Here is a 56,945-nt window from a genome sequence, read left to right on the forward strand (position 1 = left end):
ACACCAGGCTGCGCACATAAGGCACGCCGGCGGCGTACAGCGGCAGGTAGATCAGGCGCGCCCAGAAATACAGCTGCACGGCCACGGCGGTCATCCCATCCTGGCGCTGGGTCAGCACCACCGCCAGCACCGCGGCCGCGAAGAACGGGAAGGTTTCCATGAAGTTGCTCTGCGCGCGCTGCAGGCGGCCGGCCAGCGGGCCTGGCGGTGGCATCGGCTGATCGCGCGCGGAGGCGTTCCAGCCGATGCCGCGCTCGCGGGTGATCAGCGTGGAGGGCGCGAACACGTGCACCAGGCCGAGCACCATCGACCACACCAGCATCTGGATCTCGATACTCATCTGCGCAGGCTCCGGCAATCAGGGGGTGGCGGCACGCACGCTGTAACCGGCCAGGCGCCAGATGCGGTCTTCGTCGAACCGGAAGGAGACCAGTTCGCGCACCGGCTGGGCACTGTTGGCAAAGCGTGTGGGGAAACTGACGTTGATGTAGAGCCCTTCGGGAACGGTTGCCCCGGCGGCGTACTTGACCCGGGTCACCACCGGTTGGCCGCGCGAGGCCAGTGCGCCAAGACGTTGGCGATCAGCGGTGAGCTGGCTGACGAACGCCTGCTCGGTCACCGACTTCTTCGCCACGGCCGAAGCGCCTTTCCACGCCTCGCCGGCGCGGTTGGCATCGACCAGCTTGGCCACCTGCAACGCGGCGGCGGTCATTTCCGCATCCTGCTTCTGCACCTGCGCCTGCTGCGCCGGGCTCAGTGCCGGACGCGCTCCGGGCGCAGCCGCAGGCGCGGGGCGTGCCGGCGCGGGTGCAGGGGTGGCCGGTGGTGGCGCCTGGGCCAGCGTGGCGAAAGGCAGCAGAGCGGACAACAGCAGCAGCGGAACACGCATCAGGACACCGTTGGCTGGAAGGAACGGGCCCAGTCTACGGGAAGCACGTGAGTCCTCCGTCAGTTGCGTTCGGCGGCCTCGCCCGATGCCGGACGGGCGTCACCGAGGGTCCGCTCGGCGGTCTCCGGCTGGTCCGGGGCCACGGTGGTCGGCAGCAGAGTGGAGACATCGATTTCCGACAGCGGACTCTCGTCCGGACACGTCTCGTCGGGGAAACCGAAGCGCTGCTTAAGCGCCTGCCCGCAGCTGTTGACGGCCTCCAGCTCGCTGCCCTCGCGCTTGCACTCCTGATCGAAGGCGACCAGGAAGGCATCCTTGCGGCGCACGAACGCATCGCCGCATTTGCGCATCTGCTTGATCCGCTCCAGATCGTCCTGCACGGCGTTGGTGCCGTCCAGCCCGAACTGACGCAGCTCCTCGGCGGTCAACAGGCGCAGGCTGCGGTTGGGCACGGTCATCATCAGGTCGGCCACGCCCACCGCCACGCCGTTGCGCTGCAGGTAATCCTTCACGTTGTCATAGACCTCGTGGAGTTCGCGGTTGAGTTCAGCGCGCGAGGTCGCCTTGGAACTGATCCGCATCATGCGATGGATGCCGACCTTGCCCGAGACCAGCCGGTTATCGCCGGCGGCGAGCACGAACACGCAGGCACTGTGGCAGACCGAGCCTTCGCGCACCCAGATCGTCCAGTTGGATTCACCGATGCGGTCGCCGGCCACGATGGCGGCTTCGACCTGGCCACCACTGGAATCCAGGTCCAGGATGCGCCGCGAAATCCGCTGCGCATCGGCGACCACCGCCAGCCGGGCGACCAGCTCGGAGAAGCCCGGATTGATCTTGCCCACATAGCGCACGCGCAGCAGGCCGCGCTCGGCGCAGGGCTGCAGCGCGGCCTCGATGCTGGCCCGGTCCAGCGCCTCCAGCGGGGCGCCATCGCCGGCGTCACCGGCGTAGTCGGTATCGCAGCTGATCCACGCCTTGCCGTTTTCCAGCGCGGCCTGCGGCCAGCTCAGGTCGCCCCGCTCGGGCGCGGGCGGCGGCGGTGGCGGCGCATCGGCTGCATTGATGGACACCATGTGATCGCCATCGGCCGTCTGCGCCCGCACGGCCTTGTCGGCGGCGGTGACATTGCCCGGGTTCTCCAGCTGGCTGCAACCGGCCAGGCCCAGGTACAACAACGGCAACCACCACGACTTGAGCAACATGGACAACCCGGAATCCTTGCAAGGGGGGAATGCGCGGCAAAATGAGCGCGCACGCACAGTCTAGTGCGCGGCCGGCGCATCGCGGCAACCTGCCCTGAACCGGGCGACCCCGGCGTGGCATTGCTGTCCGAAAATGGCGAGCCGGGCCTGGGCTGCGGGCATAGACTGGCCCCCATGGAGACCGCCCTGCCCCTGGACCACACCGCCTGCGAACGTGCCCGCCTGGCCCGCGACGCGCGCTTTGACGGGGTGTTCTTCACCGCCGTGCGCAGTACCGGCATCTACTGCCGTCCGGTCTGCCCGGCACCGGCGCCGAAGCCCTCCAATGTCACCTACTACCCGACCGCGGCCGCCGCAGCGGCAGCCGGTTACCGCCCCTGCCTGCGCTGCCGTCCCGAGCTGGCGCCCGAGGCCCAGGACGCGCTGGACAATGAAACCCTGCAGCGCGCGTTGGCGCTGATCCATGAGGGTTATCTGCAGGATCAGCCGGTCGCCGATCTGGCCGCGCACGTCGGCCTGAGTGCCCGCCAGCTGCAGCGCCTGTTCGTCGCCCGCCTCGGCGCGGCACCAGCGCAGATCCACGCCACGCGGCGGCTGCTGCTGGCCAAGCAATTGCTGACCGAAACCGCGCTCCCCGTGACCGATGTCGCGATGGCCTCGGGCTACAACAGCCTGCGCCGGTTCAACGCGGCCTTCCTGGATGGCTGCGGCATGCCCCCGACCGCGATCCGCCGCCAGCGTGGCGCGCTGACCGACGGCGCGCTCACGCTGCGCCTGGGCTATCGGCCGCCGCTCGATTTCACCGCGATGCTCGGTTTCCTGCGCCGCCGCGCGATTCCCGGCATCGAGCAGATCGGCACGGACAGCTACCAGCGCGTGATCGGGCCGCCCGAGCGTCCCTCACTGCTGAGCGTGACCGACGATCCACGGCGCCCCGAACTTCTGCTGCGGCTGGGCCAGGTCGATCCGCGCGCGATTCCGGGCATCGTCCGGCGCGTGCGGCGCATCTTCGATCTGGACGCGGATCTGCTCAGGGTGCACGCCACGCTGATGCAGGAGCCGCTGCTCGCTGCGGGCATCGCGCAGCGCCCGGGGCTGCGCGTGCCTGGCGGTTGGGATGGCTTTGAAGTGGCCGTGCGCGCCGTGCTCGGCCAGCAGGTCAGCGTGGCCGCCGCCGCGACGCTGGCACGCCGCGTGGTGGACCGCTTCGGGGCCACCCTGGAAGGCATGCCGGCAGGACTGGATCGCCAGTTCCCCTCGCCCGCGGTGCTGGCCCAGGCGCCGCTGGAAACGATCGGCCTGCCGCGTACCCGGGCCGCCACCGTGCGCGGTGTCGCCCAAGCGGTGGTCGAGGGCCGGCTCGATTTTGGCGCCGGCCAGTCGTTGGCCGGCTTCGTCGAACGCTGCGTCGCCCTGCCCGGGATCGGCCCATGGACCGCGCATTACATCGCGCTGCGCGCCTTGGCCCTGCCCGATGCGTTTCCCGCCGGCGATCTGGTCCTCCAACAGGTGCTCGGCGATGGCACGCGCTTGAGCGAGCGCGCCACCGAGGCACGTTCGCAATCGTGGCGCCCCTGGCGCGCCTACGCCGTTCTGCACCTGTGGCACATGGCCACCCCTGCTCCGGGAGTTCCCTCATGACCCTGCTCTACGACACCTTCGACAGCCCGATCGGCGCCCTCACCGTGGCCGGCGACAGCCAGGGCATCCACCACATCCTGTTCGAGAACAACCGTTACGACGCCAAAGGCCGCGAGCACTGGCAGCGCGACGCCCATGCGTTGCGCGGCGCACGCGGGCAGCTGCTGGAGTACCTGCGCGGCGAACGCATGCGCTTCGATCTGCCGCTCGCCCCGCACGGAACGCCGTTCCAGCTGCGCGTGTGGAAAGCGCTGGCCGATATCCCCTTCGGCCAGACCTGGAGCTACGTCGAACTGGCACGGCACATCAACCACCCCACCGCCAGCCGCGCGGTCGGTGCCGCAAATGGCCGCAATCCGCTGCCGATCGTGCTGCCCTGCCACCGCGTGATCGGCAGCAGCGGGGCACTCACCGGATTCGGCGGCGGGCTGGCCACCAAGGCGGCCCTGCTGCAGTTGGAAGCCCGGCGCGATTCATTGTTCGCGTAGCTGCAGGTCATGCGTCATGCGTGGCGTGTGCCATTGGTTGTCTTCGACGCGTCACCGCCACGCACTATCATGGCGCGATGATTTCCGCTCGCCTTTCCATGGCGCTTGCCGCCGCTCTTTCGTTGGCCGCCTGCGCCACGACATCATCCACCCCGCCTGTCGCGCCTGTCGCCAGCGCAGCGCCGAGTGTCCCGGCCGCGCAGCAGAAAGTGCTGTTGATCTCCATCGATGGCCTGCGGGCGGACATGCTCGATCGGGGCATCACCCCGAACATCAGCCGGCTTGTCCACGAGGGTGTGCGGGCGCAATGGATGACACCGTCGTATCCGGCACTGACCTTTCCCAATCACTACACGATCGTGACCGGACTGCGCCCGGATCACCACGGCATCATCCACAACAGCATGCACGAGGACGGACTGGGCCAGTTCCAGCTGCACATGCGCGATTCGGTGGCCGACTCGCGCTGGTGGGGCGGTGAGCCGATCTGGGTCGGTGCGGAAAAGGCCGGCCTACGTACTGCCGTGTGGTCCTGGCCTGGCAGCGAAGCCGCGATCCAAGGCATCCGCCCCAGCCAGCTGCATGGTTACGATGAAGCCGTGGCCCTGCCCGATCGCGTTGACCAGGTGCTGGGCTGGCTGGGCCAGCAGGGCCCGCAGGCGCCGCGCCTGGTCACGTTGTACATGGAGCAGGTCGACAAGGCCGGCCACAATCACGGCCCGGAATCTCCGGCGTACGCCGCCGCGGTGGCATTGGCCGACAGCGCGCTGGGTCGCCTGCTCGATGGTCTGCAGGCCGATGGACTGGCCGACACCACCAACGTGATCCTGGTGTCCGATCACGGGATGGCCAGCGTACCGGCTGGCCACGTGGTGGCGACCGAAGACATGATCGATCCGACGATTGCCCGCGACATTTCGGTAGGGCAGTCGATCGGGTTCGCGCCCTTGCCAGGCAAGCAGGCCCAAGCCGAGCAGATCCTGCTGGGCGCGCATGCGAACTACGATTGCTGGACGCGTGAAACCCTGCCGACGCGTTGGAAGTACGGCAGCAACCCGCGCATTCCACCGATCATCTGCCAGATGCATGAGGGCTGGGATGCCCTGACCCGGGAGCGGATAGCCAAACGCGGCCCAGGTGACCGGGGTTCGCACGGCTATGACAACGCCCTGCCGTCGATGCGCGCGGTGTTCGTCGCGCGCGGTCCGGCATTCAAGCAGGGGCAGTCGCTGCCTGCCTTCGACAACGTGGATGTGTATCCGCTGCTGACCCGCCTGCTCGGCATTCCGGCCGCACCCAATGACGGCAACCCCGAGCGCCTGCTGCCCGCCCTGCGCTGAGGCGATCCCGGCGCGCAGGCAAAAAAAAACGCGGCGCAAGCGCCGCGTTTTTCATGGACCCGCCTGGCTGGATCAGCCGGCCTTGGCCACCGCTTTCTTGGCAACGGCCTTCTTGGCCGGCGCCTTCGTCACGGTCTTCTTGGCAACCGGCGCAGCTGCGCCCACGGCCGCCTTGCTCACGACGTGCGAACGCGAATTGCCGTAGCTGGCATTGAAGCGCTTGCCCTTGGCGGTCTTGCGGTCACCCTTACCCATGTCGTAACTCCTTAGTCTGAATGCTGCGAAATCTGATTACCCCGTACTGACACGGGTTCGGCGGGGCCGCCCTCTCAGGCGCCCCCGCGCACGATCGGAAAGCCTACCATGCGCGCTCTCAATGAGCACAGCTGGCGTCATGGACGTGGCCGTGGTTCAGCCGCAGATTCATCAGATGGGCCACACCGACCAGCACGCCGCCCAAGGTCATCACCACCGCATGCGGCACCGCCGAGTGGTGCAGCGGGTCGTACAACAGCCCCGCCCAGAGGGCGCTCAGGCCTGGAATCAGGAAGCCCAGCGCGCGCAATGCGCCATGACGGCGCCAGCCCCAGACCAGGCTGAACAGGCCCAGCAGGGTCACGAAGCTGACCAGGGCCAGCTCCACATCGTCGCTCATCCACACGGACAGGCCCAGCGATGGCGCAGCGGCCAGCAGCACCGGAAGCACAGCGCAGTGCACGGCACACAGCAGCGAGCCGGTGGCACCGAAACGATCCAGCAGATGGCGAACTCGAGCGAACAGGGGCATGACTTCCAGCAGGGTCTGCGAAGCGTTATGGAATAATATAACATCAATCCCGACGCGCACCCTGCCTCCCCCTGACTTGCCCTCTACCCGTCCCATGACGGGATTCGCGCGCCCCACCATTGATATATTGTAACAATTGACCGAAGGCCCTTGCCCTATGCGCTCCAGCTCCCTCCTGCTCAAACCCCATGCCCTCTCCCTGGCCCTTGCCGCGGCGATGCTGCCTTCGCTGGCGCTCGCCGCCGATGACGCCAGCAGCCACCGCGACCGTCACCTGACCGAACTGTCCACCGTGAAGGTCACCGCCTCGCCGCTGCAGGGCGATGCCGAATCGCTGGCCCGCCCGGTCGACGTGCTGGCCGGTGAGCGCCTGGACGAGCAGAAGGCCGGCACCCTTGGCGACACCGTGGCCAAGCTGCCCGGCGTGCAGAGCACCTTCTTCGGCCCCGGCGTCGGCCGCCCGATCATCCGCGGCCAGGAAGGCCCGCGCGTGGCGGTGCTGTCCAATGGCATGGGCAACATGGATGCCTCCACCGTGAGCGCCGACCATGCCACCAGCATCGAACCGTTCCTGGCCGATCAGATCGAAGTGCTCAAAGGCCCGGCCACTCTGCTGTTCGGCAGCGGCGCAATCGGTGGTGCGGTGAACGTGGTCGATGGCCGCATCGCCCGCGAATTGCCGGACCGTCCGCTCAGCGGCCGCGCCGAACTGCGTGGCAACTCGGTCAACGACGAGCGCAGCGGGATGTTCCGGCTGGATGGTGTCAGTGGCAACGTCGTGCTGCATGTCGATGGCCTGGTCCGCAATGGCGATGACTACCGGATTCCCGGCTATGCCGTGATCGATGGCCTGGAAGACCACAGCGGCCACGACCACGAGGAAGGCGATTCGGACGAGCCGCGCCGCGGCCGCCTGGACAACAGCTCGGTCCGCACCCGCGCCGGCGGCGTCGGTGCCACGTGGCTGGGCGATGACGGCTACTTCGGCGTCTCGGCCAGCACCTACCGCACCAACTACGGCATTCCCAACGGTGCGCACGTGCATGCCGAGGACGACCACGGTCATGACCACGATCATGATCACGACCATGGCGACGAGGAAGAAGGCGACGAGCATGACGTCCGCATCGACATGGTGCAGAACCGCTTCGAGACCAAGGCCGGCATTTACAACCCGGTCTCGTTCCTGAAGAACATCAACGCACGCGTGGCCTATACCGATTACGAACACGTGGAGCTGGAGGCCGGCACCCCGGCCACCCGCTTCACCAACCGGGGCATCGAAGGCCGCCTGGAAGCCGTGCAGGAGCAGATCGGCGGCTGGGATGGCGCGTTCGGCCTGCAGTTCGGCAACAGTGATTTCGGTGCCAAGGGTGAAGAGGCGTTCGTTCCGGATACCGGCACGAAGAACATCGGCCTGTTCGTCCTGCAGGAAAAGCAGTTCGGCCCGTTCAAGCTCGAACTCGGCGGTCGCCATGACCAGGTGAAGCTGGACCCGACCGGCGACTACCGCGCGCGCAAGTTCGATGCGACGAACCTGTCCGCGGCCGGCATCTGGACGCTCAACGACGCCGTGGATCTGCGCTTCGGCATCGACAGTTCCGAGCGCGCCCCGACCAACGAAGAGCTGTATGCCGCGGGTGCGCACATCGCCACCCGTTCGCTGGAAATCGGCGATGCCAACCTGAAGACCGAGCGCGGCCAGCGCGTCGAGCTGGGCATCCACACCCACAGCGACCGCGTCGACTTCTCCGCCTCGATCTACCAGACCAAGTTCAAGGACTTCATCTACCTGGCCGACACCGGCGTGGTCGAATCGCTGCCGGTCCGCCTGTGGACCCAGCAGGACGCCACCTTCAAGGGTGCCGAAGCCGAAGCCCTGTTCCATCTCTTCGAAGGCAACGGCGGCGACTGGGACCTGCGCGTGTTCGGCGATTACGTGAAAGCCGAACTGGATGGCAGCGGCAGCCGCAGCGTCGACATCGCCGTCCCGCACGGTGACCACAACCACAATTACAGCGTGGAGCTGGCCAACACGGGTTACCTGCCGCGGATCGCCCCGGGCCGCGTGGGCGCGGACCTGCGCTGGTCGCGTGACGGCTGGCGTGCGTCGGTCGGTGCCGTGCGTTACAGCAGCCAGAAGGACGTGGCCCAGAACGAGGAACCGAGCAACGGCTACACCCTGGTCGACGCGCACGTCGCCTACCGTTGGGACCGTACCGGCAGCAACAGCTACGAAGTCTTCCTGGATGGCAGCAACCTGACCAACCGCGAGGTCCGCCCGCATACCTCCCTGCTGCGCGACTATTCGCCGCTGCCGGGCCGCGGCGTCGCGTTCGGCATCCGCGCGTACTTCTGATCGATTCATTGGGTGGTTGTGTTACCCGAGGGGGCCGAAAGGCCCCCTTTTTTGTGCGCGGCCATCGGCGTGCTTTGCCCTGCCCGCACACTGTGGCAACGTGCACACCGAGCGTGCCGTTCGCCCACGCCCTGCCTGCCGGAGCCGACGCATGAGTACGTCCACCGCCGCCACGCGTGCCCCCTCCATGCACTGGGGGCTGTTGGTCGCCGCCTCGGCGATCCTGATGGTCACCATGGGCGTACGCCAGACCTCCGGCCTGTATGTCGATCCCATCCACCGCGGCACCGGCGTCAGCATCGTCGAGATCAGCTTTGCGCTGGCCATCGGCCAGTTTGTCTGGGCCGCGGTGCAACCCGTCTTTGGCGCCGTTGCCGACCAGCGCGGCGCAGTGCCCGTGCTCATCGTCGGCGCCCTGCTGCTGGCGGCCGGGCTGCTGCTCGCGCCGCTTCTGACCAGCCCGCTGGGGATGACCTTCACCCTTGGCCTGCTGATGGCCGCCGGTGCCGGAGCTGGCAGCTTCTCGGTGCTGATCGGCGCCACTGCCCACCGTCTGCCGGCCGAGAAGCGATCATTCGCCGCCGGTCTCATCAATGCGGGCGGCTCGCTGGGCCAGTTCGTGTTCGCGCCGCTGGTCCAATGGATCATCGGCACCGCCGGCTGGGCGCGCGCCATGATCACCATGGCCGTCATCACCCTGCTCTCGCTGCCCCTGGCCTGGCCGCTTCGGCGTCGCGCCGGCGACCATGCGTCCATTGCCGGGGCGGCCGACGATGACGGCCTGGGCGCGCAGCTCCGCATCGCCGCCCGCGACCGCAGCTACTGGTACCTGCACCTGGGCTTTTTCACCTGCGGCCTGCACATTGCCTTCCTCGTGACCCACCTGCCCGGTGAGATCGCCCTGTGCGGCCTATCGCCGACCGTCGCCTCGTCGTCGATCGCCCTGATCGGGCTGTTCAACGTTGCCGGCAGCCTGATCGTCGGCGCCCTCGGCCAGCGCTACCGCATGAAGTACCTGCTGTTCTGGATGTACGCCAGCCGCGCCGTGATGATCGGCGTCTATCTCGTCTCGCCGCCGACCGCGCTGACCTTCTACCTCTTCTCCGCCGCGCTCGGCTTCACCTGGCTGGCCACGGTGCCGCCCACCGCCGGCCTGGTCGGCAAGCTGTTCGGCCCGCGGTATCTGGGTACGTTGTTCGGGCTGACCCTGCTTTCGCACCAGTTGGGCGGCTTCTTCGGGGCGTGGCTCGGCGGCCTGGCGCTGGCCCACACCGGCAACTATCTATGGATGTGGTATGCGGACATGGGCTTGGCCGTGATCGCCGCGCTGATCAACCTGCCGATCCGCGAAGCCCGCCTCGGCTGCCACGGCCTGCCTGCGCCGCGCTGAACTCACCCGCCATCGACATTGCCCAGCGCGCGCCAACCAGGACGCGCCGAACCCGACACGCCCCCTTCCGCGCCGGACAGTTCTGTCCGATGATGCGTACATGCCTACCCAACGTGCCGATGCGGCGGCCCGCCGCGCCCAGATCCTCGATGCTGCCGATGCCGTGTTCGGCCAGCATGGCGTGAACGCACCGCTGGACCTGGTGGTCGAACGTGCCCAGGTCGGCCGGGCCACGCTGTACCGCAACTTCCCCGACCGCACCGCACTGGTCGAGGCGCTGCTCCAGCGCACCGTCAACCGCATCGCGCGCCAGGTACAGAGCCTGGGCGATCGCGACGACGCGCTGTTCGAGGTGCTCGAAGGCATGGCCAACCGAATCGTCCAGTCGCCCGCGCTGTCGGACTACTGGCGCGCGGTGGATCCCGATCAGATACCGATCCGGGCCGCGCGCGAGACCATCTACGAACTGCTGCGCGAACCGATCGCCCGCGCGGTCGGCGCCGGCCTGTGCCGCCCGGACCTGGAAACGACGGACATTTCACTCATCTCAGGCATGCTGGGAGCCGCGCTGCGTGGCAAGACGCGTGACGAACGCGCCCGGCTGGCCACGCGCGCCCTGCAATTGCTGCGTGGCGGATTGCGGGGGCCTGCCGACGGGGAGGGATGATGCCGCAGTACCTCAAGCCGGTTCCGGACTGGGAGGAGCACGAAAAACCGACCCTGCCGGGCTCGGCTTCGATGCCGTGGCATCCGCCGCACCGCCGCCTCGCCTATGCCCTGGTCGCGCTGCTGGTCGGCATCACCGGCGGCCTGGGCAACGCCCTGGTCAGCGCCAACCTGCCGTTCCTGCAGGGCCAGCTCGGGCTGACCCCGGCGCAGGGCAGCTGGCTGGTGGCCGCCTATGCGATGGTCAATGTCACCGCCAACCTGCTCGCCTTCAAGTTCCGCCAGCAGTACGGCATCCGCCTGTTCGCCGAGATCGGGCTGGGCCTGTATGCCGCCCTTGCGGTACTGCACCTGTTTGTCGGCACCTTTGAAACCACCGTGCTGATGCGCGCGGCCAGCGGCTTCGCCGGCGCGGCCTGCAGCACCCTGGGCACGCTGTACATGCTGCAGTCGCTGCCGCGCAAATACACCGGTAACCTGCTGGTGATCGGCGTCGGTATCGCGCAGTTGGCCGTGCCGATCGCCTGGCTGGTCTCGCCGGGCCTGGTCGATACCGGGCAGTGGCACAACCTGTATCTGTTCGAGGCCGGCCTGGCGCTGTGCGCGTTCGCCGCCGTGGTGGTGCTCAAGCTGCCGCCCGGTGCGCAGATCAAGGCCTTCGAGCCGCTGGACTTCCTCACCTTTGCCCTGCTTGCCCCCGCGGTCGGCTTGCTCGTGGTGGTGCTCGCGCAGGGCTACACGCGCTGGTGGCTGGACACGCCATGGCTGGGCTGGGCGCTGGTCGCCTCGATCGCGCTGTCCACCACCGCTTTCATCATCGAGCACTACCGACGCAATCCGCTGCTGCAGACGCGGTGGCTGGCCAGCCTGCCGGTGATCCACTTCATCATCGGCGCGTTCCTGATCCGCTTCCTGACCACCGAGCAGTCCTACGGCGTGGTCGGCCTGATGCGCACGCTGGGCATGGGCCCGGACCAGATGCGCCCGTTGTTCGCGGTGATCCTGGCCGGCGTGATCACCGGCATCGCCGCCAGCTCGCTGACCTTCGGGCCGAAGCGGCTGATCCCGCAGCTGCTGATGGCGATCCTGCTGCTCGGCAGCGCCGCCCTGCTCGACCAGAGCCGCACCAGCCAGGACCGTCCCCACGACTTTTTCGCCAGCCAGTTCCTGGCCTCGGTCGGCGCCGGCATGTTCATGGGACCGCTGATCATGCTCGGCATCACCCAGGCGCTGAAACAGGGCGTGGACCACATGATCACCTTCCTGGTCACGCTCTCCATTACCCAGACCCTGGGCGGTCTGGCCGGCTCGGCCGTGCTGGGCACCTATCAGCTGCACCGCGAACAGGTGTATTCCGGCGCGCTGGTCAGCCAGCTGGATCCGGCCGACAACGTGGTCGCCCAGCGCCTGAAGCAGCAACAACAGGTTTACGCCAGGCTGATCACCGATCCGGTGCAGCGCAGCGCGCAGGGCACCGCGCAGCTGGCCCAGATCACCCGCCGCGAAGCCAACGTGCGCGCGTTCAATGACGTGTTCGCGCTCAGCGGCCGCGTCGCGCTGGTCTTCCTTGGCTGGTTGCTGCTGCTGGCGGTCCGCACCGCCGTGCTCAAGCAATGGCGCAAACGCCACGCGCCGACACCTCCCCTTTCCGCGCCGACGCCTGGCAGCGTCGCGCCCCGATGAGCCCGCCCATGTCGACCCAACCTCCGCACGACGATAACGCCCCGGAAAACGTCAATCCGCCGCCACCGACCGACGCCGCGCCCGCTCCCGCGCCGCCACCGGCGGCCGCGCCCTCCGGCGTGCCCAAGTACCTCAAGCCGAGCCTGCGGAGTGTCATCATCATGATCGTGATCGCGCTGATCGGCATCGCACTGATCCTGCGCGCGTGGTCGCTGTGGCCGTTCGAAACCTCGCGGGTGACCACCGACAATGCCTATGTGCGTGGCCAGATCACCGTGCTGGCACCACAGGTCAGCGGCTACGTCACCGAGGTGCTGGTGAAGGACTTCCAGCACGTCAAACAAGGCGAACCGCTGCTGCGCATCGACGACCGCATCTACCGCGAGAAAGTCGTCCAGGCCGAAGCCGATCTGGACAGCGCCAAGGCAGCACTGGCCAACTCCGATCAGTCGCAGGCGCAGAACCGCGCGCAGATCCAGGCCGCGCAGGCCAACCTGTCTGCCGGCCAGGCCGAGCTCTCGCGCTCGCGTACCGAACTCAAGCGCTACGAAGAACTCGCCGACCAGCAACTGGTCGCCCTCAACGACCGTGACAAGTTCCGCACCACCACGCAATCGGCGCAGGCCAGCGTGCTGCAGTCGCAGGCCCAGATCCGCATCGCCGAGGAAACCCTGACCTCCACCCAGGTTGCCCGCAAAGGCCTGGAAGCCCGCGTCGAGACGGCCCAGGCCCAGCTGGAACTGGCGAAGATCGATCTCGCCAACACGGTGATCCAGGCGCCGCGCGACGGCCAGGTCAGCGAAGCCTCGGTGCGCCTGGGCCAATATGTCACCGCCGGCTCGCAGCTGCTGTTCCTGGTGCCCGATGCCTTGTGGGTGGTCGCCAATTTCAAGGAAGGCCAGACCTGGAAGATGCGCATCGGCCAACCGGCCACCTTCTCCGTGGATGCCTTCGACGGTCAGAAACTGCATGGCCACATCGAACAGATCGCCCCGGCGACGGGCTCGGAGTTCAGCGTCCTGCGTCCGGACAACGCCAGCGGCAACTTCACCAAGGTGGTCCAGCGCCTGCCGATCCGCATCGCCATCGACCCCGACCAACCGCTGGCCCCGCGCCTGCGCCCCGGCATGTCGGTGATCGTCAAGGTGGATACCGCCGCGGAAGTGCATGAGCCGGCCGGTGCGAAGCGGTGATGCGCTTGCAGCCTTTCCTCGCCCCAGGCTGCGTTACATCCGCTCTCGTGCAGAAATGAAAACGCCGCGCAGATGCGCGGCGTTTCAACATCAACAGCGTACCGACCAACGGTCGGTACCTACCGGCGGATGCAGCACCCCACGGTCGGTACCTGCCTTACCCCGCACACCGCGCGCACAGGCCATGCACTTCCAGCGTCTGCGCCTGCGGCTGGAACCCGAGCTCCTTGGCCCGCTTTTCCAGCTGACTGACAATTTCCTTGTCCTCCAGCTCCACCGCGCTGTGGCAGCTGTTGCAGATCAGGAACGGCACTGAATGCTGGGCACTGCTGGGATGGTGGCAGGCCACGAACGCATTCACCGATTCCAGCTTGTGCACGAAGCCATTGGCCATCAGGAAATCCAGCGCGCGGTACACCGTCGGCGGGGCGTCGGCACCGACGCCCTTGCCATTGCGCACCCACTCCAGCAACTCATACGCCTTGACGGGTTTCCCGGCCTCGGCGATCAGGCGCAGCACGTTCGCGCGGATCGGCGTCAGCCGCAGCCCGCGTTCCGAGCACACACGTTCGACCACCTTCACGAAGTCGGAGGCGTCGTGAACGTGATGGTGCGGAGCGGTACAAGCGGTCTTGGCGGACATGCGCGGTCTCCTGTGGTCAGGCCGTCGGTACTTTAGTGAGTGCGACCTCGATGCGTTTCAAGGCCTCTTCACGCCCGGCCAGGAACACCGTCTGCGAAATGTCGGGGCTGACCTGGGTGCCGGTGATGGCCACGCGCAGCGGCTGCGCCACCTTGCCCATGCCGATCTCCAGCGCCGTGGCGACGTCGTGCAATGCCGCCGAAACGCTCTCCACCGTCCACTCGCCGGCCGCGCCCAACAGCTCGCGGGCCTTGCCCAGCGCCAGTTCCGCACCCGGCTTGAAGTGCTTGGCCACCGCCGCTTCGTCGTACTCGGTCAGCGGCTGGTACCAGACCACCGCCTTCTCGGCCATTTCCTTCAGCGTCTGCACGCGGTCGCGCAGCGCCACCACCACGTCCGCCGGCGCGGGACCGGCGTTCAGGTCCAGGCCCAGCTTGTTCAGCTGGTAGACCAGGTGCGGGGCAATGCTCTCCGGCGTTTCGGTCTTCAGGAAGTGCTGGTTGACCCAGCCCAGCTTGGCCATGTCCAGGCGCGCGGCCTTGGAGTTGCAGTTGGTCACGTCGAACAGATCGATCAGCTCCTGGCGGCTGAACAGCTCCTGGTCACCGTGCGACCAGCCCAGCCGGGCCAGATAGCTCAGCAGCGCGTCGGGCAGGTAGCCGGCGTCCTTGTACTGCATCACATCGGCCGCGCCGGTGCGCTTGGACAGCTTGGCGCCCTGCTCGTCCAGGATCATCGGCATATGGCCGAACTTCGGCACGGGCGCACCAATGCCCTCGTACAGATTGATCTGGCGGGGGGTGTTGTTGATGTGGTCGTCGCCGCGGATGACCTCGCTGATGCGCATGTCCCAATCATCCACCACCACCGCGAAGTTGTAGGTGGGGAACCCGTCCGGACGGAAGATCACCATGTCGTCCAGTTCGCTGTTGGCGATCTCGATACGGCCCTTGATCAGGTCGTCGAACACCACCGTGCCCTCGAGCGGATTCTTGAAGCGGATCACGCGGTTCGGGTCGTCCTTGTACGGCAGGCCCAGATCGCGCGCGGCGCCGTTGTAACGCGGCTTTTCCTGCTTGGCCATGGCGGCCTCGCGCATCGCGTCCAGTTCTTCCTTGGTCTCGTAGGCGTAATACGCCTTGCCCTGCGCGACCAGCTGCTCGGCCACTTCCTGGTAACGGGCCACGCGCTGGGTCTGGTAGATCGGACCTTCGTCGTAGCCCAGGCCCAGCCATTCCATCGCCTCCAGGATCGCGTCGATCGCGCCCTGGGTGCTGCGCTCGCGGTCAGTGTCTTCGATGCGCAGCACGAATTCGCCGCCACGGTGACGGGCCTCCAGCCAGCAATACAGCGCAGTGCGGGCGCCACCGATGTGCAGGTAGCCGGTGGGACTGGGGGCAAAACGGGTGCGGCAGGTCATGGGGGGCTCAGGGCGGGAAACGGAATCCCGGCAATTTTACCCCGCCCCGGCCGCAAACCGGGCACTCCTCGCCCGGGATGGCGTGGACCGCCCGTTCCAGGCGGTCCACGCGTTGGCCCTCAGGGGGTCAGCAACGGCTTGCGCGGCAGCTTTTCATCGCGCATCGCCGCGTTGTAGACGAACGAGGCCACGATCGCGGCGGCCTGCTTCAGGTCTTCCGGCTCGGCGTGGTCCCAGGTGTCCAGGTTGCTGTGGTGGACGTTGGTGAAGTAGTCCAGCCGGTCCTGGATGAACTGGAATCCGGGCAGGCCCACGCGGTCAAATGCGATGTGGTCGGTGCTGCCGGTATTGCGGGTCGCCACGGTGGTCGCGCCCACGTCATGGAACGGGGCCAGCCACGCTTCGAAGATCGGCACCGCGGCCAGGTTCTCCTGCGCGTAGATGCCGCGGAAGCGGCCCGAGCCGTTATCCATGTTGAAGTACGCCGAGAACTTGTCGTAATCGCGCTGGCGCTGCAGGGCACCGGTCGGCTCACGCATCGAGGCCGGCAGCTTGAGCTGCGCCGGGTCGGTCGGTTCGGGGTAGCGCGCGAAGTGCCTGGACACGTAATCCTGCGAGCCGATCAGGCCCTGCTCCTCGCCACTCCACAGCGCCACGCGGATGGTGCGCTTGGGCTTGGCGCCCACCGCCTTGAGGATGCGCATGGCTTCCATCATCACCGCCACGCCGGCGGCATTGTCGGCTGCGCCGGTGCCGGTGTGCCAGGAATCCATGTGCGCGCCCAGCATGACGATCTCGTCCGCCTTGCCGCTGCCGCGGATTTCGGCCAGCGTGTTGTAGCCGGGCTTGTCCTGCTCGTCGGTGAAGCGGGCCTCGACATTCACGCGCAGCTTGACCGCCTGCTTGTGGTCCACCGCGCGCACCAGCTGGTTGTAGTGCTCGGCCATCATCGCCAGCTCGGGCACGCCGACCGGTTCACCAGCCTTGCGCGAGCCGCCGCCACCGACACGGATGATCCCGTTGTCCCAGCCGCTGATGCTGATCGTGGCCAGCACGCCCTGCTCGGCGAAGAACGCATTGGTGGCGCGGGTCAGCTCCTGCTTTTCAAGGTATTCCTTGGCCTTCTTGGCACGGTCGGCCTTGGCATCGGCGACGTCCTTGGGCACCGCGAAGACCTGCAGCTCGGCCAGGCCGGCGTCGTCGTGGCGGTGCGAATCGGACGTGGTGGCCCGCTCGTAATCGCGTGCATCGTTGAGCAGCAGGATCTTGCCGGCGAGCTTGCCCTTGTACTGATCCAGGTCGGCCAGCTTCTTGATCTCGACCTTGATCACCTCGCCTTCCACGGGGCCGTTGGTGCCCGGGGTCCAGGCCTTCGGCAGCGCATACAGCGGCGCCACGCGCGGGCTCAGCAGCTCCACGCTGGCGTTGCTGAACTCCCAGCCGCGGCCGAATGCATCGAAGGCCTCGTCATGCACATTGACCAGGCCCCACTCGTTGAACTTGCTGCGGGTCCAGGTGTTGGCCTCGCCCATGGCCGGGGAATTGGTCAGGCGCGGACCGATCTGCTCGGTCAGATGGCTGAAGGTCGCCATCACCTGCGACCGGTGGAAGGCTTCCTGGCGGATGCGGCTGACCATGTCCAGGTCCACCGTTTCCTTCGTCTGTGCACCGGCGACGCCGCTCAGTGCCAATGCCACGCTCAACATGCCCCACTTGAACACGATTACCCCCGCCTCTCGGCCAGACCACGAACAATCCCCGAGTCTATCGAGCACCGGCCCGGTGCCCCCGGGCCAAGAGTCATGGTCATTCCATCCAGCCGTACCAGAGCTGGCTGCGGGTGGGCAGCACCAGCAGCCAGCGGCTGCGGTCCACCGAGGCGCTGGCGTAAACCGGCGCATGCACCGGCCAGTCACCCGGCAGCCCGCGGATGCCGATCTCGCGCAGGGCCTGCGCACCTTCGCGCCACGGCCGGTACGCGCCACACCAGTGCGGGATCGGCAGGCGCCCACGCGCCTGCCGTGCCTGTTCCAGGAAGCCAAGCCCGTGTGCGGCGATGGCCGCGCAGGTGGCCGGCGCCAGGCCGAAGCGCACCAGCCCCGGCGCTCCCTGCACGCCGGGCAGCGCCATCAACGGTGAGGGCCAGCCCGAAGCCTCCCCCTCCAGGAGCGAGGCCACCTCCAGCCGCGCGGGGAGCGCCCGGCGCATACGTTCGTGCAGACAGCGATGCAGGCTCATCATCGTTGCTCAGCTCAGGCGTGCGCCGAGTTCGTACCAATCCACCCGACGGGTCACCCACATCACCGCGGCCAGCACGCCGAACAACAGCAGCGAGCCCATCAGCAGCGCGTTGTTCTCCGAGATCAGCAGGCCATACAGCGCGCCGTACAGGGCGCTGAGCATCACCGCAAACCCCAGGCCGCGTTGCCAGCTCTTCAGTACGCCGGACAGATACACGGTCTGGATGCCGATGCATGCCAGGGCCGAGAGCGCGTAGGCCTGCCAGAACGCGATGTGCTCGGAGAGGCTGAGCAGCAGCAGGAAGAAGATCGCCAGCGCCAGGCCCACCATCAGGTACTGCAGCGGGTGGATGCGCAGCTGCTTGATCAGCTCGAACAGGATGAAGCCGACGAAGGTGAGCAGGATGAAGAGGATGCCGTACTTGCTGGCACGATCAGCCTGGGTATACACGTCGACCGGATTGACCAGCTCCACGCTCACGGCCTCGGCATCGATGTCCGGGCGGTTGCGCAGCTGGTGCTGGGCGCGCGACGCCAGCGAGGACACCGCCCACTGTGCATCGAAGCCCTGTGCATCCACCTTGCGCTCGTTGGGCAGGAAGCTGCCACCGAACAGCGGATGCGGCCACGGCGAGCGCAGCGCGATGCGGCTGTCATCGCCCACCGGCACCACCGACAGCGAGCGCGTGCCATCCAGCACCAGCTCCAGCTCGACCTTGCTGCCCTTGAGCACGCCACCGCGCTCATCCTCAAGGCCCGGCAGGCCCACGTGCAGGCCAGTGCCGATGCCACTGACGCCGCCAGCGTCGGGCAGCAGCGCCAAGGCCGAGCCATCCACACGCAGGTTCGGCGAGCCGACCAGACCGCGCACGTCGGCGATGCCCACGGTCAGGAACGGGGCGCCATACACGCGGCCTGCCTTCACGGGATAGTCGTCATCGGCGAACTCGGCGCTGATCGTCGCCTTCCAGCTGTAGACCGGCACGCGGAACAGGCCGACGCGGCGCTCGTCCGGCTGCATCACGCCGTCCACCTTGAGCGTGGCCGGCATCTGCAGCCACTGCCCCTGCTCGACCTGTTTCTCCTTTTTCTTGGTGCCTGCCGCGTCCACCACCTCGACCTCGCGGGTTTCGGTCCACGGCACCACCCGGATCGGGCCGGTCAGGATCTGCGCGCCGGCACGGCTCTGCGCCACGCGCTGGTAAGCCTCGTCGCGGTAGGCCTCGCGCTCGCGGATCACGCCCTTGATCAGGCTCAGCGGAATCAGCAGCAACAGGATCAGACCGCCCACGATGGCGAACCGCAACAGCATCTTCAGGGATTTCATGACCCGTCCTCGGTTGGGAGGGGGCCAGCTTCCCGCGCGCCGGTGTGCGGGGTTTGTGCCGACGTTGAAGTCTGTGTGAAGTGGCGCGGTCAGCGCCGCGGCGGTACCGAGGGCAGCCGCGACGGCAGCCACAGCACCGCCTGCGCGCCGCCCTGCTCGCGGTTGCGCAGGCTGATGCGCCCGCCGTGCAGGCGCGCCACTTCCTGCACGAAGGACAGGCCGAGGCCGGAGCTGCGCTGGCCGGTGCCCGGGCGCGCCAGCGAATAGAAGCGCTCGAACACGCGGTCGAGCGCATAGTCCGGCACGCCACTGCCGTGGTCGGCCACGGTCAGGGCGATGCCATCGCCTTCTGCGTGCGCACCGAGCGCGATGACCGTGCCGGCCGGTGAGAAGGCCACCGCGTTCTCCAGCAGATTGTTCAGTGCCTGGCGCAGCAGATAGCCATCGCCCTGGATGCTTTCGGCCCCGGCTTCCACCCGGATCGCTACGCCGGCCGCCTGCGCACGCAACGCCACCGCATCGGCCGCGGCCTGCAGCAAGGGCGCCAACGCAAGGCGCTCATGCTTCTGCAGCCAGCCGTACTGCTCGACCTCGGCCAGCGCCAGCAGCTTGTCGATGGTTTCGGTGAGGCGCTGTGCCTGGCTTTCGATGCTGCGGGCGAAATGCGCGCGGTCGGCATCCGGCAGCGGCTCCTGCAGCAGCTCGGCCGCGCCGCGGATGGCCGCCAGCGGGCTCTTCATCTCATGCGTCAACGACTGCACGTACTGCTCGACGTAGGCCTTGCCTTCCAGCTTGCGGCGCATGGTTTCCAGGGCCTGGCCCAGATCGCCGATCTCATCGCGGCGCGGCTTCGGCGGCGGGACCGGTTCCCCGGCGCTGACGGCCTTGGCATAGCGGTTGAGCCGGTTCACCCCGTGCATCAGCCACGCGGTCATCAGCAGGCCGATCAGCGCTGACAAGCCGATCAACCACGCACCACGCTTGATGATGGCGCGCTGGCTGGCCGCGATGAAGGGATCGATGCTGCGGTTGGGCTGGGCCAGGCTGAGTACGCCGATCAAGCGGCGGCCATCGGCGGGATCGAAGATCGGCGCGGCCACGTGCATCACCGAGTGGGTATCGTCGCCGGGGGTTTCCGGGCTGGACCGCGCACCGTACTCGCCGCGCAGGGTGCGATAGACATCGTTCCAGCGCGAGTTGTCGCGGCCGACATCGCGGCCGGTCGAGTCATACACCACGATGCCCTTGGCATCGGTGATGGTGACCTGGTAATCCAGCGTGCGCTTGGGAAAGCGCCACACCATCGCCTTGGGGTCGCGTCGCTGCGCACGCGCCAGGTCGGCGACGAAGCGGCCGTCGCGGATGTGCCCGGCCTTGAGATCGGCCGCCGCCATTTCCGCCAGCACGTTGGCCGCATCGACCAGGGTCGATTCCATCGCCTGGCGCACGCCCGGCTTCACTTCGTTGACGAAGATGCGCATCACGAAGAACGCGGCGATGCCCACGATCAGGAAGAAGCCCAGGAACAGTTTCAGGCCCAGCCGCATGCCTACACCTCCAGTGCGTAGCCCAGGCCACGGTGGGTGCGGATCGGGTCGGTCTCGGCACCGGCGGCACGCAGCTTGGCGCGCAGGGTCTTGACGTGGGTATCGACGGTCCGGTCGGCACTGTCGGCGTCGCTGTCCCAGCCACGGTCCATCAACTGGGCGCGGCTGAGGATCGCGCCGGGTCGCTGCAGCAGGGCGGCCATCAGCGCGTATTCGTAGCGGGTCAGGTCCAGCGGCTGGTCGCCGAACCGGATCCGGCTGCCCTCGCGGTCGATCGCAAAGCGGCCGTGCTGCTGCCAGCCCGACGTCTCGGCGGGGGCCGCGGCACGGCGCAGGCGCGCGCGCACCCGTGCCACCAGCTCGCGTGGCGAGAAGGGCTTGGCCATGTAGTCATCCGCACCCAGTTCCAGGCCGAGCACGCGATCGAACTCGTCGTTGCGGGCGGTCAGGAAGATCACCGGCACCTCGCTGAAGGTACGCAGGGTGCGGCAGACCTCGAAGCCACTCATGTCCGGCAGGCCGACATCCAGCACCACCACGTCGAAGGCGTGCTGGCGCAGGCGGGCCAGCGCCTGCCCGCCGAGCAGGCAGTGCTCGGCGCCGTAGCCTTCGCTGCGCAGCGCATACAGGACGGTGTCGGCGATGGCGGTTTCGTCCTCGACCACCAGGACGTTGTGCAGGGGGTGGCTCATGCGCGCAGCATAGCCGCTGGGCCCGCCGCCCCGTACACTGCGCCGATGAATTACCGCCACGCCTTCCATGCCGGCAACCATGCCGATGTGCTCAAGCACATCGTGCAGCTTGCCCTGCTCGACACCTTCAAGCGCAAGGACAGCCCGTTCTTCGTGCTGGACACCCACGGCGGCGCTGGCCGCTACCTGCTGGCCAGCGAGGAAAGCCGCAAGACGCTGGAGGCCGAAGACGGCGTGATGCGCCTGATGGCCCAGCCCCAGCTGCCGGCCGTGGTCGAGCGCTACCTCAAGGCGGTCCAGGCCGACAACCCGGTCGGGGCGATGATCAGCTATCCCGGCTCGCCCCTGTTGACCGCCCAGACCCTGCGCGAGCAGGACCGCATGGCCGTCTGCGAAGTGCAGGACGCCGAGGCCGCGGCGCTGAAGGCACTGTTCGCCCATGACAGCCGGGTCGGCGTGTACCACGCCGATGGCTATGCCCAGAATAAGAAACTGCTGCCGCCCAAGGCCAACGGTGTGAAGATCGGCCGCGGGCTGGTCCTGATCGACCCGCCTTACGAAGGGCAGGACGCCGAGTACCAGGCCATCCTGGCCTCGGTGACCGAGATCCTGGGGCGCTGGCCGCAGGCCAGCTTCGCGATCTGGTTCCCGATCAAGCAGCGCCGGACCATCCTGCATTTCCTGCGCAAGGCCTGCGCCCTGCCGGTGAAATCGGTGCTGACCGCCGAGCTGCTGATCCGCCCGGACGACTCCCCGCTGCGGCTCAACGGCAGCGGCATGCTGCTGCTCAACCCGCCGTGGCAGTTCGACCAGGTGCTGGCCCCGGCGATGCCGGCGCTCAAGCAGCACCTGGGCGAGGCCGGCGCCTCGACCCGCCTGCAGTGGCTCAAGCAGGCCGAATGACCCCCTGAATCCCAGGCCGGCACCCCGGCCTGGCCGGCGCCTCCCGGCCGACACGGCGTGAGTGATCCGTTCACGGAACGCTGCCCCCGGGATGCGAGAATCCGAAGACCACCAAGGAATCACCGGTATGGCTACCCGTAACCGCATGCCGCCCTGGCACGAGATTTTCAAGGCACCCAGTGGCCACGAGCTGCTGATCCGCCCCATCCGGCCCGAAGACGGCCCGCCGCTGCATGCCGCGTTCAGTCTGTTCGGTCCGGAAGAGATCCGCGACCGTTTCCTGCAGTCGGTGACCGAACTGTCGCCGGAAACGACGCAGCGCCTGACCCACCCGAATCCCAAGAGCGAAATCACCCTGGTCGCGGCCGAGTCCCTGCCCGCCGGTGAAGCCGTGGTGGGTGCGGTTGCGCGCGCCTCGATCATTCCCGGCACCCGCGAAGCCGAGTACGCGATCCTGGTCAGCCGCTTCCTGGTCGGCCAGGGCCTGGGCCGCCAGCTGATGCGCAAACTGGTCAAATGGGCGCGCGGCAAGTACCTGGATCGTCTGTACGGCGATGTCGCCGAAGAGAACGAGCCGATGAAGCAGCTGGCCGCCTCGCTGGGCTTCCAGCCGATCCCGCACCCGAACGGCACCCCGGGCCTGGTGCGCATGGTGCTGGAACTGGACAGCTGAAACGGGGGCGCGTGTCCGCGCCCTGATCCTGATCCGTAGAGCCGGCCGCTGGCCGGCTCGCGGACATCATGCATCGCCTGGAGCCGGCCAGCGGCCGGCACTACCGCACTCCCGGCACTATCAGCACGGCCGGCAACGGATCGTCCCTGCGCTTGCCGCCGCTGGATGACGCGGCCGCCACGTTGCGGTCTGCTAAAATCGACGGTTCATGTCACGCACCTCCTATCCCGCTCCGCCGCTGCCACGTCCTGGACAGCTCCGCGCCTGGTGGCGCGCTCCCGCTTCGGCGACAGCGCTGGCGTGGTACATCGCCCGCGCGGCACAGTCGCACGACGGGCCGTTGCTGGTGGTCGCGCGCGACAACCATGGCGCGAACCAGATCGAAGCCGACCTGCACACCCTGCTGGGCAGTGCCGGCGATGTGCCGATCGTGGCCTTCCCGGACTGGGAAACCCTGCCCTACGACGCCTTCAGCCCGCATCCGGACATCATTTCCCAGCGCCTGGCGGCGCTGCACGCGCTGCCCGCGCTCAAGCGCGGCATCGTCGTGGTGCCGGTGCAGACGCTGCTGCAGCAGTTGGCCCCGCTCAAGTACGTCATCGGCGGCAGCTTCGACCTGACGGTTGGGCAGCGGCTGGATCTGGATGCGGAAAAGCGCCGCCTGGAATCGGCCGGCTACCGCAACGTGCCGCAGGTGATGGACCCGGGTGATTTCGCCGTGCGTGGCGGCCTGCTGGATGTCTATCCGATGGGTGCCGATGCGCCGCTGCGGGTGGAACTGCTGGACGAAGACATCGATTCGATCCGCGCCTTCGATCCGGAATCGCAGCGTTCGCTGGACAAGGTCGAGGCCGTGCACATGCTGCCCGGCCGCGAAGTGCCGCTGGACGATCTCAGCGTCTCGCGGGTGCTCGCTACGCTGCGCGAACGCTTCGACGTGGATACCCGCCGCAGCGCGCTGTACCAGGATCTCAAGGCCGGCATCGCACCTGCCGGCATCGAGTATTACCTGCCGCTGTTCTTCGACCAGACCGCGACCCTGCTCGATTACCTGCAGCCCAACGTGCTGCCGGTGCTCGCGCCCAACGTGTTCGAGGCCGCTGCCGCCTTCTGGGCGCAGACCCAGAACCGCTACGAACAGCGCCGCCATGATGTGGAGCGCCCGCTGCTGGCCCCGGAAGAGCTGTACGCCAGCCCCGAACAGCTGCGCGCCACGCTCAACGGGCTGGCCCGCGTGGAAGTCTGGCCGCCGGATCACGACCGCATCGCCGATGCGCAGCCGCTGGGCGACCAGCCGCTGCCTGCGCTGCCGGTCGCCGCGCGTGATGCGCCGGCCGGGGAAGCGCTCAAATCCTTCATCGGGCATTACCCGGGCCGGGTGCTGATCGCCGCCGATTCCGCCGGCCGCCGCGAAGCGCTGCTGGAAGTACTGCTCGCCGCGGAGCTGAAGCCGCCGGTAGTCGCCGACCTGCCCGGCTTCCTGGCCGATGACAGCGTGCGCTTCGGCATCACCGTGGCGCCGCTGGAAGACGGCTTCGCGCTGGAGAACCCGCCGATCGCGGTGCTCACCGAGCGCCAGCTGTTCCCGGAACGGGCCGGCCAGCAGCGCCGCAGCCGCCGCGCCGGGCGCGAACCCGAAGCGATCATCCGCGACCTCGGCGAGCTGAGCGAAGGCTCGCCGATCGTGCACGAAGATCACGGTGTCGGCCGTTACCGCGGCCTGATCGTGCTCGATGCCGGCGGCATGCCCGGCGAGTTCCTGGAAATCGAATACGCCAAGGGCGACCGTCTGTACGTGCCGGTCGCCCAGCTGCACCTGATCAGCCGCTATTCCGGTGCCTCGCCGGAAACCGCACCGCTGCATTCGCTTGGTGGCGAGCAGTGGACCAAGGCCAAGCGCAAGGCGGCCGAAAAGGTCCGCGACGTCGCCGCCGAACTGCTGGAAATCCAGGCGCGTCGCCGTGCCCGTGCCGGCCTGGCGCTGCACGTGGACCGTGCGATGTACGAGCCGTTCGCGGCCGGCTTCCCGTTCGAGGAGACGCCCGACCAGCTCGCCGCGATCGACGCGACGCTGCGCGATCTGGCCAGCAGCCAGCCGATGGACCGCGTGGTCTGCGGCGACGTCGGCTTCGGCAAGACCGAAGTCGCCGTACGCGCCGCGTTCGCCGCGGCCAGTGCAGGCAAGCAGGTGGCCGTGCTGGTGCCGACCACGCTGCTGGCCGAACAGCATTACCGCAACTTCCGCGATCGTTTCGCCGATTGGCCGCTCAAGGTGGAGGTGCTGTCGCGCTTCAAATCCACCAAGGAGATCAAGGCCGAACTGGAGAAGGTCGCGGCCGGCACCATCGATGTGATCGTCGGTACGCACCGGCTGCTGCAGCCGGACGTGAAGTTCAAGGATCTGGGCTTGGTCATCGTCGATGAAGAGCAGCGCTTCGGTGTGCGCCAGAAGGAAGCGCTCAAAGCGATGCGCGCCAACGTGCACCTGCTCACGCTGACCGCCACGCCGATCCCGCGCACGCTCAACATGGCCATGGCCGGGCTGCGCGATCTGTCGATCATCGCCACGCCGCCGCCGAACCGCCTGGCGGTCAAGACCTTCATCACCGCCTGGGACAACGCGCTGCTGCGCGAGGCGTTCCAGCGCGAGCTGGCCCGTGGTGGCCAGCTGTACTTCCTGCACAACGACGTGGAGAGCATCGGCCGCATGCAGCGCGAGCTGGCCGAGCTGGTGCCCGAGGCCCGCATCGGCATCGCGCACGGGCAGATGCCCGAGCGCGAGCTGGAGCGGGTGATGCTCGACTTCCAGAAGCAGCGCTTCAACGTGCTGCTGTCGACCACGATCATCGAATCGGGCATCGACATCCCCAACGCCAACACCATCATCATCAACCGCGCCGACCGCTTCGGCCTGGCCCAGCTGCACCAGCTGCGCGGCCGTGTGGGGCGTTCGCACCACCGTGCCTATGCCTACCTGGTGGTGCCGGACAAGCGCGCGATGACGCCCGATGCCGAAAAGCGCCTGGAGGCGATCGCCTCGATGGACGAACTTGGCGCTGGCTTTACCCTGGCCACCCACGATCTGGAGATCCGCGGTGCGGGCGAACTGCTCGGCGAAGACCAGAGCGGGCAGATGGCCGAGGTCGGTTTCAGCCTGTACACCGAACTGCTCGAACGGGCGGTGCGCAGCATCCGCCTGGGCAAACTGCCGGACCTGGATGCGGGCGAAGAAGCGCGCGGTGCCGAGGTCGAACTGCATGTGCCGGCGTTGATCCCGGACGACTACCTGCCCGACGTGCACACCCGACTGACCCTGTACAAGCGCATCAGCAGCGCGCGCGACAGCGGTGAGCTGCGCGAACTGCAGGTGGAAATGATCGACCGCTTCGGCCTGCTGCCGGACCCGGCCAAGCACCTCTTCGCCATCGCCGAACTCAAGCTGCAGGCCAACGTGCTGGGTATCCGCAAGCTGGAACTGGGCGAGAACGGTGGCCGCATCGTGTTCAATCCCAAGCCGGAGATCGACCCGATGGCGGTGATCCAGCTGATCCAGAAGCAGCCCAAGCTGTATACGATGGATGGGCCGGACAAGCTGCGCATCAAGCACCCGTTGCCGCTGCCTGAAGACCGCTTCAGTGCCGCCAAGGCATTGCTACTGACCCTGTCCCCGCGCTGATTTCACGCCTGGCGCCGGTCGCCAGGCGGTATCTTTCCACCGGCACGGGCGGCATGCCGTCCTGCCAGGATGGCGGTCTTCCGGCCGCCCACCACCGGACGCCCCCATGTTCGACTCCCCCCGGTTCGACGCTGTCCATCCGCAGGCGTGTTCCATCGATGCCCTGTCGATGTCACTGCAGATGCGCGACCAGTACACCCGATTCCATTGCGACCGCGTCGGCCTGCTCGGCGAGCAGCTCGGCCGCCTGTGCGATCTGGATGACGCGCAGCGCGCGCACCTGGCCCTGGCTGCGCGCTTCCACGACATCGGCAAGATCGGCATTCCGGACAATGTGCTGCTGCACCCGGCCCGGCTGGATGACGAACAGCGCGCGATCATGCGCACCCACCCCGAGCGCGGTGAACGCATCTTCGCCGCGACCGGGCGCAGCGACGCGGCCGAGGTGGCGCGGCTGATCCGCGCACACCACGAGGCCTTCGATGGCGGCGGGTATCCGGATGGGCTCAAGGGCAGCGCGATCCCGCTGGGTGCACGCGTGCTGACCATCGTCGATGGCTACGACGCGATGACCAGCGCCCGCCCGTACCGCGGGCCGATGCCGCATGCCAAGGCGATGGGCATTCTTGCCGACCAGCAGGGCGGCCTGATCGACCCGGAAGTGTTCGGGCTGTTCACCCGGATGATGGCCGCCACTACGTAGTGTCGGCCTGGGTTTGGCGCGAGCGTGCGAGAAAAGAAAAACCCGGCTTTCGCCGGGTTTTTCATGTCACTCAACCGCGTGCGATCACCAGATCACAACGCGCTTGCCGTCGGCCCGCACCATCGCATCGCCGGCCTTGCACTCGAACGCCTGCGCGTACGCCGGCATGTTCGACGGCGCACCGTTGGCACGGAAGTTGGCCGGGGCGTGCGGATCGGTGTTCAGGCGTACGCGCAGCTCGCCTTCATTGAAGTTGCGGCGCCACACGGTGGCCCAGTTCATGAAGAAGCGCTGGTCCTGCGAATAGCCGTCGACCTCGACGTTGGCCTTCGGGTCTTCCTTCAGCGCCATCTGCAGCGCGTCGTACGCCACGGTCAGGCCACCCAGGTCGCCGATGTTCTCGCCCAGGGTCAGCTTGCCCTTCACGTTCACGCCCGGCAGCGACTCATAGCCGTCGAACTGTGCGACCAACTGGTCGGTGCGCTGGGTGAAGGCGGCACGGTCGCTGTCGGTCCACCAGTTGTCGAAGTTGCCGTTGGCGGCGAACTGGCTGCCCGAGTCGTCGTAGCCGTGCATCATCTCGTGGCCGATGACCGCACCGATACCGCCGTAGTTCAGCGCCGGATCGGCCTTGGCGTCGAAGAACGGCGCCTGCAGGATCGCTGCCGGGAACACGATCTCGTTCTTGGTGGCGTTGTAGTAGGCGTTGACGGTCTGCGGGGTCATGCCCCATTCGGTCTTGTCGACCGGCTTGCCGATCTTGTTGAGCATGAAGCGGTAGTTGAACGTGCGCGCGGCCTGCATGTTGCCCAGGTAGCTGTCACCGTTGGTTTCCAGGCCCGACCAGTCACGCCACTTGTCCGGGTAGCCGATCTTCGGGGTGAAGCTGGCCCACTTTTCCAGTGCCTTCCTGCGGGTGTCTTCGCTCATCCACTCCAGCTTCTCCAGGCGCGCCTTCAGCGCCACCGAGAGGTTCTCCACCAGGTGCTGCATCTGCACCTTGGAGTCGGCCGGGAACACGGCATCGACATACATCTGGCCCAGGCCTTCGCCGATGGCGCCGTTGACCGACTCCAGCACGCGCTTCCAGCGCGGCTGCATTTCCTTCTGACCACGCAGCGTGGTGCTGTAGAAATCGAAGTTGGCCTTTTCGAAGGCGCTGCTCAGGTACGGCGCAGCGTCATCGATGGTGTGGAAGCGCAGGTAGGCCTGCCAGGTGGCCGCCGGCACGTCGGCCAGCATCTTGTCCACTTCCCCGAAGAAGCCCGGCTGGGCCATCGAGAACTTCTGCGCGGCCGGCACCTTCAGGGTGTCGAACAGCGCGGTCCAGCTGAAGTTCGGAGTGAGCTTGTCCGCGTCCGCGGCGCTGACCGGGTTGTAGCGCTTGGCGGGGTCACGCATTTCGATGCGCGACATCGAGGCCTTGGCCAGGCGCGTCTCGAAGTCCATCACGGCCTTGGCCTGGGTCTTGGCCTGCTCGGCATCGACGCCGGACAGGGTCAGCACCTGGGCGATGTAGGCAACGTACGCATCGCGGATCTTGGCCTGCGAATCGTCGAAGTAATAGCCCTTCTCCGGCAGGCCGAGGCCGCCCTGGCCGACATAGGCGATGACGTTGGCCGAGTCCTTGTAATCGGCGTTGGCGAACAGCGAGAACAGCACGCCCTGGCCCACCGCCTGGCTGTCGCGCAGGTACTGGGTGATGGCGGCGGTGTCGTTCAGCGCGGCGATCTTGTCCAGCTGCGGCTGCAACGGGGTGATGCCGGCGGCCTCGATCTTGGCCTCGTCCGAACCGGTCTTCCAGATGTCACCGATCTTGGCTTCCACCGTGCCGGCCTTGGCCTGGCTGGCGGCGGCCTGCTGGACCAGCGCGTGCTGCACTTCCAGCGAGCGCTCGCGCAGGATTTCGAAGCTGCCCCAGGTGGTCTGGTCGTTCGGGACCGGGTTGGCCTTGAGCCACTTGCTGTTCACGAACCCGTTGAGGTCGGTACAGGCGGCGATGGCGGTGTCCAGATCGGCATTGTTGAGCGAGATCAGCGCGGTCTTGATCTGCGACTGATCGAATACCGGCTTGGCATCGGCAGTGGCGGCAGGCGCGGTATCGGTCTTGCCACAGGACGCCAGCGACACGGCGATGGCGGCGGTCAGGCCCAGCGGGACCAGCTTGGAAAACTTCATTCGACTCTCCGGCTACAGATGGATGCATCACCCGGATCACGGGCAATCGGGCAGCGTAGCGCGGGAGGGGCCGGGGCGGACCGGCCAAAGGTCACACCATCGCGCAGCGGCAGCCACCCCATGGGTGGCTGCAGGAAGCCGGCGTTGCGTGCAGCCCCCCATGGGGTGGCCCTGCCCGCGGGGGTAAAGAAAAGGCCGGCTTGCGCCGGCCTTTCGTTGTTATTTCGCCTTGCCCTGGTTCGCCACGGCCTCAGCGGCCTTGCGCGCCGCTTCCGGGTCGCCCAGGTAGCGGAACGACTGCACGGTCAGGTCGTCATTGAGTTCGAACAGCAGCGGGATGCCGGTCGGGATGTTGAGCTCCAGGATGGCTTCCTGCGAGACGTTGTTGAGGTACTTGTACAGCGCGCGCAGCGAATTGCCGTGGGCGGTGACCAGTACGGTCTTGCCATCCTTCAGCTGCGGGGCGATGGAATCGAACCAGTACGGCAGCACGCGGTCCAGCGTGGTGGCCAGCGATTCGGTGCCCGGCAGTGCGTTGCGGTCCAGGCCGGCATAACGACGGTCATGGATCGGGTGACCCGGGTCTTCGATGTCCATCGCCGGCGGCGGGATGTCATAGGAACGGCGCCAGATCTTGACCTGGTCCTCGCCGTGCTTGGCCGCGGTCTCGGCCTTGTCCAGGCCCTGCAGGCCGCCGTAATGGCGCTCGTTCAAGCGCCAGCTCTTGCTGACCGGCAGCCAGTCCTGGTCCAGCTCGGCCAGGGCGCCCTGCAGGGTGTGGATGGCGCGCTTGAGCACCGAGGTGTGCGCGACATCGAACTGCAGGCCTTCTTCACGCATCAGGCGGCCGGCGGCGGCAGCCTCGCGGCGGCCCTGTTCAGTCAGTTCCACGTCCACCCAGCCGGTGAAGCGGTTGTCCAGGTTCCACTGGCTCTGGCCGTGGCGCAACAGTACGAGTTTCCGGGTCACTGCAGTATCTCCGACAGATGGCAAGGCAGACCCGCATTGTAGCGGCAACCCTGCCCTGCCCGTCCGCCGTCGGGCCGCCCGTGGCGCTCAGGGATGCGGATGCCCGTGGTGGCCCTGCGCGTCCGGTGCGGCGCGGCGGCTGTCGTCGCCGCCGTGTGCGTGGCTGCCGTGTGCATGGCCGGCATGATCGTGCGTGGCGTGGTCATGCCCGGCATGGTCATCGGCATGCGGGTCACGCGGGGTGCCGACGCTGCAAGGGTCGCCGCAGTGGTCCGTCTCGATCTGCAGGGTCACGTGGTCGATGCCGTGCTGCTCGTGCAGCCGGGTGCCCAGCTCGCGGCGCAGACGGTCCGCATCCACACCGGCCCCCATCACCACATGCGCGGTCAGTGCCGGGGTACTGGAGGCCAGCGCCCAGACGTGCAGGTCGTGCACATCCACCACCCCATCGTGCGTACACAGCGTGCTGCGCACCTCAGCGACATCCATGCCCTTGGGCACGCCCTCGAGCAGCACGTTGATCGCCTCGCGCATCAACACCCAGGTGCGCGGTAGCACCCACAGGCCGATCAGCACGGCGAGGATCGGATCGATCGGTTTCCAGCCGGTCCAGCGGATGAGCAGCGCGCCGAGAATCACTGCGACCGAGCCCAGCATGTCCGCCCAGACTTCCAGGTACGCCCCCTTGACGTTGAGGCTCTCGCCGCTGCCAGCACGCAGCAGGCGCATCGAAATCAGGTTGATGACCAGCCCGAACACCGCGATCACCAGCATGCCGGTGGAGGCGATCTCCTGCGGCGCGCGGAAACGCTGCACCGCCTCCCAGAGAATGTAGCCAGCGACCACGAACAGCATGCCGCCGTTGATCATCGCGCCGATGGCCTCCAGCCGCGCATAGCCATAGGTGCGCTTGGCATCGGGCGGGCGTCGGCTGAGCCGGACCGCGACCAGCGCGATCATCAGCGCGAGGGTGTCGGTGGCCATGTGCGCGGCATCGGACAGCAGGGCCAGGCTGTTGGTCCAGAACGCGCCGGCCACCTCCACCAGCAGGAAGGTGGTGGTCAGGCCCAGCGCCCACCACAGCGGCTTCTCGTGGCGGATCTCGCTGGGCAGATGGTCGTGGTCGTGACCCATGGAAGCTCTCCTGGACAATACCGGCAGGTTAAGCAGCGCCTCGCGCGGAGACTATTACACTTACCGCAGCGTTCAGTTTGCAATTCAATAACAACAGCGCCCGGCCGCTACCTCTCGACGGCCTGTGTGGCGGGAAGACAATCGTGCATAACGTTCCAAATCTTGATGAGGCCAGCCAACCGCTGGCGCTGGCCTGGGCCGATACGCTGGCGCGGACGCCGGCGGCGGCGGCGACGCTGCTGGCTGGCTTGTCGGCGGAGAGCCCGCCCGGGCTGGCCCACCATTTCTACGACGTGCTGCTTGAAGACCCGCGCGCCAGCCGCTTCCTCTCGCACGACCAGGTGCGGCTGCGCCTGAAACCGGCGATGCAGCGCTGGCTGCAGCAGATTCTCACCGCTACCCCGGACAGCATCAACGCGCTGGTCGCCGCCCAGCGCGTGATCGGTGACGTGCATGCCCGCGTGGGCATTCCGGTGGATCTGGTGGCCCGCGGTGCGCGTGTACTCAAGCATCGCCTGTTCGACCGCATCATCGCGCAGGCCGACGAAAGCGCGACCGCCTTCGAGGCGATCCACTGCCTCAGCGCCTCGATGGACATCGCGCTGGAAGGCATGACGCTGGCGTATACGCATGCACGCGAGCGTTCCTCGCGGACGGATGCGGCTTACCGCCTGTTCTCGCTGGTGCAGAACGTCAGCACCGAGCGCGAACGGCAGCGTGCCCTGCTGCTGGATTGGGAAAACGCCCTGCTCTATGCGATGGCCAGCCAGAATGCCGAGGCCGAGCTCACCGGGCTGGCCCAGTCCGAGTTCGGCCTGTGGTTTACCCACAAGGGCATTCCCAGCTTCGGCGAAAGCAGCGAAACCGGCCAGGTCGGCGCGCTGGTGGCCGCGGTCGATACCCAGCTGCGCGAAGCGCTGGCGCATGCCGATTTCGCAGCGCGCTTCGGCGCGTTGCAGGGCATCCGCGAGCGGCTGGCGCAGATCCGCACGCTGATGGGGATGTTGTTCGAACGGATCGGCGAACTCGATGCCGGCAGCGATGCCCTGACCAACCTGCTCAACCGCCGCTTCCTGCCAACCGTGCTGCGCCGGGAGATCGAACTGGCCAATTCCACGCAGACACCGTTCTCGGTGTTGCTGCTGGATCTGGATCACTTCAAGGCGATCAACGACGCGCACGGACACGATGGGGGCGACCGCGCCCTGCAGCACGTGGCCGCCCTGCTCGGCCAGCTCACCCGCGGCAGCGACTACCTGTTCCGTTATGGCGGGGAGGAGTTCGTGGTGGTGCTGGTCGCCGCGACTGCCGCGCAGGCCGCGGTGATCGCCGAGAACCTGCGCAAGCACATCGCGCAGAGCCCGGTGCAGCTGGCCAACGGCCACAGCTTGTCGTTGACCACCAGCATCGGCGTGGCCGCACACGATGGCCACCCCGATTACGAGCGGCTGATGGCACGCGCCGATGCAGCGATGTACCAGGCCAAGAAGCGGGGCCGTGACCAGGTGGTAGTGGCTACCGACGCACTCCCCGACGCCCCGGGCCGGCAGGCCCTGCAGCGCGGGTGATCCCCCGGCGCGGATGCCGCCCCCTCATCCGCCTGTTGCGGCAAGGGTGGCTGACCAATGGCGCATGCCTGGCGTGCCCGGTGCGGCGTAGCATCGCGATACTGCCGTCCGCTACAGGAACCTCCCGATGTCGATCCGCCGCGCCCTGACCCGCCCTGCTCTGCTGCTGCTCCAGTCGGCGCTGCTGATCACACCGATGCTGGCCACCGCACGCGAGGTGGCGGCGCCAGCCGAGCACGTCGATGCCGATGGTCCCTATGTGTTCCGTACCGCCACGGGGCTGGAGGCAGCCTGGGTGTGCAAGGACCATGTGATCCGCCGCGAGCTGCCGGCGGGCGAACAGGCCACGATGGTCGCGCCCGAATGCGGCTATCCGCACCCGCTGAGCGTGCTGCCACCGCGCACGGCGGAGGTCGCGCGCTTCCCGGCCACGCCGCGGATCGTCGCGCTGTCGGACATCCATGGCCAGTACGGCCTGCTGGTGAAACTGCTGCGGGCCCATCACGTGATCGACAACGACGACCGCTGGTCGCTGGGTGATGCCACGCTGGTGGTGGCCGGGGATGTCTTCGATCGCGGCCCGCAGGTAACCGAGGCGTTCTGGCTGCTGTACAGCTTGCAGCAGCAGGCCGCAGCGGCCGGCGGTGCGGTGCACTTCGTGCTCGGCAACCACGAGACGATGGTGCTCTACAACGACCTGCGCTATGTCAATCCGAAGTACCTCAAGAGCGCGCAGCTGCTGGGCCGTTCCTATCCCGCGCTGTATGGGCCGGATTCGACCATCGGCCAGTGGCTGCGTACCCGCCCGGTGCTGCTGCGCATCGGCGATACCCTGTTCCTGCACGGCGGCATCGCCCCGGAGAACCTGGACCTGGTGCGCAACATGGAGGCCACCAATGCCGGCTACCAGGCGGCGGTCGGTCTGCCGAAGGAGCAGGTCAAGGCTGCACCGGACACCGCTCGCCTGTTCGATGGCAAGACCAGCCCGATCTGGTACCGCGGCTACTTCGATGGCCGCATGGACACCGCCCAGGTCGAGGCCCTGCTCAAACAGCTCGATCTCACCCGCATCGTGGTCGGCCACACCTCGATGCCGCATCTCAGCAGCTTCCACGGCGACCGCATCATCGCCATCGACAGCAGCATCAAGAACGGTGAGAACGGCGAACTGCTGTTCATCGAGAACGGCGCGCTGAGCCGCGGCCTGCTCGATGGCTCGCGGGTGCCGCTGGCCGAAGGCAGGATGGGCGAGAGCGACTGACCGGGCGTTGCCTGCCGGTCAGCCCGTCCGCGTCAGCGCGGCTTGTAGATGCGCGAGACCATCCAGCCACCGTGGCTGCGGAAGCGGCCGCTGTCGCCGGTCAGGGCGAAGCGAAGCGCGACCACCGCGGCGCGCCCCCGCGAACAATGCCAGTCGCGCGCTTTGCCGTAGGCCTTGCGGAACGCACGGAACGGGCCGCGTGCCTGCGTGATGTCCAGCTCGGCGTCATGGAGGTCCATGGCGTCGGCCGGGGCTGCCGGCGGAGGCGCGGCAGTGCGGCTGGCATCGGGATGGAGATGGTCTGACATGGCTTCCCTTCGATCAACGAGGCCCGGAATCGGCCTCCTGATCGATAAACCGTGAAAACCATCACAAACCTATCGCGTCCCGGCCAGATCCTGCGCATGGCCGCCGTCGAGGCGTTGTTCCAGCACGGTGATGCGGCCGAGGAACTCCGACGTCGGCGCCAGTTCCTGCAGGTGCGGCCGGGCCCGGGCGATCTGGGCGCGGGCCCCGGCGGCATCGCCGTTGGCGTACATGGCCTCGGCCAGCGGGATGCGCCATTTGGCGGTGGCCGTGGAATCGGCGCCGTAGAAGCCGGTGAACGTCTCGACGAGTTGCGCCGACAGCGGTACCGCCGCAGAATCGCCACGGCGCTGGGCCAGCAGCGCCTGCTGCATCTGCAGGCGCAGTTGCAGCCATGGTGGCAGGCTGGGATGGTCCTGGCCGAATGCGGCAAGGGCACGGGCGGCCTCGGCCAGTTGCCCGGCACGGATCAGCCATTCGATCTCGACCAGGCGCAGTACCAGCAGCTGGGGCGACTCGGGCGGCAGCTCGCGTCGCCACAGGGCGGCCACCTGCTGCAGCGGTGCCTGCGCCTCGGCCGTGCGATCGGTGCGCAACAGCAACCGGGCCAGCACCATCTCCACGTCGAGTGTGTCGGCGTGCCCGGGCCCGAGCAGCGCCCGATAGCGCGCAAGCGCGGCGCGGTAGTTCTGCTCGGCCCGCGCATAGTCGCCGCGCGCTTCCTCCATCAGCCCATGCGCGTACTGCTTGACCGCGTAGGCGCGGCTGTCCACGCCATCCACGGCGGCGCTGGTCTGCAGGCTGTTGCGGAAGTGCTGATCAGCCGCCTGGTAACGGCCCAGGTCCAGGTACTGGCCCGCCAGCGCGGCTTCGGCCGAGGCGGTGTAGCTGCTGCCTGCGCCGAACATCTGCCGGGTCAGCGCGAAGCCGCGCTCGGCCAGTGCCAGCGCTTCATCGATACGACCCTGGTTGAGCAGGGTCGAGGACAGCGCGCGGAGGACCCGCTGGTACTCCGCCCCCTGCACACCCTGTTCGCGGGATGCCTCGGCCATGGCCTGGCGCAGAATCGCTTCGGCCTTGTCCAGCTCGCCCTGGCTGCGGTACAGATCGCCCAGGTTGGCCATCGTGGCCAGGGCGCCGCGCTGCAGCGGTGCACGGTTGCCGCCCCGGCTCAACGCCAGTGCGGCGCGGAAGGACTGCTCTGCGGCAGTCGGCTGCTCCAGCCGCGCCTGGGCCAGGCCGCGGGCGTTCAAGGCCTTCAGTCGTACCACCGGATCATCGTCCTGCTCCAGCAGCGCCAGTGCGTGCCCGGCACTGGCCAGCGCCTCCTTTTCCTGCCCCGCGCTGAGCAGCTGCACAGCCAGGCTGGCGCGCGCGTCGGCGATCTCGTGCGGCGCGGCGCCGGTGCGCACCAGGCCATCGACACTGTCGCGCAGCAGGGTCTGCGCATCGAGGGGTTGACCAAGATTCTGGTAGGCGCGCCCCAGCGCGGCCTGCATGCGTGCGCGCAGCGCCGGCGACACGGTACGGTCATGCGCGAGCCGGCGTGCACCCAGATCGAGAACCTCGCGCGCGGTCATCGGCGAGCCGTTGCGCAGGCCGGGATCGGCTGCGTCGAACGCGGCCACCAGCACATCGGCGATGCCTGCCGCGGCGGCCGCATTCTGTTCGGCCTGGTGGCGCGCCTCGCTCAGCCGCAGCACGAAGGCCAGCACCATCACTGCCACCAGCGCGACGATCACACTGGCGCGCCATTGCCGCCGCAGCAGCAGGCGCGCGCGATGCCAGCGGCCTGGCCGCCGCGCACGCACCGGCCGATGGGCCAGATGCCGTTCAACATCCTCGGCCAGCGCTTCGGCGGAGGCATAACGTTCGGCCGGATCCGTGGCACGGGCCTTGGTGGCCACCGCCAGCAGGTCGGCAGGCACCCTGCGCACCGGTGGCGGCGTGGGCTGCAGCAGCTGCTCCAGCATCACGCCAAGACTGTAGACATCGCCCACCACGCTGGCCGGGCGCCCCGCCAGCCACTCGGGGCTGGCATAGGCCGGAGTAAGGAATGGCGCGGTATCTTCGGCGTCACCCAGCAGATGCGCAATGCCGAAATCCAGCAACACCGGCTGGCCGTCGGCCCGCACCAGCACATTGCCGGGCTTGAGGTCGCAATGCACCACCGACTGCGAATGCGCGGCCTGCACCGCGCGGCAGATCTGCACGAACAGCCGCAGGCGGGCGGCCAGGTCCAGCGTGCCGCAGGCCCGGTCCAGCGGCTCGCCCGGTACGTATTCCATCACCAGAAAAGGCTGCCCGCCCTCGGCCACGCCAACGTCGTAGAGCCGGGCGATATGCGGATGCTGCAGATCGGCCAGGATCTGGCTTTCACTGGCCAGCCGGGTGGCCAACAGCGGATCGTAGGTGCGGCGCATCAGCTTGATCGCCACTTCGCGCCGGTACAGCGCATCGGCGCGCTCGGCCACGAATACCACGCCCATCCCGCCAACGGCGAGCAGGCGGCTCAACCGCCACGGCCCCAGCCGCTGCCCGACCAGTGCGGCCGGATCGTCCATCGCGGCCATCACCGCCGCCAGCGCCTGCTCGATACCGCCCAGGTCTGCCGTCTGCGCACGCAGCAGTTGCAGGGTTTCGTCGATCGTGGCCGGGTCGTCACAGAGCTCATGCAGGGCCGGATGCCAACGCGCCTCGGGCAGGTCACAGACCGCGTCGAACAGCCCGCGCACGCTCTGCCAGCGACCGGCCTCACTCATGCGCGCGTGGCCGGTCCGGCCAGGTGGCGGTTCAACCACGCCTTGGCGAACCGCAGGTCGCGATCGACCGTGGGTACCGAGACATCCAGCGCCAGGGCGATCTCTTCGCGGCCCATCCCGCCGAAATACATCCATTCCACCGTACGGGCGGCACGTTCATCCAGTCGGGCGAGTGCTTCCAGCGCGCGATTGAGCGCCAACACCTCCAAGGCGTCATGGTCCGTGCTGGCTTCCCGATCGACATGGGACAGGGTCAGGTTGACCACGCCACCGCCGCGTTTGGAGGCCGCCATCGCGCGCGCGTGGTCGACCAGGACGCTGCGCATCTTCAGGGCCGCCAGGGAAAGAAAGTGGACACGGTCGCGGTAGCCGACCTCGCCATCAATCATCCGCATCAGTGCTTCGTGCACCAGCACCGTCGGCTGCAGCACGCCATCCTGGGGCGTGCCCAGGCGCGCCACGGCCATGCCACGCAGCTGCGTATACAGCAGTGCAAGCAGCTGATCGCGGGCGGCGATGTCCTGCTGCTCGCTCCAGCGGCGCAGCAGGCGGGTGACATCCTGGCGTTCGGCCGCAGGCGGTGTCGCATCAAAAGGCATGTGGGGCGGGTCCGTGCATCACAGCAGGCGATCAGCCTGCAGTATCGCCGATCCCCCTCCGCATGGAGAGGGGGCCGCGGTGATCCCCGGTCACCGCGGCACCGGAACCGGCCTACTTCCCGCGCTTGGACAGAGCCTCCCGCAGCGTTTCCAGCCGCGTGGAGAGATCCTTCAGCGCGCTGCTGCCCTTGCCGACCAGCCAGGACACTTCCTCTTCGACGAAACCACTACGGCTGCGTTCTGTGTCCGGCAGCGGCGGCAGGATGTGCGCGAAGTAGGTCTTGTCCAGCACGCGCCGGAGCAGCCGCTCACCGGGGAAGGGCTCGTTGTTGTTGAGCGCACGCGCGGCTTTGACCAGGTTGCGGATGTCGTACTGGGTCGGGCTCAGGTCCGGCACCTGCTTGGGCAGGTCCAGCAGCGTATACACCGCCACGCGCGCGGTACGCACCGAGCTTTCCATGGTGAACACCACATCGTTGCGGGTCTCCACGAACTGGCCGAGCAGGCCCAGGTTGGTGCAGCCCCTGGGCACGACGTGTGGGCGATCACCGGCAGCGCGCGGCATGAACTGCGCGGTGATGTACGGCATCAGCGCGGTGCGCACCTTGGTGTTGGCAGCGATCTCGTCAAGCTGGTCGACGATGCCCAGGTGGTAGCACAGCTCGGCCAGGATCTCGCGGCCGGTACAGGCCGGCATCGGCTTGGCCACGTGGTTGCCGTTCTGGTCCATCAGCAGCGCATACACCCACACCACCAGCACGTCCCTGGGCTGATCGACGAAGTGCGGCTGCCGGTTCACGGTGAAGCTCAGCACCCAGTTGGAGTCGGTGAAGGTGATCACACCGCCGGTCACGGTCCTGCCCGAGTGTGGGTCGTTGACCGAGAGCGCCTTGATCTTGTCCACCAGCGGCGAGGGCCGGCAGGTCAGCGTGGCCGACTCCCACATCGAGCGGTCGATATCGCCATGGAATTTCGCCGGCTTGCCGAAGATCGGCGACTGCGCGGCGAGGTTGTGCCACAGTGCCCAGTCACTGTCCTGCCCGGGTGTTTCGCGGGGGCGCTTCAGCACCGGCACCGTCTCCATGTCGCCGTAGGCGGTGCCCTCGGTCATCGAGCCGGTCAGCGCGAACACCAGATCGCCCTGCGCAACCGGCAACAGGGTGTCGTTGCCCTCCACGCGGCAGCGCAGGCCGGTGACGGTACGCGTCTCCCCCTCCACGCGCATCTCCAGGTCGTATACCCGGGTGCCGAAGGTGACCTGCACACCCTGCTCGCGCAGCATCTTCACCAGCGGTTTGACGAAGCTTTCGTACTGGTTGTACTTCGGGAACACCAGCGCGGACATGTCGTTCAATCCGTCGATGGCATCCAGGAACCGGTGCATGTAGAGCTTCATCTCCAGCAGACTCTGCCAGTTCTCGAAGGCGAACATCGAGCGCCAGAAGAACCAGAAATTGCTCTGCAGGAAGCCGTCGCTGAAGTAGTCCTCGATGGTCACATCGTCGAGATCTTCCTTGCGCTTGAGCATGAGCTTGACCAGTTCCCACTGCTGCGGCTTGCTCAGCCCGAACGTGGAGAAATCCTGGATCTTCCCCTGCTGGTGCATCAGCCGGGCCTTGGAGTAGTTCGGGTCGTTGTCGTTCACCGCCCGGTACTCGTCGAGTACGCTGTAGCCGGCGGGCAGCTCCAGCGCCGGCACATCCTGGAACAGATCCCAGAAGTTGTCGTAGTTCCAGTTCATTTCGCGCCCGCCGCGAACGAGATAACCCTGCTCGGGGTCGCCGGCGCCATCGAGCGAGCCGCCTTCGATGTCCAGGCTGTCGATCAGGGTGATGTTGCCTGCGGGCATGCCGCCATCTCGGATGAGGTAGAACGCGGCGGCCAGGCCGGCGATGCCGGTGCCGATGATCCACGCCTTGCGTGTCGCCACGCCCTCCGGTGCCACCGGGCGGTTGCGCATGTAGGCGCCCATCATGTCCGGCGGCGGCAGCGTGTTCTCCGGCCGGTTGGACCAGTAACCACCCGTTGCATCGGGTTCCTTGTCGATCACCGTCGCGCGGCGCACGTTCTTTTCCTCGGCAGCCATATCTCCACTCCTTATTCGATGGACCTACGGGATGCACCGGATGACCCGGCGCCCGGCAGCACGGCTTCCCTACCGCTCGCGGCCCCCTCCTGGCACCGCGCTGCACACCGCGATGGTACGCACCCCACCTGTGACGGCATTGATCCGCATCAATGTCCTTGCGGTTGCATTCCGTGCGACAGATGTCGCACACTTGCGACACTCCGCCAAACCGGGATTCCCATGTCCGCGCTGCCTACCCCCTCCAACGCCGAGCTCGAACTGCTCAAGGCACTGTGGCGCCAGGGCGCCTGCAGCGCGCGCGAAGTGCACAACGGCGCCGTGGCCGCGCTCGACTGGTCCTATTCCTCCACGCGCAAGACGCTGCAACGGATGATCGACAAGGGACTGGTCGAAGAAACCGTCGAGCACGGGTTGAACATGTACCGCGCCCGGGTCGGCAAGGTCGCCACGCTGGCCGCCCTCAGCACAGACTTCGCGCGCCGGGTGCTGGAAATCGATGGCGCGTTGCCGGCCCAGGCGTTCGCCGACAGCCGCCTGCTCAGCGAACAGGAGCTGCAGCAGCTCGACGCGCTGCTGCGTGCACCTGCCAAGGACGACCAGGCATGAGCCTGACGCTGGGATTCTGGGCGGTGCAGGCCGCGGGCGCCCTCGCCGCTGGCGGGCTGGCCTGGGTTGCCGGCCAACGCCTCCACCGCCACCTGGGCCTGTCCCACGCGGCCTATGGCTACTGGCTGGGGCTGTGGTTGCTGGCGGTGATGCCCGTGCTGCTGTCGACGCTGGTGGCGCTGTGGGTGCCCGCACCGCTTGTCGCGCTGCCGCCCGTGCTGACGATGCCGCTGCCGGTCGCGTTGGACCTGGGAGACGCCGGCACCGCCGGCGGCGTTGCGGCGACCTCTCCCTGGATACGTCCTTCCACCGCCATGCTGCTGGCGGCGCTGTATTTCGCCGGCCTGGGCGTCGCCTTGCTGCGCGTGGCCTACGGCATGCGGGCCACGGCCCGGCTGTGCCGCGCCACGACCCCGATCACGCCCGCAGACTGGCCGGGACCGCGCAGCCGTGCCTGCGCGCAGCGGCTGATGTCGGCCGGCGTTGTCTGTCGCGTCAGCGCAATGCCAATGAGCCCGTTCGCAGTGCGCTGGCCACGACCGATGATCGTGCTGCCCCGGTCGGCCCTGGCACACCTGGAGGACCGTGCGTTGAGCCTGATCCTCGGCCATGAAGCAGCGCACCTGGTGCGCCGCGATCCGCAGCGCGCGGGTCTGATGGCGATGATCAACGCCATGCTGTGGTTCAACCCGTTCCTGCCCCGCCTCACCGCACGCGTGCAGCTGGCGGCAGAACTGCGCTGCGATGCGCGGGCACTCGCAGACGATGCCCAGGGCGGGCGCGAGTTCGCCACCGCCTATGTGCGCACGCTGCGCCTGTCCGCCGCCGCCCACACGCCTGCCCAGGCACTGACCCACCGCGATCTGGCCGGCCATGAAATCCGCATCCGCCACATGCTGCATGGCGATGCCGCGCGGCCGCTGGCACGATCACGGCGCGTGATGCTGCTGGGCAGCGCGCTGCTGGTCGGGAGTCTGCTGATGGTGATGCAGGCGAGTACGGCGCGGCCGCTGCCGGATCCTGCCGCCGGCAATGCGCCGCCTGCGGCCTCGATGACGCATGCCGTACTGCCCCTGCCATTGCCACCGGTGCGCCAGCGTTCCAGCGAGATGCGTTTCCAGGCGCCGCTGGAGACACCGCGGGTCACCGGTCACTTCGGCGACACCGGCAGCATCCGGCAGCGGCCGCACCGCGGCACCGATTTCGGTGCACGCTCCGGCACGCCCGTGCTGGCCCCCGCCGACGGGCGCGTCGTCGCGGCCACGACTGCCTACCCGGACGGTCCCCAGTACGGCACGGTGGTGGTGATCGATCACGGCCAAGGCTGGCAGACGCTGTATGCGCACCTGCAGGGCACCGATGTCGTGGTCGGGCAGCAGGTGCAGGCCGGCGAGCAGATCGCCCGCGTCGGCAGCACCGGACGCGTGACCGGTCCGCACCTGCACCTGGAAATGCTCCGCAACGGCGAGCGCGTCGACCCGCAGGCGCATCTGCCATGACCGGCTGACCGCCCCCCCACACATCCGCCCCTCCGCTGCATTTCGTTTTCCTGGCCACAGGAGGGGCGCGTGTTGCCCCGCGAAATGCCCCCTGCCCTCCTGCACGGACCGCCCCATGTCACCGACGTTCCGCACCGTACTTGCCCTGACCCCGCTGTGTGCCGCGTTCTCCAGCGCTGCACAGTCACTGCCCGCACCGCAGGCGCCGCCACCCACCGAACTGGAGACCGTGCAGGTGCAGGGCACCGTGTACGACGCACGCCGCGAGGACACCGCCACCCGGATCGTGGTCGACGCTGAAGCGCTGCGCCAGTACGGCGACATCGGTCTGGTGGACGCGCTCAAACGCCTGCCCGGCATTACCGTCGGCACGGGTGCGCCCGGCCGCAGCGGCACGCTGTCATTGCGGGGGTTGGGTGCGGGCTATACCCAGATCCTGCTCAACGGCCAGAAAGCACCCGCCGGGTTCGACCTGGACTCGCTCACGCCGGAGATGGTCGAGCGCGTGGAGATCATCCGCGCACCCACCGCCGACCAGCGCGCCGAAGCGATCGCCGGCTCGATCAACATCGTGCTGGCCGCAGGCGCGCGAAAGGACAACGGGCAGCTGTCGGTGGCCTGGGGCAACAGCAATGGGCGGAACACGCCCTCGGTCAGCTGGCAGCGCAACCGGCGCGCCGACCACCGCAGCAGCGCGATCACGGCGACCGCATCGCGCCGCGAGTTCCTGGTCGAGGAAACCGGTACCGAGCGTGCATGGAATCGGCAGGGAATACCGACCACCCTGCGTGACACCTCCCTGCGCGCCAGCGGAAACCGCGATGTGTTTTCACTGGCGCCCAGCCTTGAAGCGACGCTGGAGAACGGCGATATCTTCGCGCTGCAGGGCTTCGCCGATGCGAGCCGGTTCAACCGCATCACCGACATCGACTGGGCCACCACGCTCGGCGCCCCACTGCAGACCACCCGCTATCAACAACGCACGCGCATCGACGTGGCGCAGGCCAATGGCAGCATGACGTGGACGCGGGCATTCGAACGGGGCGGCACGTTCACCACCAAACTGCGCCTGGGCGGCAACCGCGAGCGCTACACCTATCGGGAACAGGGCCAGGCCGCGGATGGGCAACAGAACCTGGAGGACCACACCGACGCGCGGTTGACCGTGGGCGATCTGAACAGCAGTGGCAAGTACACGCTGCCCGCCCGCGGGCGGCATGCACTGCAGCTCGGCTGGGAGGGCAGCGAGGATCGCCGCGATGAAGCACGCGTGCAGCAGCTGTTGCCTGTCCACGAGGGCGACGTGGTGGCGATCAGCGATCTGGCTTTCGACGCGCGCATCCGTCGCCTGGCGCTGTACGTGCAGGATGACATCTCACTGAGCGAGCGCTGGTCCCTCTATGCCGGCGCACGCTGGGAACAGATCGATACCCGCAGTGACGGCAGCAGCTTCAGCGGCATCCAGCGCCGTGACCAGGTGCTCTCACCGGTGTTGCAGTCACTCTGGAAAATGCCCGGCACCCGGGGCGACCAGCTGCGCGTCGCGCTGACCCGCACCTATCGCTCGCCTACGCTGGCCTCGCTGATCCCGCGCCCGTACACCTCGACCAACAACCGCCCGCTCAACCCCGACGAACGCGGCAACCCGGCGCTGCGGCCCGAACTGGCGACCGGCGTGGACCTGTCCTACGAAACCTACGGCAAGGAGGGCGCGCAGCTCAGCATCGGCGGTCATGCGCGCCGGATCAGTGAGGTGATCCGCACCGAAACACATCTGCAGGATGGTCGCTGGGTGGCCACGCCGGTCAACGGCGGCACCGCGATGACCTGGGGGCTGGAGATGGATACGGCATTCCGTCTGCCGCAGCTGATCGCAGGCGCGCCGGCCGTGGCGGTGCGTTTCAATGCGACCGCCAACGATTCGCGCGTGGATGATGTGCCCGGTCCGGACAACCGTCTTGATGAGCAGGTGCGCTTCAGCGGCACCCTGGGCGCGGACTACGAGATCCGCACCGGCTGGACGGTCGGCGGCAGTTACACCTACCGCACCGGCGGCACGGTGCAGGTCAGCCCCGGCCAGTTCGAGATCAGTGCGTATGGGCGCGAGTTGGACCTGTACTCGCTGTGGTCGCTGCGCGCAGGCAGCAAGCTGCGGCTGAGCCTCAACAACGCGCTGCACGGGGCGCTGCACACGGGGCAGGAGCGGGTCAGCGAAGACGGTACCGAGCAGCTGCGGCGCCAGCGCAGGGCATCCCCGCTGCTGCGCCTTCAGCTGGAACTGCCGCTCTAGCCCGGCTCAGCCGGGCTGTCGGCTGGCCTCACCCACCGCCGGCAGTGCCCGTGCGCGGCCGGGCTTGCTCGGGAAGGCATGGCGCACGATCCGCCACATCACCTGGCCGAACTGCCGCGGCAGCGAACCGGTGTTGTAGTGCTGGCCGTAGCGCGCGCAGATGTCCTTCACTTCCACGGCGATCGCGGCATAGCGGTTCGCCGGGATGTCCGGGTAGAAGTGATGCTCGATCTGGTGGCTGAGGTTGCCCGACATGACATTCATCAGCTTGCCGCCGGTCAGGTTGGACGAGCCGCGCAGCTGGCGCAGGTACCAGTGGCCGCGACTTTCATCGCGCACGCATTCCTTCGGGAAGGTCTCCGCGTCGGCGGTGAAGTGGCCGCAGAAGATGATCACGTAGGTCCACACGTTGCGGATCAGGTTGGCGGCCACATTGCCCAGCAGCACCGGCAGGAAGAACGGCCCGGCCAGCGCCGGGAACAGCAGGTAGTCCTTGAACATCTGCTTGCCCATCTTGCGGCCGACTGGACGGAACTGCGCGCCCAGCTGACGCAGCGTCATCTTTCCGGCGAACACGCGACCCAGGCGCAGGTCCTGTATCGCGATGCCCCATTCGAACAGCAGCGCGAACACCACCGCCACCACCGGCTGCATCAGGTAGAACGGGCGCCAGCGCTGCTCGGGGAAGATCCGCAGCAGGCCGTAGCCGATATCGTCGTCCAGCCCGCGCACGTTGGTATAGGTGTGGTGGCGGAAGTTGTGGGTCTTGCGCCAGTTGTCGGCGGTGCCGACGATGTCCCACTCATAGGTGCTGCCCTGCAGCTGCGGATCGCCCATCCAGTCGTACTGGCCATGGATGACGTTGTGCGCCAGCTCCATGTTTTCCAGGATCTTGGACAGCGCCAGCATCACCACGCCGGCGATCCACGCCGGAATCAGCACGCTGTGTACGAACGCCCCCAGGAACAGCAGCGCGCGGCCCGCCACGCCGGTCCAGCGCACCGCCGCCACGACGCGGCGGATATAGCGCGCATCGCGCGCACCCAGCGTGGCCAGATGGCGCGCGCGCAGGGCATCGAGTTCATCGCCGAAGGCCTGCAGTTCGGCCGGGGACAGCGCGCGGTTATGCACGGAAGACATGGTCACAGCTCCAGGATCAGGTCGGTGCTGGCGCTGTTCACGCACAGCTTCACTTGCGTCGCCGGTTCGGCCGCGTGTTCACCGGTGAGGGTGTGGCGGGTAACGCCGGACACCTTGCCGCAGACGCAGGTATTGCAGATGCCCATCCGGCAGCCACTGGCCGGGCGCAGCCCTTCGGCTTCCAGCGCCTGCAGCAGCGAGGTGCCGCGCGGCAAGGAGAGCGTGCGCCCGCTGCGGCGCAGTTCGACCTGCACCGTGCCGCTCTCGGCCTCGGGCAGGACCGGCGGGGTAAACGCTTCGGACTGCAGCGAGGCGACCTGGCCCAGCAGGCGCGTCTGCGCTGCATCGACGAAGCCACCCGGGCCGCATACCAGCGCACGGGCGCTGCTCAGATCGCCCAGGGTGTCGAACGCGAACGCATCGACCCGCGAGGCAGGCGCCGCCGGATCGCGGGTCAACGCGATGTGCAGCGTGAACGACGGATGGCGTGCCGCGAGGGCGGCCAGCTCATCGGCAAAACACAGTTCCTCGCGGCGGCGTGCCCAGTACACCAGGTCCACCTGGCCGGGCATCCCGGCGCCATCAAGCTGGCGCAGCAGCGCGCGCATCGGGGTGATGCCGCTGCCAGCGGCCAACAGCAGCAGGCGTTCGCTGGAGGGCGTCGGCAAGGTCATCTCACCGAACGCCTGGCCGAGTTCGAACACCTCACCGATCGCCGCGGCACCGGCCAGATGCTGGCTGACCGCGCCGCCGGCAATCGCCTTGACGGTAATGGCCAGCCGCCCATCGGCCAACACGGTCGGACTGTAGCTGCGCGACAGGCGGCGCCCGTCGACCTCCACGCCGAGGGTCACGTGCTGGCCCGGCAGCAGGCCGCGGAAATGGCGGTTGGGCGTGAGCACCAGGGTCACCGCATCCGCGCTCTCGGTCGTGCGCGACACCAGCCGGGCCAACGGGCGGCGCAAGGTCCACAGCGGATGCAGGCGGGTGCCCCAGAAGTCGAACAGCTCCTCGGAGACCCAGCGGCGGGGGCTGGCGGCGTGACGGCGGGCGGCAATGCGCGGGACGGTGCTCATGCTGTGCACTATACGGCCGAGCATACGACTGTGTATACAGCTGTATATTGCCGGGACGGGCTATGATTCAGGGACTTGACCGCGCTGCCCCTGATGACCACCCCAGACCTGCCCCTGCCCCTGCCCGCCTCCGACGACGCCCATCCCGCGCGCAAAGCCTCGATCTCGCGCGAGGATCTGCTGGCCGCCGCGTTGGCCCTGATCGGGCCGCACCGCAGCGTCTCCACGCTGAGCCTGCGCGAGGTCGCGCGTGAAGCCGGGATCGCCCCGAACTCGTTCTACCGCCAGTTCCGCGACATGGACGAGTTGACCGTGGCCCTGATCGACCTGGCCGGGCGCTCGCTGCGCACGATCATCGGCGAGGCCCGCCAGCGGGCAGCCTCCTCCGACCGCAGCGTTATCCGCCTCTCGGTGGAGACCTTCATGGAACAGCTGCGCGCCGATGATCGGCTGCTGCACGTGCTGCTGCGCGAGGGCACCGCGGGTTCGGATGCGTTCAAGCACGCGGTCGACCGCGAACTGAACTACTTCGAAGACGAGTTGCGGGTGGATCTGATCCGCCTGGCCGCCGCCGACGGCGCGCGCCTGCACGAACCGGCGCTGGCCTCCAAGGCGATCACCCGGCTGGTGTTTGCGATGGGTGCGACGGCGGTTGACCTGCCGCCGGAGAAAGATCCGGAACTGATCGAGCAGCTGACCCAGATGCTGCGGATGATCATCACCGGCGCGCGCACATTGGCAGGCAGTCCGCCGCTGCGGTGATCACGCCCTTGAACGGCCAGCGCGGCTGCGTGCGAACCAAGGCATTCAGCGCTGCGCCGCATCACGGCCCATGAAAATGGCGGCCCGGAGGCCGCCATCTGATTTCATCACCACGGGCGCGACAGCCAAGGCTGCAGCGACTACGATCGATCAACGGTACTGACGCTCACAGCGACGCTCGACCACGCGGTCACCGTTCTTGGACTGCTGGTTGCCCTGGATCTGGCGCCCGGCCGCGCCGCCTGCCACGGCACCGGCAACGGTGGCCAGCTTCTTGCCGTTGCCGCCGCCCACCTGGTTGCCAAGCAGGCCACCGACCACCGCACCTGTCGCCGTGCCGGTGATGCGATTGGGATCCTTGGAATTACGCTGGACCTCGACGTTGTGGCAGACGACCTTGCTGCCGTCGTTGAAGCGGCGTCCTTCGTCCTTGGGGCCGTAGGTCTGCGCGCCAGCCACTGCCGACACCGCCAGCAAACTGCCCAGGCACAACACGCGGATGCTCGTCTTCATGGTCGATCCCTGTTTATGGAACATGGGCCGAGTGTCTGCCTGCCTGCGGCAAGCCCGGGTGAATTCGCGTCGAGACTGCGTCAAGGCACGTGGGGGCGTTCAGGCCGCAGCCATCCATCCGACGGAGCTTGCCGCCGTGTGCAGGTCGTCTGACGCATCGAACGGGACGCCGAAGTGGATACCCGGGCATTCATTGGATGGCAAAGCGCCGTGCCTCACCCTGTTGCGCACACAATCGATCACTGGAACCCGCCAGGGTGACCGACGATGTCGCGTCCCGGACGATCACCCACCCAACGCATCATGAGGACTGCTGCCGATGCATGACACCGCCCTGCCCTCGACAACCATCGCCCGGTGCACGCGGCCCCTGCACGCACGGACCCGGGCATGACCGGACCCACCCTGGTGCTGGACGGAAGCGCCATCGACGACATCGCCGGCTTCTACGCCGAGATCAACCGCGTGTTCATGGCCAACGAGGACTGGGAACTTGGCCCCAGCCTGGATGCGCTGGATGACCTGCTCTACGGCGGTTATGGCGCACTGGCCGGGCACGCATCCGCCACCGTGCACTGGACGCACATCGCACACAGCCGCGCCGCGCTCGGAGTGGCGGCCACCCGTGCCTGGCTGCAGGAAAAACAGGCGCGCCCCGGCATGTTCAATGCCGCGGGAATCGCCACCCAGCTGGACGCGCTGGAACGCGGCGTCGGCCAGACCTATTTCGACATCATCATGGAGGTATTCGCCGCCCATCCCGCCTTGCAGCTGCGCACGGACTGACCGGCTGCGCGTTACGCACGGGCGTTGATGCCGCTGCCCAGGCCGCTTGCGCCGGGCGCGCTTCGCCCTGCCTGCCCCCTCCCCTACAATGGCCGACCAGGCGGCCTTCCGGGCTGCCCCCGACTGTGATGGACCCCGCGTGACAGAGAAGCAGCCCGAACACACCCCGCTGATGAAGCAGTTCTTCGCCGCCAAGTCCGATTACCCGGACCTGCTGCTCTTCTTCCGGATGGGCGACTTCTATGAGCTGTTCTACGACGACGCCCGCAAGGCGGCGCGGCTGCTGGACATCACCCTGACCCAGCGCGGCAGCTCCGGCGGCGCGCCGATCCCGATGGCCGGCGTCCCGGTCCACGCCTACGAAGGCTATCTGGCGCGTCTGGTCGCCCTGGGCGAGTCAGTGGCGATCTGCGAGCAGATCGGCGACCCGGCGCTGGCCAAGGGCCTGGTGGAACGCAAGGTGGTGCGCATCGTCACCCCCGGCACCGTCACCGACGAAGCGCTGCTGGACGAGCGCCGCGATACGCTGCTGATGGCGCTGTCGCGCGGCAAGCACGGCTACGGCCTGGCCTGGGCCGATCTGGCCGGCGGCCGCTTCCTGGTCAACGAAGTCGATTCGGACGATGCGCTGGAAGCCGAGCTCGCGCGTTTGGAACCGGCCGAGCTGCTGGTGCCCGATGAAGAAAACTGGCCGGCCTTCCTGCAGTACCGCAGCGGCATCCGGCGCCGTGCGCCCTGGTTGTTCGATGCCGACAGCGGCCGCCGCCAGCTGCTGAATTTCTTCAAGCTGCACGACCTGACCGGGTTCGGCATCGACGACAAGCCGCGCGCCACCGCCGCCGCCGGTGCCCTGCTCGGCTATGTCGAAGAAACCCAGAAACAGCGCCTGCCGCACCTGACTGCGATCGCCACCGAAACCGCGAGCGAAGCCATCGCCATGAACGCGGCCACGCGCCGCCATCTGGAGCTGGATACGCGCGTGGATGGCGATACCCGCAACACCCTGCTCGGTGTCCTTGACACCACGGTGACGCCGATGGGCGGTCGCCTGCTGCGGCGCTGGCTGCACCGCCCGTTGTGCCTGCGCGAGGTGCTGGTGCATCGCCACGATGCGGTCGCCACGCTGATCGACCGCGGCGCCGACAGCGACGTGCGCGATGCCTTCCGCGCCCTTGGCGATCTGGAACGTATTCTTACCCGTGTGGCCCTGCGCTCGGCGCGCCCGCGCGATTTCTCCACGTTGCGTGATGGCCTGGGCCTGCTGCCGGACGTGCGCGCGGTGCTCGCCCCGCTGGATTCGCCGCGCCTGATCGCCCTGCACGATGCGCTGGGCTCGCATGACGAATGCGCGCACCTGCTGGCCAGCGCGATCGCCCCGACCCCGCCGCTGAAGCTCAGCGACGGCGGCGTCATCGCCGAAGGGTACGACGCCGAGCTCGATGAGCTGCGCCGCCTCTCCACGCATGCGGACCAGTTCCTGATTGATCTGGAACAGCGCGAGCGCATCAGCAGCGGCATCGCCACGCTCAAGGTCGGCTACAACCGCGTGCACGGCTACTACATCGAAATCAGCAAGGGCCAGTCGGAGAAGGCACCGGTGCATTACACGCGCCGCCAGACGCTGACCAATGCCGAGCGCTACATCACCGAAGAACTGAAGTCCTTCGAGGACAAGGTGCTGTCCGCGCGCGAGCGCTCGCTGAGCCGCGAGAAGTTCCTGTACGAGCAGTTGCTGGACATCCTCGCCAGCGGGCTGGAGCCGCTCAAGCAGTGCGCTGCGGCATTGAGCGAACTGGACGTGCTGGCCGGTTTCGCCGAGCGTGCGCAGGCGCTGGACTGGGCGCGCCCGGAACTGGAGACCGCGCCCTGCCTGAAGATCGAGCGCGGGCGTCACCCGGTGGTCGAGGCGGTGCGGGAGCAGCCGTTCGAACCGAACGACCTGGACCTGCATCCGGACCGCCGCATGCTGGTGATCACCGGCCCGAACATGGGCGGTAAATCCACCTACATGCGCCAGAACGCACTGATCGTGCTGCTGGCCCACATCGGCAGCTTCGTGCCGGCCAGCCGCGCGGTGATCGGCCCGATCGACCGCATCCTGACCCGTATCGGCGCCGGCGACGATCTGGCCCGTGGGCAATCGACCTTCATGGTCGAGATGGCCGAGACCAGCTACATCCTGCACCACGCCAGCGCACAGTCGCTGGTGCTGATGGACGAGATCGGCCGCGGCACGTCCACGTACGACGGCCTGGCGCTGGCTGATGCGGTCGCACGCCATCTGGCTTACCAGAACCGCTGCTACACGCTGTTCGCCACGCACTATTTCGAACTGACCGCCCTGGCCGACGAACAGCACCAAGGCGGCGCCAGCGGCATCGCCAACGTGCACCTGGATGCGGTGGAGCACGGCGACGCGCTGGTGTTCATGCACGCCGTGAAGGATGGCCCGGCCAACCGCAGCTTCGGCCTGCAGGTGGCCGCACTGGCTGGCCTGCCGAAATCGACCGTCGCCCAGGCGCGACGTCGTTTGGCCGAGCTGGAGCAGCGCAGCCACGAGACGCAGTCCGCCGTGGTGGCCGCGCAGGCGCTGGATGCACCGCAGCAGTTCGGGCTGTTCAACGCGCCCAACACCGCTGCCCAGGACGCGCTGGCCGCGATCGATCCGGACGAGCTGACCCCGAAGCAGGCACTGGAAGCGCTGTACCGGTTGAAGACACTGCTCTGACGATCCGGTAGTGCCGGCCGCTGGCCGGCTCCCCGCAGAGCCGGTAGCACCCGACCGTTGGTCGGGGGCACGCGCGGGCCCGCGTGAATTCTTCGCATTCCCGTAGTGAACGCGGCGCTATGCTCGGGCGGTCCCCATCCCTGCCCTGGAGTCCGCCGTGAATACCGAATCGCTTGCCGCGTCCCTGTTCCAGCAACTGCAGCAGGGCCAAGGCCTGCAGCAGGTATCCCAGCAGTTGGGCATCGATCAGAACCAGGCCAGTGGCGCCATCGGGGCGGCGCTGCCGCTGTTGCTGGGCGCAATGGGCCGCAATGCCCAGGAGCCCCAGGGCGCGCAGGCCCTGCTCGGCGCCCTGCAGCGCGACCACGCGCCGACCAGCGGCAGCGGCTTCGATCTGGGCGGGCTGCTCGGCAGCGTGCTCGGCGGTGGCGGCGGCAATGCGACCAACAGCGCCGGCATCCTTGGCCACGTCTTCGGTGGCAACACCGACCGCGCCACCCAGGGCCTGAGCCAGGCCACCGGGCTGGACAGCAGCAAGACCAGCCAGCTGCTCGCCATCCTCGCCCCCATCGTCATGTCCTATCTGGCCCAGCGCTTCGCCAGCGGCGGCAACGCCAGCCCGGGTCAGCTCAGCCAGGCCCTCGGCCAGGAAGCGCAGAGCGCCAACAGCGGTGGCCTGCTGACCTCCGTGCTGGACCAGGACGGCGACGGCCAGCTGGGCGTCGGCGATCTGCTCAAGCTCGGTGGCGGGCTGTTCGGCAAGCGCTGAGGGGGAGACGCGAAATAGCCTGCGCCTATCACATCGGTTGATTCATTCGAATTTACTGAATGAACAGCAGTGCCTAACGTGGACGTATGCCTTCACATCGCGCCGCCCCACGCGCCGCACGTGCAGGTGCCACGTTACCCGACGTCGCCATCGCCTCCCCCGCGCCGGTGGTCTCCACGTTCGCCAGTCCACAGGTAGATACCCATGAAAAGCGAAGCCAAGTGTCCGTTCAACCACGCCCTCGTCGGCGATGCCACCACCAACCGGGACTGGTGGCCCAAGCAACTGCGGGTGGATCTGCTCAACCAGCACTCGAGCCGCTCACAGCCGCTGGATGACACCTTCGATTACGCCGAGGCCTTCAAGGGCCTGGATTACGCCGCGCTCAAGGCCGACCTCAAGGCCTTGATGACCGACTCGCAGGACTGGTGGCCAGCCGACTTCGGCCATTACGGCGGCCTGTTCGTGCGCATGGCCTGGCACAGCGCCGGCACCTACCGCATCGGCGATGGCCGGGGTGGCGCCGGCCGCGGCCAGCAGCGCTTCGCACCGCTCAACAGCTGGCCGGACAATGTCAGCCTGGACAAGGCCCGCCGCCTGCTGTGGCCGATCAAGCAGAAGTATGGCCAGGCGATCTCCTGGGCCGACCTGCTGGTGCTGACCGGCAACGTCGCACTGGAATCGATGGGCTTCAAGACGTTGGGCTTCGCCGGCGGCCGCCCCGATACCTGGGAACCGGACCAGGACGTGTACTGGGGCCGCGAAACCACCTGGCTGGGCGGCGACGTGCGGTATGCGCACGGCTCTGAAGGCGTGCAGGAAGACCACGGTGTGCTGGTCTCCGATGACGACGCGGACGGCGACATCCACTCACGCGATCTCGAGAACCCGCTGGCCGCCGTGCAGATGGGCCTGATCTACGTCAATCCGGAAGGCCCGGACGGCAACCCCGATCCGCTCAAGGCAGCATTCGACATCCGCGATACCTTCGGCCGCATGGCCATGGACGATGAGGAAACCGTCGCCCTGATCGCCGGTGGCCACAGCTTCGGCAAGACCCACGGCGCCGGCCCGGCCGACAACGTCGATGTGGAACCAGAAGCGGCCGGGCTGGAAAGCCAGGGCCTGGGCTGGGCCAACCGATTCGGCACCGGCAAGGGCGGCGACACCATTACCAGTGGCCTGGAAGTGACCTGGACGCGCACACCGGCGCAATGGAGCCACGACTTCTTCGAGATCCTGTTCGGCCACGAGTGGGAACTGACCAAGAGCCCGGCCGGTGCGCACCAGTGGGTAGCCAAGGACAGCGAGGCGATCATTCCCGATGCGCACGATCCGTCGAAGAAGCATCGCCCGACCATGCTCACCACCGACCTGTCGCTGCGGGTGGACCCGGCGTACGAAAAGATCTCGCGTCGCTTCCTGGCCGACCCGCAGGCCTTTGCCGATGCCTTCGCCCGTGCGTGGTTCAAGTTGACCCATCGCGACATGGGCCCGCGCGCACGCTATCTCGGCCCGGAGATTCCGGCCGAAGAATTCGTCTGGCAGGATCCGGTGCCGGCAGCCCCCCAGGCCACGATCAGCGCGCAGGACATTGCCTCGCTGAAACAGCAGATCGCTGCGGCCGGGCTGAGCGTAGGTGAGCTGGTCTCCACCGCGTGGGCGTCGGCGTCCACCTTCCGCGGTTCGGACAAGCGCGGTGGCGCCAATGGTGCGCGCGTGCGCCTGGCCCCGCAGAAGGACTGGGCGGTCAACCAGCCGCAGCAGCTGGGCAAGGTGCTGGCCGCGCTGGAGAAGATCCAGAGCGGCTTCAAGGGCGATGGCGGTGCTCAGGTGTCGCTGGCCGACCTGATCGTGCTGGCCGGCAATGTCGGCGTCGAGCAGGCGGCCAAGGCCGGTGGCCATGAGGTGAGCGTGCCGTTCAACCCGGGCCGCACCGATGCCAGCCAGGCGCAGACCGATGTGGACTCGTTCTCGGTGCTGGAACCGTACGCCGATGGGTTCCGCAACTACGTCAAGGGCCGTTACGCCGTGCCTGCCGAGGCGATGCTGATCGACCGCGCACAGCTGCTCACGCTGACCGCCCCGGAAATGACCGCACTGGTCGGTGGCCTGCGCGTGATCGGCACCAACGTCGGCGGCAGCCAGGACGGCGTGTTCACCGATCGCGTCGGCACGTTGAGCAACGACTTCTTCGTCAACCTGCTCGACATGCGCACGCAGTGGGTGGCCAACGGCGATGGCTACAGCGGCCGCGACCGCAGCACCGGCGCGCAGCGCTGGAGCGGCAGCCGCGTGGACCTGGTGTTCGGCTCGAACTCGGTGTTGCGTGCACTGGCCGAGGTCTACGCCAGCGCGGACGGCGAGAAGAAGTTCGTTCGCGACTTCGTCGCTGCCTGGGCGCGGGTGATGGAGCTGGACCGCTACGACCTGCGCTGATCCGCTGTCGCAGGCACACACGAAGACCGGGCCCACTGGCCCGGTCTTTTCATTTCTGCAGGGCGCCCCTCACAGCGCGTCCAGATCGCCCAGCGCACGGATCAATCGACGCGCACGCTTGTCCGGCTTGTGCTCCGGCGGCAGGTAACCGTTCTTCGCCGCCGCACGCTGCAGGCGCACCTCCGCGCGGCGAGCCAGCGACGTTTCACTTTCGACATACAACTGCTGCGCCACCGGTGCCGGGCCGCGCATATCGCTCAGGCCACGGACCTCGATCTCGAACACTTCATCGCCCCGGCTGATCTGCAGGGCTTCGCCCACGCGCACCGCGCGCGAGGATTTCGGACGCTGCCCGGCCACGTCCACCTTGCCGGTTTCCACCGCCTGTTTGGCCAGGCTGCGGGTCCGGAAAAACCGTGCGGCCCACAGCCATACGTCCAGCCGCACGGCGGCTACCGGTGTTGCTTCAGTCATGCTTTCTACCCAGCTCCACGGCGTTGGCCGGTTGTCGGTTAAGCGGTTGCGTCGCGTCCGGATTGCCGCGGCACCCCGTGCCACCGATCAGCACCGGCACTCCGGCATCCAGATCACGGCGCTGGCTGCCGACCTGGCATTCCGGTCGGTCCATGGGCCTTACCTGTGCGTCGCGCAGGCGGTCGTCCGTACTCGAACATGCGGCCAGCGAGGCGGCAATCAAGAGGGCCAGCGTGGTGGGGATGAACCGGTCATCCAGGAGGATAGGCAGCCGGCCAGCGGCCGGCACTGCCGGGGGAGCGGCTGACGTGCGTTGAGACGCGGAAGTGCGCATCGCGATATCCCCTTGATGGGCTTGGTGCTAGTGTGCCGCTCTCTGAGCATGATCTCCAGCGCACATGGCCAAAGCGCCGCTTGACCTGACCACCGGCCCGATCGGGCGCAATCTGTTCCTGTTCGCCCTGCCGATCCTGGCCGGCAACATCGCCCAGTCGCTGAACGGCTCGGTGAACGCGATCTGGGTCGGCCGCTTCCTCGGCGAAGCGGCGCTCACCGCCACCGCGAACGCCAACAACATCATGTTCTTCCTGATCGGCTCGGTGTTCGGGATCGGCATGGCCGCCTCGATCCTGATCGGCCAGTCGATGGGCGCACGCGACCTGCCGCAGGCGCGGCGCGTGATGGGCACCAGCGCGACCTTCTTCATCGGCCTGTCGGTGGTGATCGCGATCGCCGGCTGGTGGCTCTCACACCCGCTGCTGGCGGCGATGGGTACACCGGCCGAGTCCCTACCGCTGGCCGAGGCCTACCTGCGCATCATCTTCCTGGCGATGCCCACGCTGTATGCCTTCGCCTTCCTGAGCTCGGCACTGCGCGGCGTGGGCGATTCACGCACGCCGTTCCGCTTCCTGCTGCTCTCGGTGCTGCTGGACATCGGCTTCAACCCGCTGCTGATCTTCGGCATCGGCCCGTTCCCGCAGCTGGGGATCGCCGGCGCGGCCTGGGCCACGCTGATCGCGCAGACCCTCTCGCTGCTCGGCCTGCTCTGGTACATGCGCAACAAGCGCCATGTGCTCTGGCTGGGGCGCAAGGACATGGCGCTGTTCAAGATCGATGGGGAGATCCTGCGCGCCCTGGTGGTCAAGGGCGTGCCGATGGGCCTGCAGATGGTGCTGATCTCGCTGTCGATGATCCTGATGATGACCATGGTCAACGGCTACGGCACCGATACCGCGGCCGCGTATGGTGCCTCGCTGCAGCTGTGGACCTATGTGCAGATGCCGGCGATGGCGATCGGCGCGGCGTGCTCGACCATGGCGGCACAGAACGTCGGCGCGCAGCGATGGGACCGCGTCCGTGGCACCGCCCGCAGCGGTGTGCTCTACAACTTCCTGCTGACCGGCGTGCTGATCCTGCCGCTGATCCTGCTTGATCGTTACACGCTCGCGCTGTTCCTGCCCGAGGGCAGCCAGGCGCTGGAAGTGGCCCGCCACCTCAACCACATCGCGGTGTGGTCGTTCCTGTTCTTCGGC

The 56,945-nt window shown here is 67.8% G+C and carries 48 protein-coding genes (2 of these 48 running past the window's edge); 23 read left to right on the forward strand and 25 right to left on the reverse strand.

The window, feature by feature from the left end:
- The 3 genes in view from HMPREF3113_RS13410 to HMPREF3113_RS13420 are tightly spaced (at most 59 nt apart) and all read right to left on the reverse strand, a layout consistent with a single transcriptional unit that may run on beyond the window.
- Nucleotides 1-340 carry the 5' portion of an MAPEG family protein gene (locus tag HMPREF3113_RS13410; RefSeq protein WP_019184437.1) on the reverse strand. It extends 50 nt beyond the left edge of the window, so the window shows 340 of its 390 coding nt (coding positions 1-340); its start codon is at nucleotides 338-340; its stop codon lies off the left edge, out of view.
- Between the two features lie 18 nt (nucleotides 341-358).
- A complete protein-coding gene (locus HMPREF3113_RS13415; RefSeq protein WP_070473322.1) occupies nucleotides 359-889 on the reverse strand; it encodes a DUF4019 domain-containing protein in 531 nt (176 codons plus the stop codon).
- A gap of 59 nt (nucleotides 890-948) precedes the next feature.
- Nucleotides 949-2,094, reverse strand: coding sequence for a COG3904 family protein (locus tag HMPREF3113_RS13420; RefSeq protein ID WP_070473324.1), 1,146 nt, complete (start codon nucleotides 2,092-2,094; stop codon nucleotides 949-951).
- Between the two features lie 174 nt (nucleotides 2,095-2,268).
- Between HMPREF3113_RS13420 and HMPREF3113_RS13425 the strand changes: the two genes are divergently transcribed.
- Nucleotides 2,269-3,735, forward strand: a complete 1,467-nt coding sequence (locus tag HMPREF3113_RS13425) for a DNA-3-methyladenine glycosylase 2 (protein WP_070473326.1) — start codon at nucleotides 2,269-2,271, stop codon at nucleotides 3,733-3,735.
- Nucleotides 3,732-4,223, forward strand: coding sequence for a methylated-DNA--[protein]-cysteine S-methyltransferase (locus HMPREF3113_RS13430; protein ID WP_070473328.1), 492 nt, complete (start codon nucleotides 3,732-3,734; stop codon nucleotides 4,221-4,223). Before HMPREF3113_RS13425 ends, HMPREF3113_RS13430 begins: the two co-directional genes overlap by 4 nt.
- A gap of 67 nt (nucleotides 4,224-4,290) precedes the next feature.
- Here HMPREF3113_RS13430 and HMPREF3113_RS19000 read toward each other — a convergent pair whose 3' ends face one another.
- Complete coding sequence (locus HMPREF3113_RS19000) at nucleotides 4,291-4,449, reverse strand: hypothetical protein (protein ID WP_254427854.1); 159 nt, start codon at nucleotides 4,447-4,449, stop codon at nucleotides 4,291-4,293.
- On the opposite strand from HMPREF3113_RS19000, the gene HMPREF3113_RS13435 reads away from it, so the two are divergent.
- Nucleotides 4,439-5,563: an alkaline phosphatase family protein gene (locus HMPREF3113_RS13435; RefSeq protein WP_254665298.1), complete on the forward strand. Its 1,125-nt coding sequence runs from the start codon at nucleotides 4,439-4,441 to the stop codon at nucleotides 5,561-5,563. The genes HMPREF3113_RS19000 and HMPREF3113_RS13435 overlap by 11 nt on opposite strands.
- 72 nt (nucleotides 5,564-5,635) lie before the next feature.
- Here the strand turns inward: HMPREF3113_RS13435 and HMPREF3113_RS13440 are convergent, their stop codons facing one another.
- A complete protein-coding gene (locus HMPREF3113_RS13440) occupies nucleotides 5,636-5,818 on the reverse strand; it encodes a 30S ribosomal protein THX (RefSeq protein WP_019184443.1) in 183 nt (60 codons plus the stop codon).
- Nucleotides 5,819-5,936: 118 nt separating this feature from the next.
- A complete protein-coding gene (locus HMPREF3113_RS13445) occupies nucleotides 5,937-6,350 on the reverse strand; it encodes a MerC domain-containing protein (RefSeq protein ID WP_070473332.1) in 414 nt (137 codons plus the stop codon).
- A gap of 157 nt (nucleotides 6,351-6,507) precedes the next feature.
- Here HMPREF3113_RS13445 and HMPREF3113_RS13450 point away from each other — a divergent pair, with 157 nt between their 5' ends.
- The 5 genes from HMPREF3113_RS13450 to HMPREF3113_RS13470 all read left to right on the forward strand — a co-directional run bounded on the left by HMPREF3113_RS13450 (nucleotide 6,508) and on the right by HMPREF3113_RS13470 (nucleotide 13,641).
- Nucleotides 6,508-8,709, forward strand: a complete 2,202-nt coding sequence (locus HMPREF3113_RS13450; RefSeq protein ID WP_070473334.1) for a TonB-dependent receptor — start codon at nucleotides 6,508-6,510, stop codon at nucleotides 8,707-8,709.
- Between the two features lie 151 nt (nucleotides 8,710-8,860).
- Entirely contained in the window at nucleotides 8,861-10,099 is a 1,239-nt protein-coding gene (locus HMPREF3113_RS13455; RefSeq protein WP_070473336.1) for an MFS transporter, read from the forward strand.
- A 100-nt stretch (nucleotides 10,100-10,199) separates the two neighbouring features.
- Complete coding sequence (locus HMPREF3113_RS13460) at nucleotides 10,200-10,766, forward strand: TetR/AcrR family transcriptional regulator (protein ID WP_070473340.1); 567 nt, start codon at nucleotides 10,200-10,202, stop codon at nucleotides 10,764-10,766.
- A complete protein-coding gene (locus HMPREF3113_RS13465) occupies nucleotides 10,763-12,448 on the forward strand; it encodes an MFS transporter (RefSeq protein WP_019184448.1) in 1,686 nt (561 codons plus the stop codon). Before HMPREF3113_RS13460 ends, HMPREF3113_RS13465 begins: the two co-directional genes overlap by 4 nt.
- Before the next feature lie 8 nt (nucleotides 12,449-12,456).
- Nucleotides 12,457-13,641, forward strand: coding sequence for an HlyD family secretion protein (locus tag HMPREF3113_RS13470; RefSeq protein WP_070473342.1), 1,185 nt, complete (start codon nucleotides 12,457-12,459; stop codon nucleotides 13,639-13,641).
- Between the two features lie 157 nt (nucleotides 13,642-13,798).
- Here the strand turns inward: HMPREF3113_RS13470 and HMPREF3113_RS13475 are convergent, their stop codons facing one another.
- The 7 genes from HMPREF3113_RS13475 to creB all read right to left on the reverse strand — a co-directional run bounded on the left by HMPREF3113_RS13475 (nucleotide 13,799) and on the right by creB (nucleotide 21,510).
- A complete protein-coding gene (locus HMPREF3113_RS13475) occupies nucleotides 13,799-14,284 on the reverse strand; it encodes a Fur family transcriptional regulator (protein ID WP_019184450.1) in 486 nt (161 codons plus the stop codon).
- A 16-nt stretch (nucleotides 14,285-14,300) separates the two neighbouring features.
- Complete coding sequence (gene gltX / locus HMPREF3113_RS13480; RefSeq protein WP_070473343.1) at nucleotides 14,301-15,704, reverse strand: glutamate--tRNA ligase; 1,404 nt, start codon at nucleotides 15,702-15,704, stop codon at nucleotides 14,301-14,303.
- Between the two features lie 119 nt (nucleotides 15,705-15,823).
- Nucleotides 15,824-17,410 (reverse strand): M28 family metallopeptidase, encoded by a 1,587-nt coding sequence (locus HMPREF3113_RS13485; RefSeq protein WP_070473520.1) that lies wholly within the window; start codon nucleotides 17,408-17,410, stop codon nucleotides 15,824-15,826.
- A gap of 100 nt (nucleotides 17,411-17,510) precedes the next feature.
- Nucleotides 17,511-17,912, reverse strand: a complete 402-nt coding sequence (locus HMPREF3113_RS13490) for a hypothetical protein (RefSeq protein WP_254665299.1) — start codon at nucleotides 17,910-17,912, stop codon at nucleotides 17,511-17,513.
- Between the two features lie 39 nt (nucleotides 17,913-17,951).
- Nucleotides 17,952-19,271, reverse strand: a complete 1,320-nt coding sequence (creD, locus tag HMPREF3113_RS13495) for a cell envelope integrity protein CreD (protein WP_019184454.1) — start codon at nucleotides 19,269-19,271, stop codon at nucleotides 17,952-17,954.
- Nucleotides 19,272-19,360: 89 nt separating this feature from the next.
- Entirely contained in the window at nucleotides 19,361-20,818 is a 1,458-nt protein-coding gene (gene creC / locus HMPREF3113_RS13500) for a two-component system sensor histidine kinase CreC (RefSeq protein WP_070473346.1), read from the reverse strand.
- A 2-nt stretch (nucleotides 20,819-20,820) separates the two neighbouring features.
- Complete coding sequence (creB, locus tag HMPREF3113_RS13505) at nucleotides 20,821-21,510, reverse strand: two-component system response regulator CreB (RefSeq protein WP_070473347.1); 690 nt, start codon at nucleotides 21,508-21,510, stop codon at nucleotides 20,821-20,823.
- Nucleotides 21,511-21,555: 45 nt separating this feature from the next.
- Here creB and rlmJ point away from each other — a divergent pair, with 45 nt between their 5' ends.
- The 4 genes from rlmJ to HMPREF3113_RS13525 all read left to right on the forward strand — a co-directional run bounded on the left by rlmJ (nucleotide 21,556) and on the right by HMPREF3113_RS13525 (nucleotide 27,465).
- Complete coding sequence (rlmJ, locus tag HMPREF3113_RS13510; RefSeq protein WP_019184457.1) at nucleotides 21,556-22,413, forward strand: 23S rRNA (adenine(2030)-N(6))-methyltransferase RlmJ; 858 nt, start codon at nucleotides 21,556-21,558, stop codon at nucleotides 22,411-22,413.
- A 127-nt stretch (nucleotides 22,414-22,540) separates the two neighbouring features.
- A complete protein-coding gene (locus HMPREF3113_RS13515; RefSeq protein ID WP_019184458.1) occupies nucleotides 22,541-23,086 on the forward strand; it encodes a GNAT family N-acetyltransferase in 546 nt (181 codons plus the stop codon).
- Between the two features lie 208 nt (nucleotides 23,087-23,294).
- A complete protein-coding gene (mfd, locus tag HMPREF3113_RS13520) occupies nucleotides 23,295-26,762 on the forward strand; it encodes a transcription-repair coupling factor (RefSeq protein ID WP_070473348.1) in 3,468 nt (1,155 codons plus the stop codon).
- Between the two features lie 106 nt (nucleotides 26,763-26,868).
- Nucleotides 26,869-27,465 carry an HD-GYP domain-containing protein gene (locus HMPREF3113_RS13525; protein WP_070426900.1) on the forward strand — a complete coding sequence of 199 codons (597 nt, stop codon included), beginning with the start codon at nucleotides 26,869-26,871 and terminating at the stop codon, nucleotides 27,463-27,465.
- Nucleotides 27,466-27,549: 84 nt separating this feature from the next.
- On the opposite strand, the gene HMPREF3113_RS13530 is transcribed toward HMPREF3113_RS13525, so the two are convergent.
- The 3 genes from HMPREF3113_RS13530 to HMPREF3113_RS13540 all read right to left on the reverse strand — a co-directional run bounded on the left by HMPREF3113_RS13530 (nucleotide 27,550) and on the right by HMPREF3113_RS13540 (nucleotide 31,746).
- Nucleotides 27,550-29,643 carry a M13 family metallopeptidase gene (locus HMPREF3113_RS13530; RefSeq protein WP_070473350.1) on the reverse strand — a complete coding sequence of 698 codons (2,094 nt, stop codon included), beginning with the start codon at nucleotides 29,641-29,643 and terminating at the stop codon, nucleotides 27,550-27,552.
- 219 nt (nucleotides 29,644-29,862) lie between these two features.
- Nucleotides 29,863-30,612 (reverse strand): 2,3-diphosphoglycerate-dependent phosphoglycerate mutase, encoded by a 750-nt coding sequence (gene gpmA / locus HMPREF3113_RS13535; protein ID WP_070426899.1) that lies wholly within the window; start codon nucleotides 30,610-30,612, stop codon nucleotides 29,863-29,865.
- 87 nt (nucleotides 30,613-30,699) lie between these two features.
- The gene (locus HMPREF3113_RS13540) at nucleotides 30,700-31,746 is read right to left on the reverse strand and encodes a cation diffusion facilitator family transporter (RefSeq protein ID WP_070473352.1); all 1,047 of its coding nucleotides are present in this window, start codon (nucleotides 31,744-31,746) and stop codon (nucleotides 30,700-30,702) included.
- 143 nt (nucleotides 31,747-31,889) lie between these two features.
- On the opposite strand from HMPREF3113_RS13540, the gene HMPREF3113_RS13545 reads away from it, so the two are divergent.
- Entirely contained in the window at nucleotides 31,890-33,314 is a 1,425-nt protein-coding gene (locus tag HMPREF3113_RS13545) for a diguanylate cyclase (RefSeq protein ID WP_070473353.1), read from the forward strand.
- 127 nt (nucleotides 33,315-33,441) lie between these two features.
- Nucleotides 33,442-34,575 carry a metallophosphoesterase gene (locus HMPREF3113_RS13550; RefSeq protein ID WP_070473354.1) on the forward strand — a complete coding sequence of 378 codons (1,134 nt, stop codon included), beginning with the start codon at nucleotides 33,442-33,444 and terminating at the stop codon, nucleotides 34,573-34,575.
- A gap of 32 nt (nucleotides 34,576-34,607) precedes the next feature.
- On the opposite strand, the gene HMPREF3113_RS13555 is transcribed toward HMPREF3113_RS13550, so the two are convergent.
- The 4 genes from HMPREF3113_RS13555 to HMPREF3113_RS13570 form a co-directional block, all read right to left on the reverse strand.
- Nucleotides 34,608-34,883: a hypothetical protein gene (locus HMPREF3113_RS13555; RefSeq protein ID WP_046272084.1), complete on the reverse strand. Its 276-nt coding sequence runs from the start codon at nucleotides 34,881-34,883 to the stop codon at nucleotides 34,608-34,610.
- Between the two features lie 69 nt (nucleotides 34,884-34,952).
- Complete coding sequence (locus tag HMPREF3113_RS13560; RefSeq protein ID WP_070473356.1) at nucleotides 34,953-37,643, reverse strand: serine/threonine-protein kinase; 2,691 nt, start codon at nucleotides 37,641-37,643, stop codon at nucleotides 34,953-34,955.
- Nucleotides 37,640-38,242 carry an ECF-type sigma factor gene (locus tag HMPREF3113_RS13565; RefSeq protein ID WP_019184468.1) on the reverse strand — a complete coding sequence of 201 codons (603 nt, stop codon included), beginning with the start codon at nucleotides 38,240-38,242 and terminating at the stop codon, nucleotides 37,640-37,642. Before HMPREF3113_RS13565 ends, HMPREF3113_RS13560 begins: the two co-directional genes overlap by 4 nt.
- Before the next feature lie 112 nt (nucleotides 38,243-38,354).
- Entirely contained in the window at nucleotides 38,355-40,328 is a 1,974-nt protein-coding gene (locus HMPREF3113_RS13570; protein WP_070473358.1) for an oleate hydratase, read from the reverse strand.
- 222 nt (nucleotides 40,329-40,550) lie between these two features.
- Here HMPREF3113_RS13570 and HMPREF3113_RS13575 point away from each other — a divergent pair, with 222 nt between their 5' ends.
- From HMPREF3113_RS13575 to HMPREF3113_RS13585, 3 genes are all read left to right on the forward strand, one after another.
- The gene (locus tag HMPREF3113_RS13575; protein WP_070473360.1) at nucleotides 40,551-40,937 is read left to right on the forward strand and encodes a BlaI/MecI/CopY family transcriptional regulator; all 387 of its coding nucleotides are present in this window, start codon (nucleotides 40,551-40,553) and stop codon (nucleotides 40,935-40,937) included.
- The gene (locus tag HMPREF3113_RS13580) at nucleotides 40,934-42,436 is read left to right on the forward strand and encodes a M23/M56 family metallopeptidase (RefSeq protein WP_070473361.1); all 1,503 of its coding nucleotides are present in this window, start codon (nucleotides 40,934-40,936) and stop codon (nucleotides 42,434-42,436) included. Before HMPREF3113_RS13575 ends, HMPREF3113_RS13580 begins: the two co-directional genes overlap by 4 nt.
- A 115-nt stretch (nucleotides 42,437-42,551) precedes the next feature.
- The gene (locus HMPREF3113_RS13585; protein WP_083298808.1) at nucleotides 42,552-44,726 is read left to right on the forward strand and encodes a TonB-dependent receptor plug domain-containing protein; all 2,175 of its coding nucleotides are present in this window, start codon (nucleotides 42,552-42,554) and stop codon (nucleotides 44,724-44,726) included.
- 6 nt (nucleotides 44,727-44,732) lie between these two features.
- On the opposite strand, the gene HMPREF3113_RS13590 is transcribed toward HMPREF3113_RS13585, so the two are convergent.
- Nucleotides 44,733-45,866 carry a fatty acid desaturase family protein gene (locus HMPREF3113_RS13590; RefSeq protein WP_070473362.1) on the reverse strand — a complete coding sequence of 378 codons (1,134 nt, stop codon included), beginning with the start codon at nucleotides 45,864-45,866 and terminating at the stop codon, nucleotides 44,733-44,735.
- A gap of 2 nt (nucleotides 45,867-45,868) precedes the next feature.
- Entirely contained in the window at nucleotides 45,869-46,942 is a 1,074-nt protein-coding gene (locus HMPREF3113_RS13595) for a ferredoxin reductase (RefSeq protein WP_070473363.1), read from the reverse strand.
- Nucleotides 46,943-47,035: 93 nt separating this feature from the next.
- On the opposite strand from HMPREF3113_RS13595, the gene fabR reads away from it, so the two are divergent.
- The gene (gene fabR / locus HMPREF3113_RS13600) at nucleotides 47,036-47,704 is read left to right on the forward strand and encodes an HTH-type transcriptional repressor FabR (RefSeq protein ID WP_070473526.1); all 669 of its coding nucleotides are present in this window, start codon (nucleotides 47,036-47,038) and stop codon (nucleotides 47,702-47,704) included.
- Nucleotides 47,705-47,854: 150 nt separating this feature from the next.
- Here fabR and HMPREF3113_RS13605 read toward each other — a convergent pair whose 3' ends face one another.
- Nucleotides 47,855-48,217 carry a glycine zipper 2TM domain-containing protein gene (locus HMPREF3113_RS13605; protein WP_019184476.1) on the reverse strand — a complete coding sequence of 121 codons (363 nt, stop codon included), beginning with the start codon at nucleotides 48,215-48,217 and terminating at the stop codon, nucleotides 47,855-47,857.
- Between the two features lie 390 nt (nucleotides 48,218-48,607).
- On the opposite strand from HMPREF3113_RS13605, the gene HMPREF3113_RS13610 reads away from it, so the two are divergent.
- From HMPREF3113_RS13610 to katG, 4 genes are all read left to right on the forward strand, one after another.
- A complete protein-coding gene (locus tag HMPREF3113_RS13610) occupies nucleotides 48,608-49,003 on the forward strand; it encodes a barstar family protein (RefSeq protein WP_019184477.1) in 396 nt (131 codons plus the stop codon).
- Between the two features lie 172 nt (nucleotides 49,004-49,175).
- Nucleotides 49,176-51,731 (forward strand): DNA mismatch repair protein MutS, encoded by a 2,556-nt coding sequence (mutS, locus tag HMPREF3113_RS13615; protein WP_070473528.1) that lies wholly within the window; start codon nucleotides 49,176-49,178, stop codon nucleotides 51,729-51,731.
- A 157-nt stretch (nucleotides 51,732-51,888) separates the two neighbouring features.
- Nucleotides 51,889-52,500 carry a DUF937 domain-containing protein gene (locus HMPREF3113_RS13620; RefSeq protein WP_083298809.1) on the forward strand — a complete coding sequence of 204 codons (612 nt, stop codon included), beginning with the start codon at nucleotides 51,889-51,891 and terminating at the stop codon, nucleotides 52,498-52,500.
- A 204-nt stretch (nucleotides 52,501-52,704) separates the two neighbouring features.
- Entirely contained in the window at nucleotides 52,705-54,939 is a 2,235-nt protein-coding gene (katG, locus tag HMPREF3113_RS13625; protein WP_070473365.1) for a catalase/peroxidase HPI, read from the forward strand.
- Between the two features lie 69 nt (nucleotides 54,940-55,008).
- On the opposite strand, the gene HMPREF3113_RS13630 is transcribed toward katG, so the two are convergent.
- Nucleotides 55,009-55,413, reverse strand: coding sequence for an RNA-binding S4 domain-containing protein (locus HMPREF3113_RS13630; protein WP_070473367.1), 405 nt, complete (start codon nucleotides 55,411-55,413; stop codon nucleotides 55,009-55,011).
- Nucleotides 55,406-55,702 (reverse strand): hypothetical protein, encoded by a 297-nt coding sequence (locus HMPREF3113_RS18430; protein ID WP_083298810.1) that lies wholly within the window; start codon nucleotides 55,700-55,702, stop codon nucleotides 55,406-55,408. The genes HMPREF3113_RS13630 and HMPREF3113_RS18430 overlap by 8 nt, the downstream gene beginning before the upstream one ends.
- Before the next feature lie 109 nt (nucleotides 55,703-55,811).
- Between HMPREF3113_RS18430 and HMPREF3113_RS13635 the strand changes: the two genes are divergently transcribed.
- A protein-coding gene (locus tag HMPREF3113_RS13635) for an MATE family efflux transporter (RefSeq protein WP_070473369.1) crosses the window boundary here: on the forward strand, nucleotides 55,812-56,945 show its 5' portion. 351 nt of this gene lie beyond the right edge of the window; 1,134 of the gene's 1,485 nt are visible here — the first part of the coding sequence; the start codon lies at nucleotides 55,812-55,814; the stop codon falls past the right edge of the window.

Origin of the sequence: Stenotrophomonas sp. HMSC10F06, assembly GCF_001807865.1 — a bacterium.
In the GTDB taxonomy this organism is placed as follows: Bacteria; Pseudomonadota; Gammaproteobacteria; order Xanthomonadales; family Xanthomonadaceae; genus Stenotrophomonas; species Stenotrophomonas bentonitica_A.

Bases quoted from the DNA above. Each gene is read 5' to 3' on its own strand.
- HMPREF3113_RS13415 (WP_070473322.1), bottom strand. From the start codon at position 889: ATGCGTGTTCCGCTGCTGCTGTTGTCCGCTCTGCTGCCTTTCGCCACG.
- HMPREF3113_RS13420 (WP_070473324.1), bottom strand. From the start codon at position 2,094: ATGTTGCTCAAGTCGTGGTGGTTGCCGTTGTTGTACCTGGGCCTGGCC.
- HMPREF3113_RS13425 (WP_070473326.1), top strand. From the start codon at position 2,269: ATGGAGACCGCCCTGCCCCTGGACCACACCGCCTGCGAACGTGCCCGC.
- HMPREF3113_RS13430 (WP_070473328.1), top strand. From the start codon at position 3,732: ATGACCCTGCTCTACGACACCTTCGACAGCCCGATCGGCGCCCTCACC.
- HMPREF3113_RS19000 (WP_254427854.1), bottom strand. From the start codon at position 4,449: ATGGAGATCAACAGCACTTTCTGCTGCGCGGCCGGGACACTCGGCGCT.
- HMPREF3113_RS13440 (WP_019184443.1), bottom strand. From the start codon at position 5,818: ATGGGTAAGGGTGACCGCAAGACCGCCAAGGGCAAGCGCTTCAATGCC.
- HMPREF3113_RS13445 (WP_070473332.1), bottom strand. From the start codon at position 6,350: ATGCCCCTGTTCGCTCGAGTTCGCCATCTGCTGGATCGTTTCGGTGCC.
- HMPREF3113_RS13450 (WP_070473334.1), top strand. From the start codon at position 6,508: ATGCGCTCCAGCTCCCTCCTGCTCAAACCCCATGCCCTCTCCCTGGCC.
- HMPREF3113_RS13455 (WP_070473336.1), top strand. From the start codon at position 8,861: ATGAGTACGTCCACCGCCGCCACGCGTGCCCCCTCCATGCACTGGGGG.
- HMPREF3113_RS13460 (WP_070473340.1), top strand. From the start codon at position 10,200: ATGCCTACCCAACGTGCCGATGCGGCGGCCCGCCGCGCCCAGATCCTC.
- HMPREF3113_RS13465 (WP_019184448.1), top strand. From the start codon at position 10,763: ATGATGCCGCAGTACCTCAAGCCGGTTCCGGACTGGGAGGAGCACGAA.
- HMPREF3113_RS13470 (WP_070473342.1), top strand. From the start codon at position 12,457: ATGTCGACCCAACCTCCGCACGACGATAACGCCCCGGAAAACGTCAAT.
- HMPREF3113_RS13475 (WP_019184450.1), bottom strand. From the start codon at position 14,284: ATGTCCGCCAAGACCGCTTGTACCGCTCCGCACCATCACGTTCACGAC.
- gltX (WP_070473343.1), bottom strand. From the start codon at position 15,704: ATGACCTGCCGCACCCGTTTTGCCCCCAGTCCCACCGGCTACCTGCAC.
- HMPREF3113_RS13485 (WP_070473520.1), bottom strand. From the start codon at position 17,410: ATGTTGAGCGTGGCATTGGCACTGAGCGGCGTCGCCGGTGCACAGACG.
- HMPREF3113_RS13490 (WP_254665299.1), bottom strand. From the start codon at position 17,912: ATGCGCCGGGCGCTCCCCGCGCGGCTGGAGGTGGCCTCGCTCCTGGAG.
- creD (WP_019184454.1), bottom strand. From the start codon at position 19,271: ATGAAATCCCTGAAGATGCTGTTGCGGTTCGCCATCGTGGGCGGTCTG.
- creC (WP_070473346.1), bottom strand. From the start codon at position 20,818: ATGCGGCTGGGCCTGAAACTGTTCCTGGGCTTCTTCCTGATCGTGGGC.
- creB (WP_070473347.1), bottom strand. From the start codon at position 21,510: ATGAGCCACCCCCTGCACAACGTCCTGGTGGTCGAGGACGAAACCGCC.
- rlmJ (WP_019184457.1), top strand. From the start codon at position 21,556: ATGAATTACCGCCACGCCTTCCATGCCGGCAACCATGCCGATGTGCTC.
- HMPREF3113_RS13515 (WP_019184458.1), top strand. From the start codon at position 22,541: ATGGCTACCCGTAACCGCATGCCGCCCTGGCACGAGATTTTCAAGGCA.
- mfd (WP_070473348.1), top strand. From the start codon at position 23,295: ATGTCACGCACCTCCTATCCCGCTCCGCCGCTGCCACGTCCTGGACAG.
- HMPREF3113_RS13525 (WP_070426900.1), top strand. From the start codon at position 26,869: ATGTTCGACTCCCCCCGGTTCGACGCTGTCCATCCGCAGGCGTGTTCC.
- HMPREF3113_RS13530 (WP_070473350.1), bottom strand. From the start codon at position 29,643: ATGAAGTTTTCCAAGCTGGTCCCGCTGGGCCTGACCGCCGCCATCGCC.
- HMPREF3113_RS13540 (WP_070473352.1), bottom strand. From the start codon at position 31,746: ATGGGTCACGACCACGACCATCTGCCCAGCGAGATCCGCCACGAGAAG.
- HMPREF3113_RS13550 (WP_070473354.1), top strand. From the start codon at position 33,442: ATGTCGATCCGCCGCGCCCTGACCCGCCCTGCTCTGCTGCTGCTCCAG.
- HMPREF3113_RS13555 (WP_046272084.1), bottom strand. From the start codon at position 34,883: ATGTCAGACCATCTCCATCCCGATGCCAGCCGCACTGCCGCGCCTCCG.
- HMPREF3113_RS13560 (WP_070473356.1), bottom strand. From the start codon at position 37,643: ATGAGTGAGGCCGGTCGCTGGCAGAGCGTGCGCGGGCTGTTCGACGCG.
- HMPREF3113_RS13565 (WP_019184468.1), bottom strand. From the start codon at position 38,242: ATGCCTTTTGATGCGACACCGCCTGCGGCCGAACGCCAGGATGTCACC.
- HMPREF3113_RS13570 (WP_070473358.1), bottom strand. From the start codon at position 40,328: ATGGCTGCCGAGGAAAAGAACGTGCGCCGCGCGACGGTGATCGACAAG.
- HMPREF3113_RS13575 (WP_070473360.1), top strand. From the start codon at position 40,551: ATGTCCGCGCTGCCTACCCCCTCCAACGCCGAGCTCGAACTGCTCAAG.
- HMPREF3113_RS13580 (WP_070473361.1), top strand. From the start codon at position 40,934: ATGAGCCTGACGCTGGGATTCTGGGCGGTGCAGGCCGCGGGCGCCCTC.
- HMPREF3113_RS13585 (WP_083298808.1), top strand. From the start codon at position 42,552: ATGTCACCGACGTTCCGCACCGTACTTGCCCTGACCCCGCTGTGTGCC.
- HMPREF3113_RS13590 (WP_070473362.1), bottom strand. From the start codon at position 45,866: ATGTCTTCCGTGCATAACCGCGCGCTGTCCCCGGCCGAACTGCAGGCC.
- HMPREF3113_RS13595 (WP_070473363.1), bottom strand. From the start codon at position 46,942: ATGAGCACCGTCCCGCGCATTGCCGCCCGCCGTCACGCCGCCAGCCCC.
- fabR (WP_070473526.1), top strand. From the start codon at position 47,036: ATGACCACCCCAGACCTGCCCCTGCCCCTGCCCGCCTCCGACGACGCC.
- HMPREF3113_RS13605 (WP_019184476.1), bottom strand. From the start codon at position 48,217: ATGAAGACGAGCATCCGCGTGTTGTGCCTGGGCAGTTTGCTGGCGGTG.
- HMPREF3113_RS13610 (WP_019184477.1), top strand. From the start codon at position 48,608: ATGACCGGACCCACCCTGGTGCTGGACGGAAGCGCCATCGACGACATC.
- mutS (WP_070473528.1), top strand. From the start codon at position 49,176: ATGAAGCAGTTCTTCGCCGCCAAGTCCGATTACCCGGACCTGCTGCTC.
- katG (WP_070473365.1), top strand. From the start codon at position 52,705: ATGAAAAGCGAAGCCAAGTGTCCGTTCAACCACGCCCTCGTCGGCGAT.
- HMPREF3113_RS13630 (WP_070473367.1), bottom strand. From the start codon at position 55,413: ATGACTGAAGCAACACCGGTAGCCGCCGTGCGGCTGGACGTATGGCTG.